Here is a 55535-nt window from a genome sequence, read left to right as displayed (position 1 = left end):
GGCGGTCGCCGCCGGCATGGACGTCGACGACTTCGCCCCCCGCCTGTCGTTCTTCTTCGTGGCCCGCACGACGATCCTGGAGGAAGTCGCCAAGTTCCGCGCGGCCCGGCGGATCTGGGCCCGGGTGATGCGGGAGGAGTTCGGCGCCAAGAACCCCAAGTCGCTGATGCTGCGCTTCCACACGCAGACGGCCGGCGTCCAGCTCACCGCCCAGCAGCCCGAGGTCAACCTGGTCCGGGTGGCCGTCCAGGGCCTCGCCGCGGTGCTCGGCGGCACCCAGTCCCTGCACACCAACTCCTTCGACGAGGCCATCGCGCTGCCCACCGACAAGTCGGCCCGGCTCGCCCTGCGCACCCAGCAGGTGCTGGCCTACGAGACGGACGTGACGGCCACGGTCGACCCCTTCGCGGGCTCCTACGTCATCGAGAAGATGACGGACGAGGTGGAGACGGCCGCGCTGGAGCTGATGCGCAAGGTGGAGGACCTCGGCGGCGCGGTCACCGCCATCGAGCACGGCTTCCAGAAGAACGAGATCGAGCGCAGCGCCTACCGGATCGCCCAGGAGACCGACTCGGGCGAACGCGTCGTCGTCGGCGTCAACCGCTTCCAGCTGGACGCCGAGGAGCCCTACGAGCCGCTGCGGGTGGACCCGGCGATCGAGGCCCAGCAGGCGGAGCGGCTGGCCAAGCTGCGCGCCGAGCGCGACCAGGAGGCGGTGGACGCGGCCCTGGCGGCCCTGAAGAAGGCCGCCGAGGGCGAGGACAACGTCCTGTACCCGATGAAGGACGCGCTGCGGGCCCGCGCCACGGTCGGCGAGGTGTGCAACGCCCTGCGGGAGATCTGGGGCACCTACGTGCCCTCGGACGCCTTCTGACCTGCGCGTCGGGCGGTTGACCGTCTCAGCCGCCGAAACCCCGGAACGGAGTGTCGTACCCCCGTGCGACACTCCGTTCCATGTTCGGCGTCATCGACCTCCCCACCTATCTCGCGGGCCTGATCCTCATCGTCCTGCTGCCCGGCCCCAACTCGCTCTACGTGCTGTCCGTGGCCGCCCGCCGGGGCGTGCGGTCCGGGTACACCGCGGCGGCCGGCGTGTGGTGCGGGGACACCGTGCTGATGACCCTCTCCGCGGCCGGTGTCGCCTCGCTGCTCCAGACCAACGCCGTGCTGTTCGGGATCGTGAAGTACGCCGGCGCCGGCTATCTGACCTGGCTGGCGGTCGGGATGCTGCGGGCCGCGCTCGGGATGTGGCGCTCGCGCAGGGAGCTGACGGTTGAGGAGGCCCCGGTGGCCGCCGCCGACGAGCGGCCCTACCGCCGGGCGTTCGTGATCAGCCTCCTGAACCCCAAGGCGATCCTGTTCTTCGTCGCCTTCTTCGTTCAGTTCGTGGACCCCGGGTACGCCTACCCGGCCCTGTCCTTCGTCGTGCTCGGCACCTTCGCGCAGCTCGCGAGCTTCCTGTACCTGAGCGCGCTGATATTCGGCGGCACCCGGCTCGCGGCCGCCTTCCGACGCCGCAAGCGGCTGTCGGCGGGGGCCACTTCGGCGGCCGGCGCGCTCTTCCTCGGTTTCGCGGCGAAGCTGTCACTGGCGAGCGCCGCCTGACCGGCGGTCCCGCGCGCGTCTAGACCCCGAGCGGGGCGAGGTACGCGCGCAGGCCCTCGGGGCTGTCGCCGGCCCAGCCCACATAGCCGTCCGGCCGGACCAGGAACAGGCCCGTGCCGTACGAGGGCTGCTCCGCGCCGACGGCCACCCGCACCCCGGCGGGCGGCTCCGGCGCCTCGGCGCCCACCGCCACCAGCGTCCAGTGCGGGCCCCGGAACACGTCGAACAGCCGCACGTCGCCCAGGGTGCCGTCCGGCGCCCGGTCGCCGGCCCGCAGCGCGTCCGGCGCGGTGCGGGTCTCCCGGGTGAGGGACGAGTCGCGGTAGCCGAGCCCCAGCTGGCGGGTGGCGCCGCCGCGCCGGATCTCCCCGCGGTGCACGCCGGTGGTCAGGCCCAGCATCTGCGCGGCGATCGGCCGGCGCTCCTCCTCGTAGGTGTCCAGCAGGGCCGCGTCCGCCCCGCCGCGCAGTACCGCGCCCAGCTTCCAGCCGAGGTTGTAGGCGTCCTGGACGCTGGTGTTCAGACCCTGGCCGCCCGCCGGGGGGTGGATGTGCGCCGCGTCCCCGGCGAGGAAGACCCGTCCGGCGCGGAAGGCGTCGGCGAGCGCCGCCCGGGGCCGGAAGTCCGAGGCCCAGCGGACCTCGGTGATGTCCTCGGGGGCGAGGTGGGAGCGGGCGCTCACGGTCTTGCGGATGCCCTCCGGGGAGAGGTCCACGGTCGTGTCCGCCGGGAACTGGGCCACCACCTGGAAGTCCTCGGTGCCCGCGAGCGGGCAGACGGCCAGGAAGCCCTCGCCCTCCCCGGCGGGCGGGAAGACATGCCAGTTGTCGCGGTCCAGCCCGCTGATCCGCACGTCGGCCACCAGCATCGGCTGCGGGTCCACGGTCTCCCCGGTCATCCCGATGCCCAGCGCCCGCCGCACCGTCGAGCGGCCCCCGTCCGCGGCGACCGCGTACCGGGCGCGGACCCGCTCCCCGGTGCCCAGCAGAGCCGTGACCCCGTCCGCGTCCCGGTCCAGCGAGACCACCTCGCGCCCGAAGGCGACCCGCCCGCCCAGCTCCTCCAGCCGGGCGAAGAGGATCTCCTGGGTCCGCCACTGCGGCACCATCCACGGCTCGTCGTACGGCGCGTCCTCGCTCGCCTCGGCCGGGTCGAACATGTGGTGCTCGCCGGCCCGGCGGCCGTCCTGCCAGATCATCCCGACCGGATAGGTGCCACCCGCCGCCCGGATCGCCTCGCGCACGCCCAGGTCGTCGAAGACCTCCATGGTCCGTGGCTGGATCCCCTTGCCCCGCGAGCCGGGGAACAGCGCCCCGGCCCGCTCCACGACCAGCGCGGCCACCCCGCGCCGGGCCAGGTCGACCCCCAGGGCCAGTCCGGTCGGCCCGGCCCCCACGATCAGGACATCCGTATCCATGACATCCGTCGCATTCATGACTCTTCTCCTTAACGGCGTTAAGCGGCTTCGCCTCCGAGCATGGCCTTAACGCCGTTAAGCTGTCAACCGTGAACACGGAACGCCGAGCCCCCCTCGACCGCCGCCGGGTCGCCGCCACCGCCCTGGAGCTGCTGAACGAGTCCGGCCTGGACGGCCTGACCCTGCGCGCCATCGCCAAGGAGCTGGACGTCAAGGCGCCGGCCCTGTACTGGCACTTCAAGGACAAGCAGGCGCTGCTGGACGAGATGGCGACCGAGATGTACCGCCGGATGGTCGCGGGCGCGGCCCTCGACCCCGCCGACACCTGGCAGGGGCGCCTGCTGAAGGCCAACCGGGGCCTGCGCACGGCCCTGCTCGGCTACCGCGACGGCGCCCGGGTCTTCAGCGGCTCACGCTTCACCGGGATCGAGCACGCCGAGCAGATGGAGTCGACGCTGGCCCTGTTCACGGCCGCCGGCTTCGAGCTGCCCCAGGCGGTCCGGGCGACGTCGACGACGTACGCGTACACCCTCGGCTTCGTCATCGAGGAGCAGGGCGTCAAGCCGCTGCCGGACGAGCGCAGGGAGGGGTACGACGTGGCGGAGCGGGCCCGCGCGCTGGCCGGCTTCCCGCTGTCGGCGGCGGCCGGCGCGGAGATCTTCGAGGACCACGACCGGCACTTCGAGGAGGGTCTCGCGCTGGTGATCGCGGGCATCGAGGCCCGCTACGGGCCCGGCTGAACCGGCGGCACGGGCCCGGCCGGGTCTCAGACCCGGCTCGTCATCCGGCGCCGTACCGCCCTGGTCACGATCGGCGGCAGCAGGTCCACCGCGATCCGCCGCGACCGGGACCGCCGGGGCCGGCCGGCCGCGGGCGCGGCCACCGGAACCGGGGCGGGCGCCACGTAGTGCCGGGACGGCGGGAAGGGCGGCGGCCGCATGCCCCGCGCCCGGACCCGCACCAGCCGGTGCCCGGCGGCCTGCTGCACGCTCAGTCCGCAGTCCTCCCGGGACCGCAGCGTCGCCAGCAGCTCCTCCTGGACCGGCTCCGGGTCCCCCCAGGTGCCGTACAGCTTCTGCGTGCTCAGGCAGACCGGGCGCAGGCCCCGGTTGAGCACGGCCTCCCAGGTGGCGACCGAGACGCCCGGGGTGTGCTCGGAGCGGAAGTCGTCGAGCACCACGATCCCGTCGGGCACCAGCAGCTCGCGCGCCGCGCCGATGTCGTCGTACACGTGCTCGTACAGGTGCGAGGCGTCGATGTGGACGAAGCGGCAGCTGCCGGGCGGGACCTCGTGCGCCACGACCGAGCTGGGCGCCTGGAGGACCCGGGGGAGCGTGTCGTGGAAGGACAGGTAGTTCCGCTCGAAGGCCTGCCGGGTCAGGGACGCGTACGACTTCGAGGTCTCGGCCCGGTTCGCGCCGTCCGGGGCGTCGCTCTCGAACAGGTCGCAGACCGTGAAGGTCTCGCCGGGCCGCAGATGCCGGCCGAGCAGGATCGCGCTCTTGCCCAGGTAGACCCCCAGCTCCAGCAGGTCGCCGCGTTCGCCGAGGGACCGTTGGCGGTCGAGGAGCCAGGTGAACAGCGTCTGGTCCAGGGCCGGGAACCAGCCCGGCACATCGCCGAGCTCACCGGGGAGGACGTGTGTCTGCGGTGCGTTGGCCATGCGGTGAGCCTGCTCACTTGCGTCCGGGCGATCCGTCACCGGGTCGAACCCCCGGTGAACAGCGGTCGTTCGCCAGCCTCGCCCGGCCCGGAGGTCAGCGCACTCTGGAGAGGGCCGTTCGGATGCGCGGGGTGAGCGGCTTCTCGACGTAACGGTTCAGCAGCCAGGCGAGCAGCAGCATCGAGGCGATCGTCAGGGCGAAGGTGGCCCCCGAGGGCAGGCCGAGGTCGCGGTGCAGGGTCTCGATGACGACCCAGCCGAGGTGCTCGTGGACCAGGTAGAAGGGGTACGTCAGCGCCCCGGCCACGGTCAGCCAGCGCCAGTTCACCCGGTTCAGCCGCCCCAGCGCGATGGCCGCGACCGCCAGGAAGCCCAGGGTCACCACCAGGACGATCCCGTACGAGGTCCGGTTGGCGAAGGCGTCCTCGCTCGCCGGGCGCCACAGGTTCCGCACCGCGTAGTGCTGCCCGATCAGCCAGCTGACGCCGACGATGCCCCAGGCGTAGGCGTCCCGGTGGTTGCGGTGGACGAGGTACAGGCCGACGCCGCCGATGAAGAAGGGCGCGTACTCGGGCATCAGCACGAGGTCCAGCAGCGGCTCGTTCGCGGCCTCGGCGATCACCGCGGCCAGCGTCCACAGACCGCAGAACATGATGACCCGCTGCCGGTTCGCGCCGGGCAGCACGACGCACAGCGCGAACAGCGCGTAGAAGCGGACCTCCGCCCACAGCGTCCAGCACACCCCGAGCACCCGGTCGGCGCCGAGCGGCTGCTGAAGCATGGTCAGGTTCAGCAGCGCGTCACTCGGCGAGACCGCCTCGTAGGCGACCACCGGCAGCGCGAACACGGCGGTGACCAGCAGGACCGCCACCCAGTAGGCGGGCAGCAGCCGGGCCGCGCGGGAGGCGAAGAAGGACTTCAGCGGCCGTCCCCAGCCGCTCATGCAGATCACGAACCCGCTGATGACGAAGAAGATCTGGACGCCGAGACAGCCGTAGGCGAAGTACTCGTGGAGCGTGGGGAACTGGACCGTCGGCGAGCTGCCCCAGGCGGCGGTCACCTCGCCGCCCCGGCCGCCGTAGTGGTACGCGGCCACCATCAGCGCCGCGACCAGCCGCAGCCCGTCCAGGGCCCGCAGCCGGGTCTCCCTGGGCGCCGTCCGTTCCGCCCGCCGGGGCGGCTCGATCACCGGTCGGACGGTCATGCTGGTCACGGAAATCCCCTTGCCAGGTTTTCTCAGGAGTGGACCCCGGCACATTAGTCCGATTCACAGCCCTGTCCTGGACGCCAGGCCAACGATTGGTCCTGTAGTACCTATGAGTTCACCTGGAAGTCGTCTTGCCTTCCTAACTTTTCTCAGCATCCCCCCACGGATATGCGAATACGGTTTACCGATCCAGGAGTGCCATGACGAGGGTCCAGAACAGACGGGCACGTGCGCGCGGAGGGGAGCTCGACGACTGTTTGCGTGCCTGCGCGGTGCACAGCGGCAAAGTGGTCGGCAGCATCGACCGCCGCCGCGTCGAACTCGGCGAACAGCTCAGAAAGCTGCTCGTCGTCTGGGGCACCACCCCGGCCGCCCCCGTGCCCGCCCCGACGACCGGCGCGACCGCGCTGCTCAAGCGCGCCGTCAAGGGCGCCGCGACCCCTGCCTCGGGGATCGGCAACGAACTGCTCGACGCGCTGCTCGCCGTCGCCAACCAGGCGCTCAAGTGCGGCTACGACGACGAGCTGAACCTCGCCCTGGTGATCAGCGACACCGTGCTCGCCCAGCGGAAGAACTCCCGGGCCGGCTGGCGGATGCGCGCCCGGCTGCTGGAGGCGATCGGTGAGGAGGCCGAGGCACTCGCCGCGTACGAGAAGTACCTCGAACTCACCGACGACGACGGCTTCGGCGTCCGCGCCCGGATCGCCGGACTGCGCGCCGCGGGCGAGGGCGAGCGCGAACTGTTCGCCCTGCTGCGCCGCCAGTGCCCGCGCGCCGAGGAGTTCACCCGCGGCGACGCCACCGCGACCTGGGCCGAGGGCCTCGCCGCGCACGACGCCGGCGACTGGGCCGCCGCCGAGCCGCGCCTGGTCGGCGCCCTGCTCGCGCTCGACGACGCCCCCGTCGGCGACCGCCAGGAACTGCTCGGCCAGTACCTGGACCTGCGGCTCGCCGCCGACACCGATGTCACCCCCGGGCTGACCGAGGTGCTCGCGCTCTACGCCGAGCAGCGCCGCAACCGGATGCGCGGACCCGTCGCCGACCCCACGATCGGCGGCGTGCAGTGGATCAGCCTCGGCGAGTTCCGCAACCGGATCGCCGGCAAGTCGATCTGCCTGATCGCCAACTCCGGCCGGGTGGGAGCCAGTTCGATGGGCGCCGAGATCGACGCCTACGACCTGGTGGTGCGCTTCAACTCGTTCAGGATCGACCCGAGGCACACCGGCAGCCGGACCGACATCCACGCCACCATCCACAAGCACGGCTTCAACTGGGAGAAGCAGGTCGACACCCGGCTCGTCTTCGGCGGTGTCTCCGGCGACTGGAAGTGGTCGCTGCGCAACCGCCTGGTGCCCGGCGCCCAGACCCACCTGGGCGACGAATCGCTGCGCTGGCCCGTCCGCAACATCGGCAGGCTCTCCACCGACGTCTGGTCGGGCATCCCGACCACCGGCTTTAACATGCTCTACCTGCTGGACTTCCTCGACGTCAGCCCGAAGCTCGACCTCATCGGCTTCGACTTCTACGAGAGCGGCGCCTACCGCGTGCAGGAGGCCATGAAGCTCGCCATCACCTCCGTGCACGAATACACCAGCGAGAAGGCATGGGTCATGGACCGGGCCCAGAGCGTGACCGACCTGAGGATATCCCTGCGATGACCACGACCACCCTGTCCGCGGCCCCCGTCACGGACGCCGCCGCCCTCACCGGCAAACGGCGCACGGCCTTCGCGTCCTACGTCGACGAGAACTACCTCCCGGGCTTCCTCGTCCTGCTCCGCAGCCTCGCCCTGTCCAACCCGACCGTGTGCGAGGACTTCGTCGTCCTCTACGACGACCTGCGCCCCGCGTCGATCGCGAAGATCCGCGCCCTGCACCCGCGCATCGTGCTGCGCCGCGTCAACGACACCCACTACGACGCGTACAAGAAGGGCGACCAGGACAACTACCTGGTCCGCAAGGCGTACTTCATCCTCGACGTCTTCCGGCTGCGCGAGTACGACACCGTCATCACCCTCGACACCGACATGGTCGTCCTCGGGGACCTCGGTGAGCTGCTCCAGCTCCGCGAGGGCCTCGCCGCCGTCCCGCAGTTCTTCTACGGGCAGCACAAGCTGAACTCCGGTCTGCTGGTCATCCAGCGCGAGTACCTGAGCGACGCGTTCTGCGCGAAGCTGGACGCCACCGGCCGCAGCGGCGACTACGAACTCGACAAGCACGACCAGGGCATCCTCAACGCCGTCCTGGCCGGCGACTTCGTCCGCCTCGACCCCCGCTACAACTTCGTCAAGCGGCGCCTGTCCGGCGACCTCCCGGTCCCCGAGGACACCGCGATCCTGCACTTCACCGGCCGCCACAAGCCGTGGCAGGGCGGCGAGACGGGCTACAGCCTGGCCGAGGAGAAGTGGCGCGAGTACGAGCTGTCCGACGCCGACTTCCACGCCGAGTACCTGGCCCGGCCGGGCGGCCTGCACCACGACCTGATCGTGCACTACGGCACCCCGCACGTCGCCCGCACCGGGGACGTGGAGACCGCCCGCAAGGTGGCCGCCGCGCACATCGCCAACGGTGACTACCAGGACGCCGTGGACATCCTTCAGAGCGTCCGCATCCCGCTCGACGAGGCCTGGCCCCACGAGGTCCTCGGCCACGCCCTGATGAGCGTCTCGCGCTACGAGGAGGCCAAGGCCCGGCTGCTGCTCGCCACGGCCGCCCCCAACCGGGCCGCCACCTCCTACGCCCGCCTCGCGCAGATGTCCTGGGTGCACGGCGACAACGCCGCCGCGCTGAAGTACGCCAACGCCGGCCTCTCCGTGGACATCACCCACCGCTCCAGCCGGCTCTGGGCGCAGCGCGCCGCCACCGTCCCCGCCCAGGAACTCGGCGCCCCCGAGGACCAGCTGGCGCACGTCGCCTTCTACATGGACCGCCAGGGCAACGCCGGCGACAAGCTCCTCCCGGAGAGCGTGCGCAGCGCGTTCGGCCCCGACACCACCTCCCGCCGCTGGCACTCCGTCCACGCCCACCGGCTGTTCGACGAGGCCGCCCTGGAGCGCGTCAACGCCCGCCGCGGCCTGGTCATCGGCGGTGGCGGCCTGTTCATCCCGGACACCATGCCCAACGGCAACAGCGCCTGGCAGTGGAACGTCCCGGACGAGCTGATGCGCCGGATCGACGTGCCGATCGCGGTGTACGCCGTGGGCTTCAACGCCTTCGACGGCCAGTCCTACCGGGCGAGCCGGTTCCGGGACTCGCTGCGGCTGCTGGTGGAGAAGTCCGCCTTCTTCGGGCTGCGCAACCACGGGTCCATCGAGAAGGTGCGCGCGATGATCCCGGCGCACCTGCACGACAAGGTCCGCTTCCAGCCCTGCCCGACGACGGTCACCCGCCAGCTGGTCCCCGGCTGGACGGACCCGGCCGACCGTGAGGACACCATCCTCGTCAACGCCGCCTACGACCGCGCCGGCCTCCGGTTCGGCCACGACTACGGCTACTTCCTGGCCCAGATGGCGCAGGCGGTCCGGGACCTCGGCAAGCTCGCCGAGGTGCGGTGCGTGGCGCACTCGCTGGACGACGAGAAGATCGTCTTCGACCTCCGGCGCGAGCACGGGATCTCGCTGCCCGTCATCCCGATGTACGACTTCGAGAACGACGAGATCCGCGACCTGTACGCGCGCACCAAGCTGGTCATCGGGATGCGCGGCCACGCGGGCATGATCCCGTTCGGCTGCGGCACGCCGATCATCAGCCTGATCTCGCACCCGAAGATGGCGTACTTCCTGCGGGACATCGAGCGCCCCGAGTGGGGTGTCTCGGTCCACGACCGCCACCTGGCCGCGCGCCTGGTGGAGCGCTCGACGGACCTCCTACGCGACCACGCGGCGACCGTCGCCGACGTCCACGGCCGCCAGCAGGAACTCTGGAAGATCACCGAGGCCAACGCGGCGGACCTGCGGGTGATCCTGGGCGGTTGAGCAGGCGGACGGGCCCCGCACCCGGTGCGGGGCCCGTCCGTACCTCAGCGTCCGGCGACCTTCTTGGCCAGCTTGGTCAGCAGCGATCCCGAGCCGCCGCCGTCCTTCTCGTAGGCGGCCCGCAGCTGCTTGAAGTGGTCGGCCCTGGTCCGGGCCAGGTACTCGTCCTCGGTCAGCTTCTTCGCGAGCGTCCAGGCCTGCCGGTGCCGCCCCTCGTAGTGGGCGGCGTACGCCTTCGCCAGCTCCAGCACCGACCTGAAGGGGATTCCGCCGGTGTGGTCGCGGTCGACGCGGTCCTGCACGGCGGAGATCAGCCTCAGCTTCTCGTCGAGGGTGAAGGCGTCCTCGGAGATCGTCTTCAGCACGTCCTCGGGAATCGACCGGGTGACCTCGAAGGCGAGCGTGGAGCGGATCGGCGGCCCCGCGATCTCGATGTACGGCAGCAGCGCGCCCGTGCTGTAGTGCAGCCACGGCAGCCGGGGTCCCGCGAAGTCCTGGTGCAGCACGACCGATCCGGGCCGCAGCCGGGTCAGGAAGCGTTCCGAGACACAGCGGAAGACGCGGGGGGTCTTGGCGATGTCGATGTGCAGGAACTCGATGTCGCTGGTGTCCTCCGGGTCGGATGTCCGCCAGATGTCACCGGCGTGGATCTCCAGGAACGGCAGGAACGGCGCGAGCCGTCCACGGAAGTCGTCCAGGAACGAGGTGTCCCCGTCACTCGGCCTGGCCCCGGCGGTGAAGAACTTCTCGGTGGCGAAGGTGCCCTTGCCGACATGGAAGAAGTCGTACGCGTGCAGCCGCCCCGACCTCTCGTCGAACACGGGGCTGTCCCGTAGCCCGAGGGCCAGCGCGTACGTCGATCCGCCGCCTCCCGAGCCCAGTTCGACCAGCCGGTCCTCGCCGTTCAGCCGGTGGCGGCCGAGGAGGTAGAGGAAGCGCAGCTCCCAGGAGCTGACCTGGGAGTAGGGGAGGTCGTCCGGCAACGTGACGTCGTCGAGCATGGAGTACAGCCGGCCGAGGTTCGTCATGAGGGCCTCACGGGGTGGGGATGGGGCGGCGTTCCGTGATCCTATGGATTCGAACGCCGCCCTATCATGGATTCATCGGTTTAACCCGATGTCTCGCCACCGTTTCCTCGGCTTCTCCCGGTAGTTCACCGGGACTTCGCTCAGCGCCGCACGGCCTTCCTCAGTGCCTTCGCGCGGCGGACCACCCTGCGGGCCGTGGCGTTGCGGGGGAGGAAGGACAGGCGCTCCGGGATTCCGCCGGGCAGGCCCAGGGCGGTCAGGCGCTTGCGCTTGAAGTAGCGCTGGGTGCGCGGCGCGAAGTGCGCGGAGAGGTAGCGCTCCGCCTCCGCGCGCAGCCCGGGATAGATCTGCGGCTGCATGGTGAACCCTATGGCGGCGACCAGCGCGCCCAGCGTCTCCGTCGGCACCGGCTCCTCGCCCGGACGGCTCTCCAGGTCCGGCAGCACCGCGTCGGCCAGCACCGCGGGCAGCCGGTTGCTGTTCTGGTACGGCGTCAGCCGCTCCAGCAGCGGCTCGGTGCCGATCCGGGCGACGGGCAGCTCGTAGAAGGCGGAGGCGGTGAACAGCGCCGTCGAGAAGCAGCCCACGACCAGCGCGGGACGTGACTTCTCGAACAGCACCTCGGCGAGGACCGGCGAGTCCAGCACCGTGAGGTCCACGCCCAGCCTCTCGGCCTCGCTCTCCAGGGCGCGCCCGTAGCGGGCCGGCGCCGTCGGGTGCGGCTTGAACACGATCGAGCGGTGTCCGCGCTCCACCGCCCCGCGCACCATCCGGACGTGCAGCTCCTCCTCGGCCTGCGGGGTGAGGATGTTCAGCGCCGACAGGTACTGGCCGAGCAGCAGCGCGGAGTCGTCGGGCAGCCGCGGCAGGTCCTCGACGGCGCCCGCGAGTTCCCCCATGACCTTCAGGAACGCCTCGACCGGCACGACCTCGGCGGGCACGTCGAACTCGGTGAGCAGCATCGGGCTCAGCCCCGGCACCAGATCCAGGTGGAGCAGGCGCCGCACCCGGGTGCCGACCAGCGGGTCGAGCTTGTTGCGGGTGGGCCCGTAGCTCATCAGGCCGTCGGCGTAGACGTCCACGGGGGCGCCGGTGAAGATCTGCGCCAGGCCGAGCGCCGGGTTGACCTGGAGGGACTCCAGGACCAGCTCCACCCGGTCCTCGCCGAGTCCCCACAGCAGCCGCAGATAGCGCTCGAAGAGCGGCAGGTCGTCCGGGCGGGGCGCCCAGGCGCCGGGGTGGAAGGGGCGGATGGCCTCGTTGAAGGAGACCACCCCGTCGAAGTGGTCGCGCAGCGGGGCGAACCCCGGCATCTCGTCGACCGCCGGGGTGGTCTCCGGGGTGGTGGCGTTGTTGAACACCAGCAGCAGCCGGCGGTCCGCCTCCGCGAAGCACTCCGAGTCCAGCGCGGCGGCCAGGGTGGCGGCGCCGTAGAGCGTGGAGACGCAGAAGATCTGGGTGGTCCTACGGGGCATCACGCGGCCGCCTTCGCAGTGGTGACCCGGCGCCGAAGCCGCCGGAGCTTGCCGGCCCGGCGCAGGTCCATGGTGTCGAGCACATCGCCGAGCGCGTCCTGCGGCATCCGCTGTATGGCCGCCGCGCTCATCGCGCGCAGCTGCTTGGCCACCGCCGGTTCCCACTTGGACTCGTCCGACAGATGGTGGGCGATGATCGCACAGTAGGTGCGCACCGCCTTCGGGAGCAGCCGGTCGGCGTCCCGGTCCGCCGCCGTCTCCTGAACCACCTGGTCGAAGGCGCGGATGAAGTCGAGTTGACGGACATCACCGATCTGGGTGAGGGAACCGGCCACCCCGCGGCGGTAGAAGACGCCGAGCAGACCCACCACGGCGAACGACTCCGCCTCGCGGTGCAGCTTCCAGATCCACGGCCGGTCCTCGGCCGTGCGCAGCCCGTCGGTGAAGTGCAGCAAGCCCTTGTCCAGCAGTCGACGGTGGTAGGCGCCGGCCCAGGCGTAGGCGTAGTCGACGGAGGTCGTGCGGTCGGCGGGCAGGATCGCCGCGCGCGGGTCGAGCACCTCGTCGCGGCGGCCCACCGGCACCCGGTGCACCGACCGGGCGCGGGCGTTGGTCTGCACATGGTCGGTGCGGACGAAGTCGCAGCCCAGCCCCTCGATGGCGGCCACCAGCTCGGCGCAGTGACCCGGCGCGAACCAGTCGTCGCCGTCGAGGAAGGTGATGTACTCGCCGGTCGCCGCGTCCAGGCCGGTGTTGCGGGCCGTCGCGAGTCCGCCGTTCACCTCGTGGCGGATGTAGCGCACCTGTGCGACGTCCGAGAGCTGGTCGGCCGCCCGTTCGAGAATGGCGGGCGTTTCATCCTTTGATTGGTCGTCCACCAGGATGAATTCGAAGTCGCTCCGGGCGTTCGCGCGGAGACTTCGAAGCGTGTCCTGGGCGTATTGCTGCACGTTGTAGAACGGCACGATCACGGAAAGCTTGGGCACCCGAGAAATCTTAGAAGGATGCCCGGCGGTGAAACTAGCCGGTGTCGGTACTACGGGTGAACTCGATGTGTCGGAATGGTGCATCCCATGTACTTCCCAGGCTTTGACGGGCCAGTTCGGCTCTCGGTGGTGTGTTGTTAACTTTTCGTTGATTCGAGGTTTGGTCCTACCTTGGAATTGCTTCCTAGCGTCGTCCCCGTGCCAGCAAGTACAACGAAGCCGACCCGCATAGCGGTTCTCGCGGACTCCGACACCCGGTGGAAATGGGGCGCCCTCACGGCGGCCCGTATCGCCCCGGGACCGTCCATGGAAGCCGCAGCCGAAGGCGGTGCGCAAGTCGCCCCCGCCCTCGGCGGATTCCTGCTGCGCGGCCGGGCCACGCCCACCGCACGCCAACTGGCGGAGGTCGGCGTGCGCGCCGACTCGCTGCGCGAGGTCACCGCGGTGGAGTTCCTGCGCGCCATGGCCGAGGAGGAGTACGACATCGTCGTACTGGCCCTCGTCGGCGGCGGTGTGCAGGCGATGCTGCACGGCCTCGGGCGCGTCTGGGCGGGCCGCGAGCGACGCCCCGTGGTCGTCACCGGCTATGTCGGCGTCGTCTACGAGAAGCTCGCCGACGGCCTCCTGCTGCGGCACGGCGCCGACCTCGTCCTCGCCAACTCCCGCCAGGACGCGGAGCGGTTCCGCGCGGTCTACGAGGGGGTCGGCGCCGACGCCTCGGCGGTCACCGAGGTGGCGCTGCCGTTCCTCGGCGGCGCGCCCTACGCGGGCGAGCACGACCCGTACACGGTCGTCTTCGCCGCGCAGCCCTCGGTGCCGGAGAACCGCAGGGACCGTACGTACCTGCTGAACCGCCTGGTCGAGCACGCCCGGCTGCACCCGGAGCGCGAGGTGCTGCTCAAACTCCGCTCCAAGCCGGGCGAACACACCACCCACATCGAGGAACTGCCCTACCAGAAACTGGCGCAGAAGCTGGACCTGCCGCCCAACTTCCGCCTGGTCTACGGCCACATGGGTGAAGTCCTCGACCGCACCGACCTGTTGGTGACGATCAGCTCCACGGCCGCGCTGGAGTCCCTGCACCGCCGGATCCCCACCGTCGTCCTCAGCGACCTCGGCGTGCGCGAGACCCTCGGCAACCACCACTTCGTCGGCTCCGGCTGCCTCGCCTCCTGGGACCAGCTGGACGCCGGACACCGCCCGGCCCCCGACGAGGAGTGGGTGGCCCGCCAGGGCGTCGCCGCCGACGGCGGTTACGAGAACGCCTTCGACGCCGCCCGCGAGCGGATCGCCAAGCTGCTCGGCCGGCCCGGCGGACTCGCCCCGCTCGCCCCGTACTACACACCCGCGACGGCGCCCGGCTATCTGCCCGGCATCCTCGCCCGCCACCACCTCGGCCCCGACGGCTCCGTGCTGCCGGGCGCGCCCGCCGCCGACAAGGAGCCGGGCCCGGTCCGGCAGATCGTGCGCCGGGCCGCCCGCGGCGCCTACCGGCACGGCGTGCAGCGCGTCGCCCCGGTGATCCGGCGGATGGGGGAGCTGTGACCGCGCCCGCCGCCCGTCCCACCGTGAACCCCGCACAAGGAGTGCAAGCCATGTCCGACTCCCCGGCAGGCGCGGGCGCTTCGGTGCGCCGCGTGCTCGCCGTCATCCCCGCCCGCGGCGGCTCCAAGGGCGTGCCCGCGAAGAACCTCGCGCCCGTCGGCGGGGTCCCGCTGGTCGCCCGCGCCGTGCGCGAGTGCCTGGCCACCCGGCTCGTCACCGACGTCGTGGTCTCCACCGACGACCAGGCCATCGCCTCGGCCGCCCGCTCGGCCGGTGCCGAGGTCGTCCTGCGGCCCGCCGCCATCGCCGGCGACACCGCCACCTCCGAGGCCGCCGTCCGGCACGCCATGGACGCCCACGAGTCCCTGCACGGCGCGTCCGTCGACGCGGTGCTGCTCGTCCAGTGCACCAGCCCCTTCGTGATCCGCGAGGACATCGACGGGGTCGCCGCCGCGGTCGTGGAGAACGGCGCCGACACCGCGGTCACCGTGGCCCCCTTCCACGGCTTCGTCTGGCGCGACGCCGAGGAGCCCGCCGAGGGCGGCGTCGGCGTCAACCACGACAAGGCGTACCGCCCCCGCCGACAGGACCGCCCCCAGGACTACCTGGAGACCGGCGCCGCCTACGCGATGGACGCCGCGGGCTTCCGCGAGCACAACCACCGCTTCTTCGGCCGCACCGAACTGGTCCGCACCGACCCCGCGCGCGTCCTGGAGATCGACGACCCGCACGACCTCGCCCGCGCCCGCGCCCTCGCGCCCCTCTTCGACGCGGACCGGCCCGGCGCCCTCCCGGCCGCCGAGGACATCGACGCGGTCGTCCTGGACTTCGACGGCACCCAGACCGATGACCGGGTGCTGATCGACTCCGAGGGAAAGGAGTTCGTCTCCGTGCACCGCGGGGACGGCCTCGGCATCGCCGCCCTGCGCAGGAGCGGTCTGAAGATGCTGATCCTCTCCACGGAACAGAACCCCGTGGTCGCCGCCCGCGCCCGGAAGCTCCGCATTCCGGTCCTGCACGGCATCGACCGCAAGGACCTCGCACTGAAGCAGTGGTGCGAGGAGCAGGGCATCGCGCCTGAGCGCGTGCTCTACGTCGGCAACGACGTCAACGACCTCCCGTGCTTCGCCCTCGTGGGCTGGCCCGTGGCGGTCGCGAGCGCCCACGACGTCGTGCGCGGCGCCGCACGCGCGGTCACCACCGTCCCCGGCGGCGACGGCGCGATCCGAGAGATCGCCAGCTGGATCCTCGGCCCCTCTCTCGACCCCCTCACCAAGTAAGGACAGTTCCTGCCATGAGCACCAACTCCCGTATCCGTACGTTCGGTCCCTCCCGCGAGGCCGGCCCCGGCCGCCCCGTCTACATCTGCGGCGAGATCGGCATCAACCACAACGGCGAGCTGGAGAACGCCTTCAAGCTGATCGACGTGGCCGCCGAGGCCGGTTGTGACGCGGTGAAGTTCCAGAAGCGCACCCCGGAGATCTGCACCCCGCGCGACCAGTGGGACATCGAGCGCGACACCCCCTGGGGCCGCATGACCTACATCGACTACCGCCACCGCGTGGAGTTCGGTGAGGACGAGTACCGCCAGATCGACGAGTACTGCAAGTCCCGCGAGATCGACTGGTTCGCCTCCCCGTGGGACACCGAGGCCGTCGCCTTCCTGGAGAAGTTCGACGTGCCGGCCCACAAGGTCGCCTCGGCCTCGCTGACCGACGACGAGCTGCTGCGGGCGCTGCGCGCCACCGGCCGCACGGTCATCCTCTCCACCGGCATGTCCACCCCGCGCCAGATCCGCCACGCGGTGGAGGTCCTCGGTTCGGACAACATCCTGCTCTGCCACGCCACCTCCACCTACCCGGCGAAGGCGGAGGAGCTGAACCTGCGGGTGATCAACACCCTCCAGGCCGAGTACCCCAACGTCCCGATCGGCTACTCCGGCCACGAGACGGGCCTCCAGACCACCCTCGCGGCGGTCGCCCTCGGCGCCACCTTCGTCGAGCGCCACATCACCCTCGACCGCGCCATGTGGGGCTCGGACCAGGCCGCGTCGGTCGAGCCGCAGGGCCTGACCCGCCTCGTCCGCGACATCCGCACCATCGAGGCCTCCCTCGGCGACGGCGTCAAGAAGGTCTACGACTCCGAGCTCGGCCCGATGAAGAAGCTGCGCCGCGTCTCCGGTGTCGTCGCCGAGGCGGAGATCGCCGCCGCCGCGGGCGAGCCGCTGACGGTCTGACCCCACCCCCTCCCCGATCCTCCTACGACGGGACGGTCGTACGTAGATGAGCCCCCGTGCCGGGAACGCCGGCCCCCGCACTCTCGCGTTCGTCGAGAGTCCGGTACAGCTGCTGAATGTGCTGGAGTGGGCGTATGCCCAGGAGCAGGCGCTCGGCGCGGGGCTCACTCTCGTGGTCCTGTCCCCGATCGACCCGATGACCCGGGGCCAGTTGCGCCGTATGGCCGAGCTGGCCCGTGAGGAGGGCCACGAGGTCCGCTGGGAGGAGGCGCGGGGCGGCGCGGCGGCGCCCTTCCAGACGATCGGGGGCCTGGCGGGCCTGCTCCGCCGGGCCCCGCGGGTCGTCCTGGGCGACCCCTTCTCCCGCTACGTCCAGCTGCTCCTGACGATCACCCGGGCCCGGGAACTGGTGGTGGTCGACGACGGCACGGCCACGATGGAGTTCGTCGCCCAGCTGGCCAGCGGCGAGCGCCTGGTCCGCTGGCACCGCAAGGGCGGCCGTCCTGGCCCCCGGGACCTGATCTTCGCCCCGGTCGCCTCCTCGGCCCGCCGCCGCTTGACCCCGGGCGGGGGCCGCAGCGTGGAGATCTTCTCCTCGATGCCGATGAAGGAGACCCCGGCGGACGTGACGGTCACGGCCAACGACTTCTCCTGGACCCGCGACCGCTTCGGTCCGCCCCGCATCACCAAGGGCGCCGACCTCGTCGGCACGTCCCTGGTGGAGACCGGTGTGGTGGACGCCGACCGCTACCTGGACGCGGTCCGCACCCTGGCCAAGGCCCACGGCGCGACCCGCTACTTCGCGCACCGCCGCGAGAGCACCGACAAGCTCCACCGCCTCGCCGTCGAGACCGGTCTTGAGATAGTCCGCCCGGACCTCCCCCTCGAACTGATCGCCCGCCGCGGCCCCATAGGGCGGACGATCCTCAGCTTCCCGTCCACGGTCGTCCACACCCTGCCGCTGGCCCTGGCCGGCACGGACGTCCGGGTCGCGGTCTGCGACATCGACCCGGCCTGGCTGACCGAGAACGCCTCACCCCGCGCCCAGGGATTCCTCTCCGGAGTGACGGGCTCGGCCCGGGACGTCCACCGACTGGCGGCGGTCACGACCGCGTAGCCACGGCTCAGCGCGGCCGGTGTGCCAGGAGGAACCCGCGGGGGTACTTCTCGTCCCCCGCGGGTTCGCGCACCACCCGCGCCTGGATCCGGAAGCCCGCCTCGCGCAGATGGTCCGCGACCGCCTCCGCTGAGCGGAACCAGTAGTGCAGGCTGATCTCCTCGCCGAAGCGCTCGGTCAGATGCATCAGCTCCTCGGCCGGCGCGGTCTGGAAGGACAGCAGGACCTGCCCGCCGGGCACCAGCACCCGGTGGAACTCGGAGAACACGGCCGTCAGCTGTTCGGTGGGCACATGGATGACCGAGTAGAGGGCGGTGATCCCGCCCAGGGTCCCGTCCGGCAGGTCCAGGCCGGTCATCGTGCCCACGTGGAAGCGCAGGTGCGGATGGGCCTCACGGGCCAGGGCGACCATGCGCGGCGAGACGTCGACGCCGAAGACCGGGACCTTCAGCTCGTACAGCCGTGCGGTCACATGACCCGGGCCGCTGCCCAGGTCGCCGACGGGGGCCGTGCTGTTGGCGCGGACCTGCTCGGCGAAGGCCGCCAGCAGGGCCAGCTCCAGCGGATGGCCGGCCAGGCTGTCGGGATGGCGGGCGGTGTAGGCGGGAGCGATCGCGTCGTACGACGTGCTCGCGGCCCGTATGAAGTCCGTGGCTGCGCTCGGGTCCGTCACGTGCGCGGAGCCTACCGACGGGGGAGGGGGCCGGGCGGCGGTTTCACCGACCCGGTCCTGCGTGCCCCTGGGACTGCGGGGACACTGGAGGAAGACTCGACTCCGCGTTCCGAAAGGTGAACAGGACCGACGCCGCTGTGCGGGGCGTGGTAAGGGTTGAGTAGGAGAGCGGACGGGTGATCGTGATCGACTTGCTCGAAAAGTGGGTGAGTTTACCCGTCCCAGACCACGTCTATGCGTCTGGCGGCCAGATTTTCTTCCCCTAACGGGCTGAACTTTTGTTGATCGTGGGTCAGTTGGCCACCCGGGCGTCCTACCCTTCAGAGGGTGAAGCAATTGATGTCCGTAGAGTCCGAGGCCGACCTCCCGGGGGAAGCGTTGCTTCCCGGCACGCTGCCCGAGTCGCTGCGTGCCGAACTCGTCGCGTTCCGTCGCGACTTGCACATGCACCCCGAGCTCGGCAACCAGGAGTTCCGCACCACCGCGGCGATCAAGGAGCGCCTTGAGCGCGCGGGGCTGCGTCCGCGGGTGCTCGCGGTCGGGACCGGACTCGTCTGCGACATCGGCAACTGGGACGACGGGCTGCCCGCGCTCGCCCTGCGGGCCGACATCGACGCGCTGCCCATCCCGGACGCGAAGACGGACTGCGCCTACCGCTCGACCGTGCCGGACCGCGCCCACGCCTGCGGCCACGACGTGCACACCACCGTGGTGCTCGGCGCCGGACTCGTCCTCGCCGAGCTGCACCGGCAGGGCCTGCTGCCGCGCCCGGTGCGGCTGATCTTCCAGCCCGCCGAGGAGGTGCTGCCCGGCGGTGCCGCGGACGCCATCGAGTGCGGGGTGCTGGAGGGCGTCGGCCGGATCGTCGCCGTGCACTGCGACCCCCGGGTGGACGCGGGGCGGATCGGCATCCGTGAGGGCGCCATCACCTCCGCCTGCGACCGGCTGGAGATCGCCCTGGACGGCCCCGGCGGCCACACCGCGCGCCCCCACCTGACCACCGACCTGGTCACCGCCGCCGCCCGGGTGGTCACGGACGTGCCGGCGCTGGTCGCCCGCCGGGTGGACACCCGCAGCGGACTCGCCGTGACCTGGGGCCGGATCGAGTCCGGGCACGCCCCCAACGTCATCCCGCAGCACGCCGAGCTCTCCGGGACCGTGCGCTGCCTGGACCTCGACGCCTGGCGGCAGGCGCCCGACATCGTGGTCGCCGCGATCGACGAGGTCGCCAACCTGCACCGGGCCAAGTCCGAGATCAACTACGTCCGGGGCGTGCCGCCCGTGGTCAACGACCCCGGTGTCACCGAGCTGCTGCGCGACGCCATGATCGCCCGCCGCGGCGCCGACTCCGTGGAGGGCACCGAGCAGAGCCTGGGCGGCGAGGACTTCTCCTGGTACCTGGAGCGCGTCCCCGGCGCGATGGCCCGCCTCGGCGTCCGCACCCCCGGCGAGCGCACGGTCCGCGACCTCCACCAGGGCGACTTCGACGTCGACGAACACGCGATCACGGTAGGCGTAGAACTCTTCACGGCATCAGCCCTGATCGACCTGTAGCCCCCGCCCCGCGCCCCGCCCCGCCAGGGGCGACCAGGGGCGCGGGGAACGGCGCGACAAGCCCCCACCGGCCCCGCACCCGCCCCACAACCCCCCGCCCCACAACCCCCGCGGCAAACCCACCGCACCGTTCCGGTTGCGGTCGGACGGCGACGGGGGGAGTCTGACCCCATGGCGCTCGGACATGCGCGCCGATGTCACGGAATGCACCTTTCGAACCGGTGGTTCACGGGGACGTAACCGGCCATCGGCACGAATGGATAACGGCCACGCGATACCCCGTTCCCAGGAGTGTCTACGCGCGTTAATGTCGCCGAACTCAGCACCCACTGCGGGGCTTTTGGAGAATGGGGAACTTCACGATGCGTCGGATATCCAAACTGACCCGTGTCGCGGTGGGGGTCGCGTCGATCGCGCTCGCCGCCACGGCGTGCGGTGGTACCAGCAGCGACAGCGGCGACAGCAGCAGCTCCACCAAGGAGGAGCTGGGCCTGGCCATCGCGTACGACATCGGCGGCAAGGGCGACCAGTCCTTCAACGACGCCGCGTACGCCGGTCTGGAGAAGGCCCAGGAGGAGTTCGGCTACAAGACCGCCGACATCGAGCCCACCGAGGGTGAGACGGACGCCGACAAGGAGCAGCGTCTGGCCTCCCTCGCCAAGCAGGGCTACAACCCGGTCATCGGCGTCGGCTTCGCCTACGGCCCCGCGATGGAGGCCGTCGCCTCCAAGTACCCCGACACCACCTTCGGCATCGTCGACTCCGTGGTCGAGGGCGACAATGTCGCCTCCCTGGTCTTCGCCGAGCAGGAGGCCTCCTACCTCGCCGGTGTCGCCGCCGCCAAGGCCACCAAGACCAACACGGTCGGCTTCGTGGGCGGTGTGGACATTCCGCTGATCCACAAGTTCGAGGCCGGCTACAAGCAGGGCGTCGAGGACACCAACCCGAAGGTCAAGGTCGTCTCGCAGTACCTGACCCAGACCGCCGAGGAGGGCGGCTTCTCCAGCCCCGACAAGGGCAAGGCCGCCGCCGAGGGCCAGATCGAGAAGAACGCCGACGTTATCTACCAGGCGGCCGGTCTGTCCGGCCAGGGTGTCATCGAGGCCGCCGCGAAGGCGAAGGTCTGGGCGATCGGTGTCGACTCCGACCAGTACCAGCAGGAAGCCCTCGCGGCGTACAAGGACTACATCCTCACCTCCGCGCTGAAGGACGTCGGCGGCGCGGTGTTCGCCCTCGCCGAGTCCGTGCACGACGACAAGCCGCTGACCGGTGTCCAGACCTTCGACCTGAAGGTGGACGGCGTCGGCCTGGCCGAGAGCAACCCGAAGATGGCCGAGATCGCGGGTCTCACGGACGCCGTGGCCAAGGCCAAGGAAGAGATCATCGCCGGGACCATCAAGGTCAACACGGAGTGACCGCCACTCCGTCGGCGTAACGCCGGCGGACCGGTGGAACAGCAGGGAGCGGGCGGGTGTCCAGGACACCCGCCCGCTTCGGCGTAGCCGTGGAGCCGTGGAGCCGTGGAGCCGTGGAGGATCACCCACCGCCACCTTCCGCTCGCGGTCGGCGAGAGACCGGGCCGTGGCGGCGTGGCGTTGGGCACGGCCGCATAACAAGGTGGACAGAAGGGGTTTTCAGGCAGGTCTACGCGCGTTAATCTGCGGCGAAGCCAGCGTCGAAGCTGTGAACCGTCCGGCGCTGGGCGAACCCGGAGAAGTGCGGGAGACCCCCACGCGCATTTCCCCGGCCACGTCAGCACGACTAGGAGCACCTCACATGCGCCGGATTTCCCGGATCACGGTCGCAGGCGCAGCGACCGCCTCTCTGGCCCTCGCTCTCTCCGCCTGCGGCGGCACCTCGACCGAGGGCGGCTCGTCCGAGTCGAAGGGCGACAAGGGCCTGGCCATCGCGTACGACGTCGGCGGCAAGGGCGACCAGTCCTTCAACGACGCGGCCTACGCGGGCCTGGAGCAGGCGAAGAAGGAGTTCGGCTACGAGACGCAGGACGTCGAGCCCACCGAGGGCGAGACGGACGCGGACAAGCAGCAGCGCCTGGAGTCGCTCGCCAAGCAGGGCTACAACCCGGTCGTGGGCGTCGGCTACGCCTACGCCGCCGCCGTGAAGGGCGCCGCGGAGAAGTTCCCAGACACCACCTTCGGCATCGTCGACGACTCCACGGTCGAGTCGGAGAACGTCGCGGACCTGGTCTTCTCCGAGGAGGAGGCGTCCTACCTGGCCGGCGTCGCCGCCGCCAAGAGCACCAAGTCGAACGTCGTCGGCTTCGTGGGCGGCGTGGACATCCCGCTGATCCACAAGTTCCAGGCGGGCTTCGAGCAGGGCGTCAAGGACACCAACCCCAAGGCGACCGTGCTCTCCCAGTACCTCACGCAGACCGCGGAGGAGGGCGGCTTCTCCAGCCCCGACAAGGGCAAGTCGGCCGCCGAGGGCCAGATCGAGAAGAAGGCGGACGTCGTCTACGCGGCCGCCGGTCTCTCCGGCCAGGGTGTCATCGAGGCCGCCGCCGCCAACCAGGTGTGGGCCATCGGTGTGGACTCCGACCAGTACCAGCAGGAAGCCCTCGCCAAGTACAAGGACTCGATCCTGACCTCGGCGATGAAGGACGTCGCCAAGGCGGTCTACAACCTGGCGAAGTCGGTCGAGGACGGCAAGCCCGAGACCGGTATCGTTCGTGGCGATCTGAAGTCCGGCGAGGTGGGCCTGGCGAACTCCAACCCGGAGTTCGCCGACGACGCCAAGCTCCAGGAAGCCATCGACACGGCCAAGGAGAAGATCATCAACGGCGAGATCAAGGTCAAGAGCAGCTGAAGAGCAACACCCTGAGCAGCGTGTAACCGCGGGGTTACGTCCGCTCAACGGGGTACGGGGAGGCTGTCTCCCCGTACCCCGTTGTCAGCGATGCGTCGCCCCTTTGTATGCCGTAGGGGCGCTACGCGCGTAGACGACCCCCGTCCCCAGGAGAGTGCGCCATCAACGCGTCCAGCAGCCCTCCGGCCGGCGCGGCGGTCAACGGTCAGGTGACCGCCGTCGAGCTCGCCGGGATCACGAAGCGATTCCCGGGCGTCGTGGCCAACCACGACATCCACCTCACCGTCCGCAAGGGCACCGTGCACGCCCTCGTCGGCGAGAACGGCGCCGGCAAGTCGACCCTGATGAAGATCCTCTACGGCATGCAGAAGCCGGACGAGGGCACGATCGCGATCGACGGCGAGCAGGTCACCTTCTCGTCCCCGGCCGACGCCATCGCGCGCGGCATCGGCATGGTCCACCAGCACTTCATGCTCGCCGACAACCTCACGGTCCTGGAGAACGTGGCGCTCGGCAGCGAGAACCTCTACGGCATCGGCGCCAAGGCCCGCCGCAAGATCAAGGAACTCTCCGACCGCTACGGCCTCGGGGTCCGCCCCGACGTCCTGGTCGAGGAACTCGGCGTCGCCGCCCGCCAGCGCGTGGAGATCCTCAAGGTCCTCTACCGCGGCGCCACCACGCTCATCCTCGACGAGCCCACGGCCGTGCTCGTGCCGCAGGAGGTCGAGGCGCTCTTCGACAACCTGCGCGAGCTGAAGTCCGAGGGCCTGTCGGTCATCTTCATCTCCCACAAGCTGGGCGAGGTGCTCTCCGTCGCCGACGAGATCACCGTCATCCGCCGCGGCACCACCGTCGGCACGGCCGTCCCGGCCGAGACGACCCCCCGCCAGCTCGCCGAGATGATGGTCGGCAGCGAGCTGCCCACCCCGGAGACCGCCGAGTCCACGGTCACCGACCGCCCGGTCCTCACCGTCGACAAGCTGCGCCTGGCGGCCCCCGGCGGCAAGGCCCTGCTGGACGACATCACCTTCACCATCCACGCGGGCGAGATCCTGGGCATCGCCGGCGTCGAGGGCAACGGCCAGACCGAGCTGGTGGACGCCCTCATCGGCCTCAAGCCCGCCGACTCCGGCACCATCAAGCTGGCCGAGGAGGAGATCACCTCCTGGGCCACCCGCAAGCGCCGCGAGCAGGGCATCGGCTACATCCCCGAGGACCGGCACCGCCACGGCCTGCTCCTGGAGGCCCCCCTCTGGGAGAACCGCATCCTCGGCCACGTCACCGAGAAGCCCAACGCCAAGGGCGTCTGGCTGGACCCGAAGGCGGCGCAGGCGGACACCCGCCGCATCGTCGAGACGTACGACGTCCGCACCCCGGGCATCGACGTCACCGCGGCCTCCCTCTCCGGCGGCAACCAGCAGAAGCTGATCGTCGGCCGCGAGATGAGCCACAAGCCGCGCTTCCTCATCGCCGCCCACCCCACCCGCGGTGTCGACGTCGGCGCGCAGGCCGCGATCTGGGACCACATCCGCGAGGCCCGCCGCGAGGGCCTGGCCGTGCTGCTGATCTCCGCCGACCTGGACGAGCTCATCGGCCTGTCCGACACGCTCCGGGTGATCTACAACGGCAAGCTGGTCGCGGACGCCGACCCGGCCACCGTCACCCCGGAGGAGCTCGGCTCGGCGATGACCGGCGCCGCGACCGGCCACCTGGAGCACGAAGAAACCCCCGAAGCCGCCCCCGGCTCCTCCGAGCACGGCGAAGACGAGGCCCGCTGATGAAGAAGTTCGACAAGGAGCGCCTGCTCCTCGCGGTGGCCGGTCCGGTCATCGCGCTCGCCGTGGCCTTCGCGCTGAGCTCGATCGTGCTCATCGCGTCCGGCAAGAACCCGGTCGAGCCGTACACCCTGATGTTCGAGCAGGCCACCTACTCCGACATCCAGGTGCTGATCATCAACCAGGCCTCGATGTACTACATCGCGGCCCTGGCGGTGGCCATCGGCTTCCGGATGAACCTGTTCAACATCGGCGTCGACGGCCAGTACCAGCTTGCCGCCATGATGACCGCCATCGTCGGCGCGCACGCCGACCTGCCGGCCGCGCTCCAGGTGCCGCTGCTGATCCTGACCGCGCTGTGCACCGGCGCCTTCTGGTCCGGCATCGCCGGTGTCCTGAAGGTCACCCGGGGCGTCAGCGAGGTCGTCGCGACGATCATGCTCAACGCCATCGCGACCTCCGTCATCGCCTACCTGTGGCTGCCCGACGTCTTCGGCGTGAAGGTCGGCAACAACAACACCACGGGCGAGATGAACGAGTCCGGCTGGATCCCCGGCTTCGACATGGGCGACGCCGGCGAGATCTACGGCCTGGTCCTGCTCGCCGTCCTGCTCGGCATCGGCTACTGGGTCACGCTCAACCGCACCCGCTTCGGCTTCGACCTGCGCGCCTCCGGCGCCTCGGAGTCCGCCGCCGCGGCCAGCGGTGTCGACCCCAAGCGCATGGTGCTCACCGCCATGCTGCTCTCGGGTGCCATCGCCGGTCTGGCCGGCCTGCCCATCCTGATGGGCGACACCCACACGTACAGCCTGAACTTCCCCACCGGCATCGGCTTCCTGGGCATCGGCATCGCCCTGCTCGGCCGCAACAGCCCGGTCGGCATCGCGTTCGCCGCCCTGCTGTGGGCCTGGCTCGACAAGGCTTCGCCCGAGCTGGACTTCCACGACTACGACAAGGAGATCGCGGTCATCATGCAGGGCCTGATCGTGCTCTCGGTCGTCGTCTCCTACGAGGCCGTCCGTGAGTGGGGCCTGCGCCGCCAGCAGCGCCGGGTCGGCGCGGAACTGGCCGCCGGTCACGTCCTCGGCTCCGACAACAACACGAAGGAGGTGGCCGGCCGATGACCAGCCCGCAGACCTCGGCGGTCGACGTCAACCAGCCCACGCTCCAGCCCACGGCGCCCACCGGCCGCCGTATGTCGTGGCCCGTCCTCCTGCTGGTCATCGCCGGAGCCCTGGCGCTGACCTCGCTCGTCCGGATCATCACCGGCGCCGACGGCATCACCAACGTCAGCCAGATGTCCACCGCGCTCCAGCTCGCCGTGCCGATCGGCCTCGCCGGTCTCGGCGGTCTGTGGGCCGAGCGGGCCGGCGTCGTCAACATCGGCCTCGAAGGCATGATGATCTTCGGCACCTGGTTCGGTGCCTGGGCCGGCTTCCAGTGGGGCCCGTGGACGGGCATCGTCGTCGGCATCATCGGCGGCTGCATCGGCGGCATCCTGCACGCCATCGCCACGGTCACCTTCAACGTCAACCACATCGTCTCCGGTGTGGCGATCAACATCCTCGCCCTCGGCATCACCCGCTACCTCGCGCCCCTCGCCTTCGAGGGTCACCCGGGCGGCTCCGCCAAGCAGTCCCCGGCGGTCGACTCCCTCGGCCACTTCACCGTGCCGGGGCTGTCGGACGGGCTGCGCGATCTCAACAACCAGGGCTGGTTCTTCATCTCCGACATCGCCGGTCTGCTCGGCGGACTGGTCACCAACGTCTCCTGGCTGACCCTGATCGCCATCGCGCTGATCCCCGCCACCTGGTGGATCCTGTGGCGCTCGGCCTTCGGCCTGCGGCTGCGCTCCTGCGGTGAGAACCCGGTCGCGGCCGAGTCCCTCGGTGTGAACGTCTACAAGTACAAGTACCTGGCCGTCATCATCTCCGGCGGTCTGGCCGGCCTCGGCGGTGTCTTCCTCTCCATCGTGGCCAACCCCTTCTACCTGGAGGGCCAGGTCAGCGGCCGCGGTTACATCGGTCTCGCCGCGATGATCTTCGGTAACTGGATGCCGGGCGGCCTCGCCATCGGCGCGTTCCTCTTCGGCTACACCGACAGCCTCAACCTGCGCGGCGGCTCGGAGAACGTCCACGCCCTGCTGCTGCTCGGCTCGCTGCTGCTGATCATCGGAGCGATCTGGCTGGCCGTGCGGAAGAAGTACACCAAGGCGGGCATCACCCTGGTCGTCGGTCTGCTGATCGGCGCCTGGTACGCGGGCACCAACGAGGTGCCCAACCAGGTCGTCTCCGCCACGCCGTACGTCATCACGCTGGTCGTGCTCGCTCTGTCCGCGCAGCGCCTGCGGCCGCCGAAGGCGGACGGCCTGCCCTACCGCAAGGGCCAGGGCAAGTGAGCGAGGTCGACTGGGACGCGTTGCGGGAGCTGGCGCACGAGGCCATGAGCCGCGCCTACGCCCCCTACTCCGGCTTCCCGGTCGGCGTCGCCGCCCTGGTCGACGACGGCCGTACGGTCTCCGGCTGCAACGTGGAGAACGCCTCCTACGGGCTCGGCCTCTGCGCCGAGTGCGGTCTGGTCTCGGAGCTCCAGCGCACCGGGGGCGGCCGGCTCACGCACTTCACCTGCGTGGACGGCCGCGGCGAGATCCTGGTCCCGTGCGGCCGCTGCCGCCAGCTGCTCTACGAGTTCGGCGGCGCCGAGCTGCTGGTGGAGACCCCGGAGGGGGTCCTGCCGCTGTCGCGGATGCTCCCGCAGGCCTTCGGCCCGGAGCACCTCGCCAAGTAGTCGGCGTAGCCGAGTCATTCCCGTACGGCCCCTCCGAGTCACTCGCGAGGGGCCGTGCACTTCCCTGAACTTCCGGAAGGACACCATCGCCATGGATGCCATCTCCGTCATCCGCGCCAAGCGGGACCGCGGCGAGCTGAGCGACGAGCAGATCGACTGGGTCATCGACGCGTACACCCGCGGGGAGGTCGCCGACGAGCAGATGTCCGCGCTCGCCATGGCGATCCTGATCAACGGCATGAACCGCCGGGAGATCGCCCGCTGGACCGCCGCGATGATCGCGAGCGGCGAGCGCATGGACTTCTCCTCGCTGTCCCGCCCGACCGCCGACAAGCACTCCACCGGCGGCGTCGGCGACAAGATCACCCTCCCGCTCGCCCCGCTGGTCGCCGCGTGCGGCGCGGCCGTCCCGCAGCTCTCCGGCCGCGGCCTCGGCCACACCGGCGGCACCCTGGACAAGCTGGAGTCGATCCCCGGCTGGCGCGCGCTGCTCTCCAACGAGGAGATGCTGAACGTCCTGGACACCACCGGCGCGGTGATCTGCGCCGCCGGCGACGGCCTCGCCCCGGCCGACAAGAAGCTCTACGCCCTGCGGGACGTCACCGGCACCGTCGAGGCGATCCCGCTGATCGCCTCCTCGATCATGTCCAAGAAGATCGCCGAGGGCACCGGCTCCCTGGTCCTGGACGTCAAGGTCGGCACCGGCGCCTTCATGAAGACCATCGAGGACGCCCGGGAACTGGCCTCCACCATGGTCGGCCTCGGCACCGACCACGGTGTGAGGACCGTCGCCCTGCTCACCGACATGTCCACCCCGCTCGGCCTCACCGCGGGCAACGCCCTGGAGGTCCGCGAGTCCGTCGAGGTCCTCGCCGGCGGCGGCCCCGCCGACGTCGTCGAGCTGACCGTCGCCCTGGCCCGCGAGATGCTCGACGCGGCCGGTATCCGCGACGCCGACCCGGCCAAGGCCCTCGCCGACGGCTCCGCGATGGACGTCTGGCGCCGCATGATCGCCGCGCAGGGCGGCGACCCGGACGCCGCGCTGCCCCTCGCCCGCGAGCAGCACGTCATCAAGGCCCCGTCCTCGGGCGTCCTGACCCGTCTGGACGCCTACGACATCGGCGTCGCCGCCTGGCGCCTCGGCGCCGGCCGCGCCCGCAAGGAGGACCCGGTGCAGGCGGGCGCGGGCGTCGAGCTGCACGCCAGGCCCGGCGACACCGTGACCGAGGGCCAGCCCCTGCTCACCCTCCACACGGACACCCCCGAGCGCTTCGAGTACGCCATCAAGTCGGTCGAGGGTTCCTACGACATCGCCGCCCCGGGCACGGCCTTCACCGCCTCGCCGGTGGTGCTGGAACGTATCGCCTGACCTGGGATTTCCCCCTTCGGGTGAACGGGATCGGTGGACCTGCACCGGTCCCGTTCGGCATGCTGGGATCGGTGACGCACCGATTAGGAGACCGCCATGAGCGCACTCACCATCAGCCAGGACCCCGAGCAGAGCTGGGACAACCTCGTCCGGTTCTGGGAGGAGATGGAATGGCCCGAGGGCAGCAAGGTGGAGATCATCGAGGGGATCATCACCGTGTCACCTTCGCCCGCGTACCGCCACAACGTGATCACGGACCGCATTCAGCGTCGCCTCTACACCGTGATCCCCGACGACTGGGGGATCTTCCAGACCCTGTCCATCGCCGTGCCCTCGCGACTCGGCATGTTCATCCCGGACCTCGTCGTGGCGCCGGTGCAGGAGCACACGGAGTCAGACAGCCACATTCCGGCGGCCCTGGCCGAACTCGTCGTCGAGGTCACGTCCAGGTCCAACGCCCGCCACGACCGCATCAGCAAGCCCGCGGCCTACGCGGCGGCCGGCATCCCCTTCTACCTGCTCGTCGACCGCTGGGCTCCCGAAGGTCCCTCCGCCACGCTGTACGGAGAGCCGGACGGCGATGTCTACCGTCTGCTGAGCGTCGCCAAGTTCGGCGAGTCCCTCAAGCTCCCCGCGCCCTTCGACGTCGTCATCGACACCGCCGAGTTCCCCCTCGACTGACCCGGCGTCACCCCAGCACCGCCGCCACGGCCACCAGGACCGGCACCGACACGATCGTCGACAGCAGGATGGAGTCGCGGGCCAGCCGTTCGCCCACGCCGTAGCGCGACGCGTACGTGTAGAGGTTCTGGGCGGCCGGCAGGGCCGAGGTCACCACCACGTCCAGCAGGGGAGCGCCCCGCAGGCCGAACACGCCCGCCGCCAGCGCCCACGCGGCCGCCGGCTGGCCCACCGCCTTCAACGCCACCGAGAGCAGCACCGGATGCCGGTCCGGGCCCCGGCCGGGCAGGGTGCTGCCGCACAGGGAGATGCCGAAGGCCAGCAGCACCGCCGGGACCGACATACCGCCGATCAGCGTCAGCGGGTCCAGGACCGGCGCGGGGACCCGTACCCCGGTCGCCGAGACCAGCACCCCGGCCAGTGAGCCCACCGCGATCGGATTGCGCAGCGGGGTGATCAGCCGGCGCCACAGCGGGCCCTTGGCGCCGCCCCCGCCCGACAGATCGAGAATCGTCAGCGCGACCGGGGTGACCCCCACCAGCTGGAACAGCAGCACCGGTGCCACCAGCGAGGCGTCGCCGAGGACGTACACCGCGATCGGGATGCCCAGGTTGCCGGAGTTGACGTAGCTGGAGCACAGCGCGCCGATCGTGGTGCGGCCCACGCCCCAGCGCCGTACGGCACCCACCGCGACGAAGACGCCCGCCGCTGCCGCCGTGCTCAGCGCGGTCACCAGCAGCCGGCTGGAGAAGATCACCGACAGGTCGGTCCCGGCGAGGGTGGTGAACAGCAGCGCGGGCGAGGCGACATGGAAGGCCAGCTTGGTGAGGACCTCACGGCCGTGTTCGCCGAGCAGGCCGAGGCGGCCGATGCCGTAGCCCACCGCGATCACCACCGCGATGACGGCGAACCCGGTCAGCACCCCCTGCACGAGGCCCCCTCGGCGGCGGACGGCGACGGCGCGGGCGCTGATTCATGGGGCATACACCCAACCCTCCGGGGCGGGCGGGAGGCAGGTCAATGTGATCTTCGCCGGAGCCGCGAGCCGCGAGCCGCGCGCCCCGGGCCGCGCGCCCCGAGCCCGCGAGCCAGGCGCGGGTCGCGGTCCTGGACCGAACCGCGATGAGTTCCGCCCACCCGCCCGGTCTACCGCTCGTGGACGCCATGACACCCGCGGTACTCGTGCTGACCGGCCCCGTCACCAAGGACGACGTGACGGGGTGGTGCGATGTCGTGCGCGCGCTGCTGGAGCCGCCCGGTGCCCGCGTCGTGGTGTGCGACGTGGGAGGGCTCGGCCCGCCGGGGCTCGCCCACGTCGACCTGCTCGCCCGGCTCCAGTTGACCGCCCGCCGCCGCGGCGGCCGGATACGCCTGCGCGACCCCGACCCGGCCCTGCCCGGCCTACTGGACCTGGTCGGCCTCCGCTTCGAGGTGGAGGGGCAGCCCGAACAGAGGGAACCAGCGCTCGGTGTCCAGGAAGCAGTGGAACCCGGTGATCCGGTCGCCTGAGATCTCCAGCACCTGCACCGCCCACGCGGTGTGGCCGCCGCTCTCCTCGTCCGGCTTGTAGTGGGCGAAGCCCGGCAGACCGTTGGCCTGGACGGGCCGCAGCCGGGAGTCGGCACAGGACGCGCCGAGCGTCGTCATGAAGCCGGTGATGTCCGCCGGGCCGGTCAGCCACAGGTCGAACGGCGGCATCGTCATGATGGCGTCCTCGTGCAGCAGCGCCGTCAGCGCGGTCATGTCGTACCCCTCGAAGGCGGCGACATACCGCTCCAGGAGTTTCTGCTGCTCCTCGTCCAGCGGGTCGGACACCGCGGCGTCGGCGCCCTGCTGCTCCCGCTCGGCGAGCGTCGCGCGGGCCCGCTGGAGGGCGCTGTTGACCGAGGCGACCGAGGTGCCGAGCAGTTCGGCGACCTCGCTCGCCCGCCACGCCAGCACCTCGCGCAGGATCAGCACCGCGCGCTGCTTGGGCGGCAGCTGCTGGAGGGCGGCCATGAACGCCAGCCGCACCGACTCCTTGGCCACCGCCGCCTCCGCGGGGTCCTGCACGGTCGGCAGCACACGGGCGTCCGGCATCGGCTCCAGCCAGGTGTGGTCGGGGCGGGGGGAGAGCGCGGCGCGGGCGAGCGGCGTGGACTCGGTCAGGTCCATCGGCCGGGCCCGCTTGTTGCCCGCGTTCAGCATGTCCAGGCACACATTGGTCGCGATGCGGTACAGCCAGGAACGGACGCTGGAGCGGCCCTCGAACTTGTCGTAACTCCGCCACGCCCGGACCAGCGTGTCCTGCACCGCGTCCTCGGCCTCGAAGGACGAGCCGAGCATGCGGTAGCAGTACCCGGTCAGTTCCGTCCGGTACCGCTCCAGTGTGGCGTCCAGGTCCGTCGTCGTCGCCGTGTCGCTCATCGTCCACCCACCCCTGTGGCCGTGCCTGTGTCGTACGCCTCATTGCGTCCAGCACTTCGGAAGCTACCGCAGCCCACTGACAATGGCCCCCGGAGCCGGAGAACAAGCAGGTCAGGGCGCTGAGTCGGGGAGGGTGGACCAAGGCCCGGGGCGGCTCAGGCGGCGGTCGCCAGCCGGTCCTGCCGCACGCGGGCCGCCGCCAGCGTGCCGAACACGGTGATCGTGACGACGCCGGCCACCGCCAGCAGTCCGACCCCGACCGTGCCCGCCCAGCCGCTCGCGTGGAAGGCGAGGGCGCCGACCGTGCTGCCCGCGCTGGAACCGATGTAGTACGCCGACTGGTAGAGCGCCGAGGCCTGGGCGCGGCCGTGCGTCGCCGTCTTGCTGACCGCCGACGAGGCCACCGCGTGACCCGCGAAGAAGCCGGCCGTGATCAGCACCAGGCCCAGCAGCACCAGCGGCAGCGAGTCGGCCAGGGACAGCAGCAGACCGGCCGCCGTGGTGCCGCCCGCCGCGTACAGGGCGCCCCGGCGGCCGAGGCGGCCCACCAGACGGCCCGCCGTCGACGCCGACACCGTGCCCACCAGGTACACCAGGAAGATCGAGCCCACGACGCCCTGCGCCAGTCCGAACGGCGCCTCCGTCAGGCGGTAGCCGATCGCCGTGTACACGCCGCCGAACACCGTCATGAACAGCGCGCCGATCGCGTACAGACGCCGCAGCAGCGGGTCCGCGAGGTGGTCGCGGACGGTACGGGCGAGGACCCGCGGCCGCAGCGAACCAGCCACGAAGTGCCGCGGCGCCGGCAGCAGCAGCCGGAACGCCACCGCGCAGCCCACCGCCAGCAGGCCGATCGCGCCGACGGCCACCCGCCAGCCCCACTCCTGCGCGACCCAGCCGGTGATGACCCGGCCGCTCATCCCGCCCACGCTGTTGCCCGCCACGAACAGGCCGATCGCCGTGACCAGCGCCTTCGGACGGACCTCCTCGGCCAGGTACGCCGTCGCCGAGGCCGGCAGCCCCGCCAGCGCCGCGCCCTGCACCGCGCGCAGCGCGACCAGGGCGGTCAGGTTCGGCGCGAAAGGGACCAGCAGTCCGACGGTCACCGCGACCGCGAGCGAGCCGGTCATCACCGTGCGGCGGCCCCAGCGCTCCGACAGCGCGCTCATCGGCAGGACGAACAGGGCCAGACCGCCGGTCGCCGCCGCCACGGTCCAGCTCGCCTCGCCGGCCGTCACCCCGAAGTCGCCGGAGATCAGGGGCAGCAGCGCCTGGGTGGAGTAGAGCAGGGCGAAGGTCGCCACACCGGCGAGGAAGAGGGCGAAGCTCATCCGGCGGTAGCCGGGGCCGCCGGGAGTCAGACGGGAGTCGGAGGCAGGGACGGAGGGTGCGGCGCCCACGGTGGTGGACGCCCCGGTACTGGCGGGAGACATGCTTCGAACCTACGGACGTGCTTACTGATCCGTCCAATGCATGGAATCGTCATAATCGTTCCCATGGAGCATCAGCAGAGGTCAGAGGGGCGACTGTCACCATCCAGTGACACAGAAGACATGGCGATGTTGCTGGCCCCGCGGCTCGCCTACTTCGCCGGAGTCGCCCGCACCGAGCACGTCACGCGTGCCGCGCAGGAGATGGGGGTGCCTCAGTCGACGCTGTCCCGGGCCATGGTCCGCCTCGAACAGGACCTGGGCGTCGAGCTGTTCGCCCGGCGCGGGCGCACCGTCTCCCTCACTCCGGCCGGGCGGTCCTTCCTCGCCTCCGCCGAACGTGCCCTCGCCGAGATCGAGCGGGCCGCCGACGAGGTCCGGGCGGACGCGGACCCCGCCACCGGGAAGGTCGCCTTCGGCTTTCTGCACACCATGGGCTGGGAGACGGTGCCCGGTCTGATCAGCGCCTTCCGCGCGGACCATCCGCGGATCCGGTTCAGCCTGGTGCAGAACTACGGCGAGGCGATGATCGAGCGGCTGCGGGCCGGGGAGCTGGACCTGTGCCTGACCTCGCCCGTGCCGGACGCGCCCGATCTGGTCGCCCGGCGCCTCGACGAGCAGAAGCTGCGGCTGGTCGTGCCCGCCGACCACCGGCTCTCCGGGCGCCGTCGGATCCGGCTGGCGGAGGCGGCGGAGGAGACGTTCGTGACGCTGGAGCCCGGGTACGGGTTGCGTCGGATCACCGACGATCTCTGTCGGGAGGCGGGGTTCAAACCCCGGGTGGCGTTCGAGGGGGAGGAGGCGGAGACGCTGCGGGGGCTGGTCGCGGCGGGGTTGGGGGTGGCGCTGCTGCCCCCTCCGGCGGTGGCGCGGCCGGGGGTGGTGGAGCTTACGGTCACCGCTCCGCGGGCGGTGCGGGAGATCGGGGTGGCGTGGTTGGACGGCCACCCGGACACTCCGCCGGTGGCGGCGTTCAAGAAGTTCCTGCTGTCGAAGAGGGGCAACTTGCTCCCGTCGTAGCGCGGGCGCGCCGCCGCGGTGGCTGGTCGCGCAGTTCCCCGCGCCCCTGGAAAGACGCCCTCCCGCCCCCGAAGAACAACCGCAACCACCCACCCCCCAGGGGCGCGGGGAACTGCGCGAGGAACCACGGCGTTGCCGCACCCGAAGAACGGCGGTCATCCCCCCCCCCAGGGGCGCGGGGAACTGCGCGAGCAACCACAGCGCTGCCGCACCCGAAGAACGACGGTCATCCCCCCCAGGGGCGCGGGGAACTGCGCGACCAGCCGTGATGGCGCCGCAGGAGGGGCCGCGCCCCCGGGCGAGGTCAGCGGTGGCGGCCGAAGCCGGAGGCCAGCGGCATGCGCAACCCCAACGGCGGCGGCGCCGCGAACGCGTCCTCGACCGGCCGCGCGAAAGCCCGCCCGAACAGCGCCCCCATCACGAAGTCCTCCGCCAGCGCATGCACTTCGTCCCGGTGCTGATGCAACCCGTGCCCGTCGGAGTGCACTTCGAACCGGCACACCTCCCGGTTCGCCTTCTTCGCCCGCGCCGCCAGCCGGAACGACAACTCGGGATCGGCCCGCTGGTCGTTCGTGCCGTGCACGATCAGCACCTGCCGTCCCGCGAGGTGTTTCACCGGTTCGGGTGGTGCGGCCACGTCCTCCTCCGGCAGCCAAGGAGCTATGGCGAGGACGGAGTTGACGGCCTCGTGGCCGCCCGCCCGCAGCGCGGCCCGCCCGCCCATGCCGATCCCGGCGAGGCACACGGGCACGTCGCCGTAGCGCCGTACCGCCTCCTCCGCCGCCCAGTCGGCGTCCCGCGCCAGGTTCGCCTCGTTGCCGTTCCAGCCGCGCCAGCGGTAGTGCACGGCGTGCGCCGCGAGCCCCTCGTGCCGCGCCGCGCGGGTCAGCCGGCGGCCGAGCGCGCGGACCGAGGCCGCCGCCAACAGCGCGGACGGACGGCGATGTGACGTCTCGTCACCCGCGGGGAGCAGCAGAACCACCCCGCTCACCGACGTCGGTTCCGGTCCGAGCGGTCTCCCCAGCCGGGCCGTGCGAGCCGGCGTAGCTTGCTGTGCCATGGCAGAACAGTGTCAGAAGCATTGGTGTACGCCACCCGTACGTGCGGTCACCGTTGCGTATCGACGGAAAGGCGCAACAGGTGATCTACGCGCGTAGGAGTTAGAGTGCGGAAATGACGAGCCAGACCATCGCGAACACCCCGTCGCCGGAGCAGATCCGCCGGGCGCCCAAGGTTCTGCTGCACGACCACCTCGACGGCGGACTGCGCCCCGGGACCATCGTCGAACTCGCCCGCGACAGCGGGTACTCCCAGCTCCCCGAGACCGACCCGGACAAGCTCGGCCTGTGGTTCCGCGAGGCCGCCGACTCCGGCTCGCTGGAGCGGTATCTGGAGACCTTCTCCCACACCGTCGGCGTGATGCAGACCCGCGAGGCCCTGGTCCGGGTCGCCCGCGAGTGCGCCGAGGACCTCGCGGAGGACGGCGTCGTCTACGCCGAGGTGCGGTACGCGCCGGAGCAGCACCTCGACGGCGGCCTGAGCCTCGAAGAGGTCGTCGAGGCCGTCAACGAGGGCTTCCGGGAAGGGGAGCGGCTGGCCCGGGAGGGCGGTCACCGCATCCGGGTCGGCGCCCTGCTCACCGCCATGCGACACGCCGCCCGCGCCCTGGAGATCGCCGAACTCGCCAACCGCTACCGGGACCTGGGCGTGGTGGGCTTCGACATCGCCGGCGCCGAGGCCGGCTTCCCGCCCACCCGGCACCTCGACGCCTTCGAGTACCTCAAGCGCGAGAACAACCACTTCACCATCCACGCCGGCGAGGCGTTCGGACTGCCCTCGATCTGGCAGGCCCTCCAGTGGTGCGGTGCCGACCGGCTCGGGCACGGGGTGCGCATCATCGACGACATCGAGGTCAAGGACGACGGCACGGTCCACCTCGGCCGGCTCGCCTCCTACGTCCGCGACAAGCGCATCCCGCTGGAGATGTGCCCCAGCTCCAACCTCCAGACCGGCGCCGCCGCCTCCTACGCCGAGCACCCGATCGGCCTGCTGCGGCGGCTGCACTTCAGGGCCACCGTGAACACCGACAACCGGCTCATGTCCCACACCAGTATGAGCCGGGAATTCGAGCATCTTGTCGACGCATTCGGTTACACGCTCGACGACATGCAGTGGTTCTCCGTCAATGCGATGAAATCAGCGTTCATTCCTTTCGATGAACGACTCGCCATGATCAATGACGTCGTCAAGCCCGGCTACGCCGAACTGAAATCCGAGTGGTTGTTCCAGCAGACGGCCTCCACCAGCGGTTCTGTGGCCGAAGAGAGCTGATTGCGGGTCTTGCCGGGCAGGAAATGCGGGCGGGTGTTCACCATCCGTCCGCATTTCGATGTTTGCGGCGGGCGGGCCGGGATGTTTACGGTCGAGAACCGCTCACATCCCCGTCATCCCATTTCGAGGACGCATTCAATGAAGCAGTCTGCTGCCAAGACCCTCGGTGTCGCCGCCCTCGGTGCCGCCTTCGCCGCCGCCGGCGCGGGCGCCGCGAACGCCGCCCCCGCCGTGCCGGACGCCGGCTCGGCGCTGGACACGGTGACCCGGACGCTGCCCGCGGAGAACGTCACCAAGGCGCTCCCGGGTGCCGGTGAGGCACTGGCTCAGGGGCAGAGCGCGATCGGTACGAGCGTCGCCGCCGCGCAGCCGGTCGCCGAGAAGATGCTCGCCGACGGCCCGACCAAGCCGGTCGCCGGTCTCCTCGGCGGACTGCCCGTGCAGGGCCTGCCCACCAAGGGCCTGCCCGTGAACGGCCTGCCGCTCGGCTGAGCCGTCCCCGGCCGCACCGACGGGGCGCACCCCTTGGACCCGGGGTGCGCCCCGTCGCCGTGTGTGCGCCGGCCGCGGACTACCAGGCGGTGCTCGCCTTGCCCTCCTCCGCGGGCAGGAAGAACCACAGCGCTATGTAGAGCAGGAACTGCGGCCCCGGCAGCAGACAGGAGACCAGGAACAGCACCCGCATCGTGTTCGCGGAGGTACCGAAGCGTCGCGCCAGCGCGGCGCACACTCCGCCGATCATGCGGCCGTTGGTGGGTCGGGCGAGGCGGGACATCTGCGGCTCCTTCGTGAGCGTCGGTCGGAGGCGTCCGCTTCCGGGCTGCCTCATCTGCCTTCCACGCTACGGAGACGAAGGGGGCAAAGCATCGCTCTACGGTGCGATCCCGACCCTGGGAATCGTCGGGGTCCGACCCTGAGGAGCCTCCTCCCTCAGGCCCGTCGTCACCCGCTCCCGCTCCGTCCTGCGGCGGAGCCAGTGCCGGGCCGCCGGCACCACGACCGCGTGCGCGAGAGCCACCCCGGCGGTGTTCAGCAGCAGGGAGTCGACGTCCACGACCTGACCGGGCACCGCGGTCTGGAGCAGCTCGATGCCCAGCGAGATCAGCGCCCCCGCCGCCACCGTACGGATCAGCGACGCGAGCGGGGAGACGGAGATCCGGCCGTGCACGGCCGGCAGCAGCACCCCGAGCGGAGCGAGCAGGGCGAGCCCCTCGACGATCCGCCGGGCCCCCGCCTGCCAGCCCTGCGCCAGATCGGCCTCTATCCCGGCGAACGGCCGCAGGTTGGGCGGCAGGACCCAGGGGACGTCCAGCGGACGCAGCGTGAGCCACGCGACAAACGCGAGGTGGGCGGCCAGGAGGCCGCCGGCTGTCACACGGGTGCGGAAGGCGGCACTGCCGCCGTCGCTGGAGCCTTGACGCTGCACGACCCCCTAGACGCGGTCCCCGGTGCGGTTGGTTCCGGGCACCCGCCGCCGGTCCGCGTCAGTTGCCCGCGGCCTCGGAGGACGGGGGCTCCTCGGTGCCCGGCCGCGCCCGTACCTCGTCCGTGCACTCGTAGCGCCGCAGCGGGTCGCCGTCCGGGCCGCCCAGGACCACCGACCCGTCGCCCTCGCCCGCCTCGGAGTCGGAGAAGGTGCAGACGATCTGGGCGAGGGCCACGGGAGCGAGCGCGTCGGGCGGGGTGCTCAGCCGCAGTGTCTCCTCGGGGTCGCCGGAGCGGGGACCGGTCACGGACAGGCCGCCGCGCACCTCGGTCGTGTACCCGGCCTCCAGCTCCGCCTCCGACGGCGTCGCCTCCAGTTCGTCCAGCAGCCCCTCGGCGACCAGCACCCGGCGCTGCGAGTCCGGCGCGCCCTCCGGCACCCGTACGGTCCGGTCGACGGCCACCAGCGAGGAGCGGCAGAGCAGGAAGACCTGGGCGGGCACCCCGCGCGAGACCTGTGTCGACACCTCGGGGTCGGCCATCGAGCACCGCACCCGGGACGGCGCGGGACCGAAGTCGGTCGGCACCTCCGTGGCCCGGATCCCGCACCCCGCGAGCACCCCGGCTAGCAGCGGAAGCGCCAGCAGACGGCGTACGGTCGGCAGACGGCGTGCGGCCGTCGGACGGCGTACGGGCATCAGGCGTCCCCCTTCGAATCCGCGCCCTCGTTCTCCTCGGTCTCCGTCAGCGCCGAGGCGTCCCGGGGCAGCCGCAGGGTGAACACCGCGCCGCCCTCCGGGGAGTTGGCGGCGGTGATCTCCCCGCCGTGGATGTGGGCGTTCTCCAGGGCGATGGAGAGGCCCAGACCGCTGCCCTCGGAGCGGGGGCGGGAGGCGCTCGCCTTGTAGAAGCGGTCGAAGACGTGCGGGAGGACGTCCTCGGGGATGCCGGGCCCGTGGTCCCGTACCGCGATGACGATCTCCGCGCCCTTCGGGTCCTGGGCGTCCTCGGTGGCCTCGCAGGCGCGCACGGACACCCGTACCGGGGAGCCGCCGTGCTTGAGGGCGTTGCCGATGAGGTTGGCCAGGATGACGTCCAGCCGGCGCGGGTCGAGCCGGGCGTGCACCCCGCGCTCCGCGTCCAGGTCGACGGCGTCCAGCCAGGCGCGCGCGTCGATGCAGGCGGTGATCTGGTCGGCGAGGTCCACGTCGTCCAGGACCAGCCGGGCGGTGCCCGCGTCGAAGCGGGTGACCTCCATCAGGTTCTCGACCAGGTCGTTCAGACGCCGGGTCTCGCTGACCACCAGCCGCACGGCCGGCTCGATCATCGGGTCCATCGACCCGGTCTCCGCCTCCAGCTCCTCCTCCAGCACCTCCGTCACGGCGGTGATCGCGGTGAGCGGGGTGCGCAGCTCGTGGCTCATGTCGGCGACGAACCGGCGCGAGGCCTCGTCCCGCGCGGCCATGTCGTCGACGCGCTTCTCCAGCGCCGCGGCCGCGTTGTTGAAGGTCCTTGACAGATCAGCGAGTTCGTCGGTTCCGGACACCCTGAGCCGGGTGTCCAGCCTGCCCTCGCCGAGCCGGCGGGCGGCCACCCCGAGCCGGTGCACGGGCTTGAGCACGGTCGTGGCGGCGGCCTGCGCGAGCAGCGCGGAGCCGATCAGCGCCAGGCCCGTGGCGATCCCCAGCGACCAGGCCAGCGAGTTGAGGTCCTTGGCCTCCGGCTCAAGGGACTTGAGCATGTACCCGGTCGGTCCGCCGCCGATCACCCGGGTCCCGGCGACCAGATAGGGCGTGTCGTCCTCGGCCACCATCCGCTGCCAGTACAGGTGGTACGCGTACTTGTTGGCGGAGGTGATCTCCTGCTCCTCGTTCACCGCCTCGCGCAGCGACTCGGGCACGTCCTTGAGGGTGAAGCCGCTCAGGCCGCCGGAACTCCCGGAAACGGTACGGCCGTCGGGGTTCTCGGCGACGAGCAGCACGCTGAAGCGCTGGCTGCTGTTGGCCATCTGCCCGGCGGTGCGCTGGAGTTCGTCCTGTGTCGGCCGCTCGGGCAGCACCCCCGCCCGGCTCTGCATCTCCTGCTGGAAGTCCCGCAGCACCGCGTCCTGGGTACGCGTGAGCACGGCCTCGCGGTTGAGCCAGTACGCGATCCCGGACGCGGACACCGCCGCGGTCAGCGCCACCGCGCCGAAGACGACCACCAGACGCAGCCGCAGACTGGTGAAACGCAGCCGTGACCAGACTCCCTTGCGACCCGCGAACCAGCCGCGGACCCCCCCTTGCGCCGATGTCACTGAGGCGCGTCCAGCCGGTAGCCGACACCACGGACCGTACGGATCAGCGTCGGGGACGAGGGCACGTCCTCGACCTTGGCGCGCAGCCGCTGCACACAGGCGTCGACCAGGCGCGAGTCACCGAGGTAGTCGTGCTCCCACACCAGACGCAGCAACTGCTGCCGCGACAGCGCCTGTCCGGGCCGCCGGCTCAACTCCAGCAGCAGCCTCAGCTCGGTCGGGGTGAGTTGGAGGTCCTCGCCGTTCTTCGTCACCGTCATCGCCGCGCGGTCGATGACCAGACTGCCGAAGGCGGCCGCGTCGTTGGACTCCCGCTCCCCGCGCCGCAGTACGGCCCGGATCCGGGCGTCGAGGACCCGGCCCTGCACCGGCTTGACGACATAGTCGTCGGCGCCGGACTCCAGTCCGACCACCACGTCGATGTCGTCGCTGCGCGCGGTGAGCAGGATGATCGGCAGCTGGTCGGTGCGCCGGATGCGACGGCACACCTCGAAGCCGTCGATGCCGGGCAGCATCACATCCAGCACGATCAGGTCCGGTCGTTGCTCACGCAACAGCTTCAGGCCGTCCTCACCGGTGGCAGCCGTGGCAACCCGGTGACCCTGGCGCGTAAGAGAAAGCTCCAGGGCCGTGCGGATGGCGTCGTCGTCCTCGATCAGCAACAGGGAAGGCACGGGGCTCATTCTGGCCCATGGCAGGGCGGTCTTTCGACACCTGTACAGGTACGTGGCCGTACCGCTGCGCTCTGTGACCGCGCTGTGCGCCGCACGGGAGGAACCCCTGTGACACGTCTGTGACAGTCGGCGGACACGGCGATGAAGTGGCCCGGGCAAGCTTTTCGGCACAGGCAAGGAACGCAGGCCGAAGACCGGAAGTCCACGACGGGGGGCGCGAGATGAACACGCTGCACAGCTCAAGCACCAGCGCAGTTGTCACGCGTCTGCACGACGTGCACGGGGGCCGGGGTTCGGAGAAGTCCGGTGCCGTGAGCGGGCGGGGGTGCGCTCGCGGCGCCGGACGTCAGCACACCGCGTACATGACGGTGGTTGACGGCTTCACGGGGGAAGCACACGGGGGAAGCGCGTACAGGGAGGGCTCGGGGGAGCGTCGCTCGCTGTCGGAGGCGGAGTTCACCGCCTACGTCCAGGAGCGCCGCGCCTCCCTGTACGCCACCGCCTACCACCTCACCGGTGACCGCTTCGAGGCCGAGGACCTGCTCCAGAGCGCGCTGTTCTCGACCTACCGGGCCTGGGACCGGATCAGTGACAAGGCGGCCGTCGGCGGTTACCTGCGACGGACGATGACCAATCTGCACATCAGCGCGTGGCGCCGCCGCAAGCTGAACGAGTACCCGACCGAGGAACTGCCGGAGACGCCCGGTGACACGGACGCGATGCGCGGCACCGAGCTGCGCGCGGTCCTGTGGCAGGCGCTCGCCCGGCTGCCCGAACTCCAGCGGACGATGCTGGTCCTGCGCTACTACGAGGGCCGCACCGACCCGGAGATCGCGGACATCCTCGACATCAGTGTCGGCACGGTGAAGTCCAGCATCTGGCGGTCGCTCCGCCGGCTGCGCGAGGACGAGGTCCTCAGCTTCGGCCGTGACGAGGAGGACGCCTTCGGGGAGCTCGTCGCCTGAAGGCTGTGGGGGGAAGCACAACGGGGGAGCGGTAACCGGGGGGCTCACGGGGATCACGGGGGATCACGGGGGAGAGCGCCACGGGGGAACAACGGGGGAGCGAGTACGGGGGAGCACCACAGGAAAAGGGAGCGGGACTGGAGGGCCGGGGGGTCCGTCCAGTCCCGCTCTTCCTTGTGCCCGGGGGGCTCGACAGGCCTCGACAGGCCTCGACGGCGCCTAGACCGGCGTACGCGCCGCCGCGTGGCGGCCCGCGGCCGCGTCGGCGAGGCGGCCCATCGCCTCGTCGCGGTCGCAGGCGTACGCGCCCAGGGCCGTCTGCCGGGCCACGATCGCCCGCTCCGCGCGCATCAGGCGCCAGCCGCGGCGCAGCAGGAAGGGCACCGACTTGCGGCCCTCCCGCAGATCCCGGAGGAAGCGGCGGCGGAACGTCTTCACCGGCCCGCGGCTCAGGCACAGCGCGTCGGCCAGCAGCCCCAGTTCGCGGCAGCGGGTGACGATCTCGGCGGCGAAGATGCCCTCCGCGACGAAGAGCGGGGTCCGCCCGATGTCCACGGGCTCCTCGCCGGTGCGGGCGCTCAGCGAGAGGTCGTAGACGGGAACCCGCGTACGGCCCGTGCGGCACAGTTCGCCGATCGCCGCCACCGCCTTGTCGGCGTCCCAGGACTCGGGGTGGTCCCAGTCGATGTCGGAGCTCGCCAGGACCAGGGGCAGCGTGGGGTCGTCGGCCTCCTTGTAGAAGTCGTCGAGCCGCAGCACCGGAAGGCCGGAGCGGGCCGCGAGGAGGGACTTGCCGGAGCCGGAGGGGCCGCAGAGCAGCACGACTCGCGCGGATATGGGCGGATGGGAGCTCACGGAACACCAATATGAGGCATTAACCCGCCGTTCATCGACTCCGCGGGTCGGCTTTGAAGCGCGCGTCACACCTCAACTACCCTACGTGTCGACCTGATTACCCAGTGCGTCAGAAGGTGGCAACAACCGATGGCCGGACCAGCGCCCTTCCCCCACTCCACCGCCCGGCGAGCCCTGGCCGTCCTCGCGACCGCCGGTGCCGCCCTGGGCGCCACCGCGTCGACGGCCGCCGCCGCGGATGCCGAGCCCGTCCTGGACGTGATGCGCACCCGCCCCACCTCCCTGGGCCAGGTCGACCCGCAGGCCGGCCTGAAGGCCGTCACGGGCAGCGTGGGCCATGTCACCGGCACGCTCACGGCCCTCAAGCCCAACCCGCTCGCCGGTACGGGAGTCGACCCGCTCGACAACGGGATCGGCACCCAGCTCGCCGACTTCCAGCCGCTGACCTCGCAGATGCTGACGGGCCCGGTGGCCCAGGCCGAGTCGATCGGGAGCATCCCGGTGCTCGGGCAGGCCGCGGGGCTGCTGAACGGCTGACGGCACACGTGGAGCCGCGCCCCTCGCGAAGGGAGCGGGGCGCGGCTCTCTCTGCTCTCGTCAGGGTGTGCGGCCGAGGTGGGTGACCATGATGTGGATGAGGTCGTTGTCGATGACGTACAGGACCCGGTAGTCGCCGACGCGGAGGCGGCGGATGTCGAGTGACCCGTACGGAGTCGATGTCGCCGGGCGGGGGTCGTCGGCCAGTTTGTCGATGGTGTCGAGGACCAGAGCGAGGCCGCTCGGGTCCTCCTTCAGGAACCGGGCCGCCGCGTCGAGGGCGTGTGGTTCGAAGACGATCTCGTACTTCACTGCTGTTCGAGCCCCAGCCGTCGACGGACCTCCGCCATTGGGATGCCGGGTCCGAGGGTCCCCTCCGCCTTGCGCCGCTGGTAGTCCGCCACTGCCAGGGCGTCTTCGAAGTCCTCTATCACCTGCGGTGACACGAGGAGGGCGGCCACGTGTCCGTGGTCGGTGAGGGCGATGGTCTCGCGGCCGTGGGCGGCGCGGCGGACCAGGTCGCCGAGCTGGGAGCGTGCGGCGCTGATGGCGATCTCAACCATGCGCGCATCATTACACACGATGCATCTTGTGAGCAATTCATGTGTCTATATGACCGCCCTGTCGGGAGCCGTCCCTGACGCCGTTGACGAATCGCTGCCCCGAGGGCGCGAAGAAGGGCCGCGGCTCCTCCGGACGGTGAGGAGTCGCGGCCCTCGTCTCAGCGGGACCGTCGGGTCAGTACGCCGAGCCCGACGCGCCCAGCGAACCCGTCGGGTGCCAGACCGTCTTCGTCTCCAGGAACGCCGTCATACGGTCGATGCCCGGGGTCTCCGAGTAATCCACAGGCTGTGGACGGAGGACGCGCTTGAGGTTGTCGGCCGCGGCGATCTCCAGTTCCTTCGCCAGGTCCTCGTCTGCGCCCGCGAGGTCGATGGCGTTGACGTCCTGGTGTGCGGCGAGCGGGGCCGCGATCTCCGCCGTACGGCCGGACAGCACGTTCACCACGCCGCCGGGCAGGTCGGAGGTGGCCAGTACCTCGCCCAGGGAGAGCGCCGGGAGCGGGGACCTCTCGCTCGCGATCACGATCGCCGTGTTGCCGGTCGCGATGACCGGGGCGACGACGGAGACCAGGCCCAGGAACGAGGACTCCTGGGGGGCCAGGACCGCGACCACGCCCGTCGGTTCGGGGCTGGAGAGGTTGAAGTACGGGCCCGCGACCGGGTTTCCGCCGCCGACCACCTGGGCGATCTTGTCGGTCCAGCCCGCGTACCAGACCCAGCGGTCGATCGTCGCGTCCACCTGGGCGGCGGCCTTCGACTTCGACAGGCCCTCGGCCTCGGCAACTTCGCGCACGAACTGCTCGCGGCGGCCCTCCAGCATCTCCGCGACGCGGTAGAGGATCTGACCGCGGTTGTACGCGGTCGCGCCCGACCAGGGTCCGACGGCCTTGCGGGCGGCGACCACCGCGTCACGGGCGTCCTTGCGGGACGAAAGGGGCGCGTTGGCCAGCCAGTTGCCCTTGGAGTCCGTCACCTCGTACACCCGGCCGCTCTCCGAACGCGGGAACTTCCCGCCGACGTACAGCTTGTAGGTCTTGAACACACTGAGTCGGTCAGACATCGAGGTACGCCTCCAGGCCGTGGCGACCGCCCTCGCGGCCGAAGCCCGACTCCTTGTACCCGCCGAACGGCGAGGTGGGATCGAACTTGTTGAACGTGTTGGACCAGACGACACCGGCCCGGAGCTTGTTCGCCACCGCCAGGATGCGGGAGCCCTTCTCCGTCCAGATGCCCGCCGACAGGCCGTACGGCGTGTTGTTGGCCTTGGCGACGGCCTCGTCGGGCGTACGGAACGTCAGCACCGACAGGACCGGGCCGAAGATCTCGTCGCGGGCGACGGTGTGCGCCTGGGTGACGTTCGTGAAGAGCGTCGGGGCGAACCAGTAGCCGCTCTCCGGCAGTTCGCAGGCGGGGGACCAGCGCTCGGCGCCCTCGGCCTCGCCCCGCTCGACGAGCGAGGTGATCCGGGAGAGCTGCTCCTCGGAGTTGATCGCGCCGATGTCGGTGTTCTTGTCCAGCGGGTCGCCCAGGCGCAGCGTGGAGAGCCTGCGCTTGAGGGAGTCCAGCAGCTCGTCCTGGACCGACTCCTGGACCAGCAGGCGCGAGCCCGCGCAGCAGACCTGGCCCTGGTTGAAGAAGATGCCGTTGACGATGCCCTCGACGGCCTGGTCGATCGGGGCGTCGTCGAAGACGATGTTGGCGCCCTTGCCGCCCAGTTCGAGGGTGACCTTCTTGTGGGTCCCAGCGATCGAGCGCGCGATCTGCTTGCCGACCGCGGTGGAACCGGTGAAGGCGACCTTGTTGACGTCCGGGTGCGCGACGAGCGCGGCGCCCGCGTCGCCGTAACCGGTGAGGATGTTGACGACACCCCTGGGCAGGCCCGCCTGGCGGCACACGTCCGCGAAGAAGAGCGCGGAGAGGGGGGTCGTCTCGGCCGGCTTCAGGACGACCGTGTTGCCGGTCGCCAGGGCCGGGGCGATCTTCCATGCCAGCATCAGCAGGGGGAAGTTCCAGGGGATGACCTGGCCGGCCACGCCCAGCGGCTTGGGGTCGGCGCCGAAACCGGCGTGACCGAGCTTGTCCGCCCAGCCCGCGTAGTAGAAGAAGTGCGCGGCGACCAGGGGCAGGTCGGCGTCGCGCGTCTCCTTGATCGGCTTGCCGTTGTCCAGGGTCTCCAGGACCGCCAGCTCACGGCTGCGCTCCTGGATGATCCGGGCGATCCGGAACAGGTACTTGGCGCGCTCGGAGCCGGGCAGCGCCGACCACTTCTCAAACGCCTTGCGGGCGGCCCTCACCGCGCGGTCCACGTCCGCCTCGCCGGCCTGGGCGATCTCGGACAGGACCTCCTCGGTGGCGGGGCTGACGGTCTTGAAGACCTTGCCCTCGGCCGCCTCCGTGAACTCGCCGTCGATGAACAGGCCGTAGGACGGGGCGATGTCGACGACCGAGCGGGACTCGGGGGCCGGTGCGTACTCAAAAGTCATGTCGATCAGTCCACCGTCACGTAGTCGGGGCCGGAGTAGCGGCCGGTGGCCAGCTTCTGGCGCTGCATCAGCAGGTCGTTCAGCAGCGAGGAGGCGCCGAAGCGGAACCAGTGGTTGTCCAGCCAGTCCGCGCCGGCCGTCTCGTTGACCAGCACCAGGAACTTGATCGCGTCCTTCGTCGTCCGGATGCCGCCGGCCGGCTTCACACCGACCTGCACCCCGGTCTGGGCGCGGAAGTCGCGGACCGCCTCCAGCATCAGGAGCGTGTTCGCCGGGGTCGCGTTGACGGCGACCTTGCCGGTCGAGGTCTTGATGAAGTCGGCGCCCGCGAGCATGCCGAGCCAGCTGGCCCGGCGGATGTTGTCGTACGTCGAGAGCTCGCCGGTCTCGAAGATGACCTTCAGGCGGGCGGCGCCCGAGGCCTCCTTCACGGCGACGATCTCTTCGTAGACCTTCAGGTACTTGCCCGCGAGGAAGGCCCCGCGGTCGATGACCATGTCGATCTCGTCGGCGCCCGCGGCGACGGCGTCGCGCACGTCGGCCAGCTTCACGTCGAGCGCGGCGCGGCCCGCCGGGAAGGCGGTGGCGACCGAGGCGACCTTCACGCCGGAACCGGCGACGGCCTCCTTGGCGACGGCCACCATGTCGGGGTAGACGCAGACCGCGGCCGTGGTGGGGGTCGAGCGGTCGGTCGGGTCGGGGAGGACCGCCTTGGCGCCGAGCGCCCGGACCTTGCCCGGGGTGTCCGCGCCTTCCAGCGTCGTCAGGTCGACCATCGAGATGGCGAGGTCGATCGCGTACGCCTTGGCGGTCGTCTTGATGGAACGGGTGCCGAGGGAGGCGGCGCGCGCCTCCAGGCCGACCGCGTCGACGCCGGGCAGCCCGTGGAGGAAGCGGCGCAGCGTGGTGTCGGACGCGGTCACGTCCGAGAGGGCCTCGGCTGCGGTGGGTGCGTTGGTGGGCATGGTCACAAGACGAGCATATCTACGCGCGTAGCGGCTGTACAGCCCCGGGTGCTCATCTTCGGAGTCGCCACCGCGAATGAGCGCCCGGGAGCGCGTCGGGCACAATCGGGGCCATGACGACCCCGGAACACTCCTCATCGGCGCCGCGACCTCCGGCCCCCACCTCGCGGGACCGGGTGTACCGGTCGCCCATGGGCATCGTGGGCGGGGTGCTGCTGATCGGGACCGTGCTGTGGCTCGGCATCGACGCGCTGACCCAGGGGTCGGGGCGGGCGCCCTGGCTGGCGCTGGCCGCGATGATCCTGCTGGTGCCCGTGGTGGCCGCGTTCACCCTGCGGCCCGCCGTCCACGCCAACGAGGAGCGGCTGCGGATCCGCAACCCGCTGCGGGTCGTCGTGCTGCCCTGGGCGCGGGTCGCGTCCCTGCGCTCCGGCTACTCCAACGAGGCCGTCACCGAGTCCGGGGCGAAGTACCAGCTGTGGGCGATTCCCGTGTCGCTGCGGGCCCGGAAGAAGGCGGCGAGGCGCACCGCGCGGGCGGAGTCCGAGCGCAAGCGCGGCAGCCGGGGTGAGGGCGGCCGGGGCGGTGGCCTCGGCTTCGGGTTCGGCGGCGGGCTCACGGGCGGCGGGTTCGGGGGCGGTGCCGCGGCCGAGGCCGACGGGCCGATCCGCGCCGAGACCGACAAGGTGATGGACGAACTGCGGGAACTGTGGGAGACGAGCCAGAAGAACGGGGTCCCGTCCGGGTCCGAGCCGGGCGAGGTGAGCGTGCGCTGGGCGTACGAGGTGATCGCGCCCGCGCTGGCGGGAGCGGTGCTGCTGGTGGTGCTGCTGGCTGTCGGCTGAGGGGGGTGCGTGTGCCCACCCGGTGGGCGGGGGGCGGTGGCGTGCGCCTTCGGCCGGGGGCCGGTGACTGCGTCGCCGGCCGGGTGTCTGGCGGCCTGTGTCTTCGGCTGGGTGCCTGGCGGCCTGTGTTTCCGGTGGGGTGTCTGGTGGCCTGTTCGTTTCGGCCGGGGGCCGGTGACTGCGTCTTCGGCCGGGTGTCTGGGGGCCTGCGTTTCGGTGGGGTGCCTGGCGCCCCACGTCTTCAGCCCGGTGTCTGGCGGCCTGCGTTTTCGGCGGGTGCCGTGACCTGCGTCTCAGCCGCAACCAACCCGGCCCTTCAGCTGTCTGACGAGCGATGACTACTCACGTACAGCCGCCGCTGCCCCGGCCCCTGGGCGAAACCCGCGTGCCCGAGGGGTGCCGGCCCTGGAGTGCCGAGCAGGCCCGCCGGTGGACGCGGGCGCTGCCGCCCCGATGGGTCCCCGCCCGGGTCTACGGGCGCTACGGCGAGTTCCTGTCGTTCGCGCTGGTCGGCGTCTCCGTGGCACTCGGTCTGGCCGGGCTGGAGCCGTATCTGGCGGCGCTGCTGCCGCTGCTGGCCCTGTGGGTCCTGCGGTCGCCCGAACTGGTGCGGATCGGCGCCCCGGCGCTCGTGGCCGCCGCCGTACTGGAACGGGCGGAGTGGCCGGCCCTCGTGGCGGCCGTGCTGTACGCCGGGGCCGCCCTCGTCCTCGGCGAGACACGGCTGTGGACGCGGGGGCGGCAGCGGGCGACCGCGCTGGCGGCCACCGGAGGGGTCACGGCGCCCGCCCCGGGGGCCCGTCTGCCGCTGCGGCGGGGCGTGTGGCTCGGCACGGCCGGGCTGCTGGCGCTGGCTGCCGGTACGGTGGTCGCCGCCCTCGGCGGGGCGGCCCAGGGCTTCCTGATGGCGGGCCTCGGGCTGACCGCCCTGGTCTCCGCCGTGCTCGGGCGGATCCGCGCCGGGCGGCTGCGGTCGGGGACCGTGCCGGTGCTGCGGGTGCTCGTACGGGAGGACCCGGCGGCCCGGACCGAGGTGTACGCCGCCGACGACGTGGACGCGCTGCGACCGCTGTTCATCGTGTCCGCGATGCCGCTGGACCTCGACGAGGACGACGACGAGTCCGGACCCGAGGAGGACGAGGCCGACGAGGCCGACGCGGACTCCGAGGACGGTGCCGAGGACGACGAGGCCCTGTTCGACGCGCTCGACGACGACGAGCCGGGCCCGCTGCGGGAGGCCGTGCTGTACGGGCTGCCCTACGACGGCGCCGAGGTCGTGATCGTCAGCGCCGACGAGGAACCGGACGGGCCGCCCGTCGTGGAGCGGTCCAGCGGGCCCGTCCGTCCGCTGGCGGCCCGCCGGGCGCCCGACGCCGTGGTCGGGGCGAAGGACGTCATGGCGAGGGACGTCGCGGCGGCCCCGCAGCCCGAGCTCACCTGGCGTGCCGGGTGGCTCGACGTGCTCGCGACGCTGCTGCTGGCGCAGTGGGGTGTCTGGCTCGGGTGGGGCACGTTCACCGACAGCGGTACTCCGCTCTGGGAGCAGGCGCTGGTGGTCGTGCTGGGCGTGGCCGGCGCGGCCCGGATCCCCGTGAAGCTGCGCTGGCGCATCACCGCCGACCGGACCGGGCTGTGGATCAACGGGCTGTTCAAGGAGACCCACGTGCCCTGGGACGACCTCCGCCTGGCCCGCGCCCAGTCGCTGGAGCTGCGGCTGAGGTGGCGGGGCGGCGGGCGCTGGGCGGTCTCCGCGCCGCGTTGGACGTGGCTGGAGCGGCGGCGCGGGCTGACCCACCCGTACGCCCTGGCAGCCGCCCGGCTCACGGCCCTGCGCACCGACCCGGACCTACGGCCCACCGGCGACAGCGACGAGCGCGGCCGCCCACTGTGGCCCTGGGCCCTGCTGCTCGCCGTCGGCTGGATCGCGGCGGTGGTCGTCGCCAGGGCGGGGATGTAGGCGGGTAGCGGGTAGGCCGGGGGCGGTGCGGGCTCTTCGTCCCGTCTGAGGACCGGGGCTGCCGTGGCCGGTGGGGCGGCGGGTGGACTCCGTCACGGGAAGGTGTTCCAGTGCGGGGCCGTGCGGGTCCAGGCCGTGTCCCACTCGGCGAGGTTGTGGCGTTCCAGTCTGCGGGACGCGTAGCCGTAGAGGGCCAGGGCCGCCAGCGGGACCGCCATCGCCGTGAGCAGCACGTGGCCCATCGTGCGGCTGCGGACCTGTTCCCGGCTGAGGGGCGGCTCGGTGAGGGTGCCCTCCGCGCCCACCCAGACGCGGACGACGGCACCGGCGGGCAGGCCGGGGGTGACGTCGGTGACGGCGGTGCGGGCGCGGTCGTCGGGGCCGGTGTAGCGGACGGTGACCGGGTACAGGGTCTGCCGCGCCTCGTCCGACCCCGGTTCGGGGTGGCGGGGCGCGTCCCGTACGAGGAAGGCGTCTGTGTGATGCCGGGTGGCGGCCTCCCGCCGCGCGGTCTCCTGGAGCCGCTCGTGGGCCGCCTTGCCGGCCAGGTACATCGCGGGCGGCGTGGCCGCCAGGACGGCGAGGAGCAAGCCCAGCGCGATCCACGCCTGCACCAGATCCGAGCGTCGGCGCAACGGATTGCGGCGCCATCGCCACAGCACGAGCCGCGGGAGGTCTTCGGGAGGGGGCTGCCCGGCGTGGAGCGAGCCGGCCACGGTGTCTCTCCTTCCTGGTCGGACGGACCGCCGTCAGAGCGGGCGCGCTCCCGGGGCCGAGGGGTGGGTGCCCGCGGCCACCAGGAGCCTGGCGGCGCCTCGGACGGCCGCGGTGTGCGGGGCGGGTACGGGGTTGACCGGGGCGTGCAGCCGGTCGACGAGGCGGTACGTGAGGTCGGGGCGCAGCGCGCCGCCGCCGGCCAGCAGCGCGCCCGCCCGCAGGGCGTCGACCGCCTGGGAGGTGGGGTCCTCGTCGAGCATCGCGGTCACCATCGCGACGACCGCGTCGACGATCCGCGCGGGCGGGGTGGCGCGGTCCAGGTCCTGGGTGCCCAGCGCGGTGTGCCGGGCGTCGGTCACCGCGCCGTCGACGAGGAGCGCGACCTCGGTGAGATGCGCGCCGAGGTCGATGACGAGCAGGGGACGGCTCTGGTCCGCGTCGGCCGCCATGGCCACGGCCCGCGGGGCGGGCACGGTCAGCACCGTGTGCGGTCCGAGGACCTCCACCGCCGTACGGGCCGCCGTGCGGAACGCGCTCCCGCCGAGCGCCGGAGCGGTCAGGACGATCATGCGGTGGCCGAAGCGGGGCAGGCGGTGGCCGAGCATGCGGTCCAGCATGCGGGCCGTGCCCGGGGTGTCGACGATCGCGCCCCGCTGGATCGGGTGGATGCCGCCGTCGCCGGGGAAGGTCACCGTGGGCATGTCGAGGACGACCCGGCGGCCCGCCACCCAGGCCCGGGTCCGGGCGCTGCCCAGGTCGAGCGCGACCCCGGAGGCCTTGCGGCCGCGTGGCCAGGGGCGCTGCCGTGCGGCCGTGGCCGGGAGGCCCGCCGCGGCGGTCATCGGTCCGCCTCGCGTACCTGCTGGCAGCGGGCGCAGTAGCGGGCCTGCGGCACGATCAGCAGCCGTTCGCGGGCGACGGGCCGCAGGCACAGATGGCAGCGGCCGTACCCGCCCTGGTCCATGCGCGCCAGGGCGGCCTCGACATCGGCGAGGACCATCCGGGCGGACGCGGCGAGCTTGTTCCTGACCTCGGTCCGGGACGTGGACCACGGGTCGGGCGGCCCTTCCGCGCGACCGGTCGCGAGACGCGCGGCGCCCGCGATCTGCCGCAGCTGCTCCTGACGGAACAGCAGCTGCTCGTGCAGGTTCTCGCGGAGCGCGGCGAGGTCCTCGGCGGACAGGGACGACGACGTGCCGTGGTCGGCGACGGTCCGGCGGTGCGTCACTTCGCGGTGCATCACTTCACCCCTCGGGCAGGGCGGGAGACAGGGAACAGGGAGACGGGGAGACAGAGGGAACAGGGCGGCGGGGCCCGTGAGTCAGCCCTCGGTGCGCTGGCAGGGCACGCAGAAGCGGGTGTAGGGCAGGATCTCCAGGCGCTCGACCGGGATGGTCCTGGCGCAGCCCATGCAGGTGCCGTGACTGCCGTCCGCGAGGCGGGTGAACGCGGCCTCGATCTCCTTGAGGACCCGCTCGATGGTCTCCCGCTGCACCGCCATCATGTGCTCGTCGGCGCCGTCTCCGGCCTCGCCGACGGCCCGCAGCTGCGTCAGCCGCGCGTTGCGCTCGTGTTCGAGGCGCTGGTGGACGTCGTGCGCCGGCATTCGCCCGGGGCGGGCTTCGGCGCGGGGCGTGTCGAGCGACATGGTGAGTCCTTCTCTCAACTAGGGGGCGTACGGCGAGGGCGGGAGGCGGGAAGTCCCAGGCCGTCGCCCTCGACGGGCCGACCGGGGGGAACGGCCGGCCCGCTGCTCCCACGGTGGCCGAAGCGCCGCGCGAAACCCATCGGGCCCGATACCCATCTGTGGCGGGTCCCGCCGCCCATACGGACCTGGGCGACCGCTCGTACGGACCTGGGTATCCGCCCATACGCACCTGGGCGACCGCCCATACGCACCTGGGCACGGCGCGGCCCGGAAATGGGGCCTGCGCCCCATCGACGGCGCGGTCCGGGGCGGGCAGCCTGGAGCGGCGAGCCGGTCAGGGCCGGTGGCAGCGGTTCACGCCAGGAGTGCGCGGTGACCGACAGTGGAGACACAGAGCCGTGTCATGTGAGGAAGGCGTCACTCCGGTGTCCTTGTTCTGGCGGATCTTCGCTCTCAACGCGGTGGTGCTCAGTACCGCCACCGCGCTGCTGCTGTGGGCTCCGGTGACCGTCTCCGTGCCAGTCGTGCTCACCGAGGCCGTCATCCTCGTGGCGGGCCTGGCCGTCATGCTCGTCGCCAACGCGGCCCTGCTGCGCATCGGGCTGGCCCCGTTGGACCGGCTCACCAAGCTGATGACCACCGTCGACCTGCTGCGCCCCGGACACCGGCTGCCGGAGCGGGGCCGCGGGGAGATCGCCGAACTGGTCCGCACCTTCAACGCCATGCTCGCCAGGCTGGAGCACGAACGGGCCACCAGCAGCGCGCGCGTCCTCCTCGCCCAGGAGGGCGAACGCCGCCGTATCGCGCAGGACCTGCACGACGAGGTCGGCCAGAGCATGACCGCGATCCTGCTCGGCCTGGAGCGGGCGGCCGACCAGGCGCACGAGCCGCTGCGCGGGGAGCTGAGACAGGCTCAGGAGATCACCCGGGAGAGCCTCGACGAGGTCCGCCGCCTGGTACGCCGGCTCCGCCCCGGGGTTCTGGACGACCTGGGCCTGATCAGCGCCCTGACCTCGCTCACCACCGAGTTCGCCACCCATGCCGGGATGCGCGTGCGGCGCAGCTTCGCCACCGACCTGCCCGCTCTGGACGACCAGACGGAACTGGTGCTGTACCGGGTGGCCCAGGAGGCGCTCACCAACGCCGCCCGGCACGCCGAGGCGGGCCAGGTCGAGGTGAGCCTGCACCACGGCGAGGGGACGGTGGTCCTGTCGGTCGTCGACGACGGCCGCGGAACCGGCGTCCTGCGCGAGGGCGCGGGCATCCGCGGCATGCGCGAACGGGCCCTGCTGGTCGGGGCCGCGCTGGAGATCACCTCCCGACCCGGGGCCGGGACACGGATCCGTCTGACCGTGCCCGTCCCCAGAAAGCCGTCACCATGACCCAGCCGTCCAAGGTCCGTATCCTCCTCGCCGACGACCACGCGCTGGTCCGGCGCGGGGTGCGGCTCATCCTCGAACGCGAACCCGACCTGGAGGTCGTCGCGGAGGCCGGGGACGGCGCCGAGGCCATCGAGCTGGCGCGCGCCCACGACATCGACCTCGCCGTGCTGGACGTCGCCATGCCCCGGATGACCGGTCTCCAGGCGGCGCGGGAACTCGTCGGGCACCGGCCGGGGCTGCGGGTGCTGATGCTGACGATGCACGACAACGAGCAGTACTTCTTCCAGGCGCTGAAGGCCGGCGCCAGCGGATACGTACTGAAGTCGGTCGCCGACCGCGACCTGGTCGCCGCCTGCCGGGCGGCCATGCGCGACGAGCCGTTCCTCTACCCGGGCGCGGTCACCGCCCTCATCCGCAACTACCTCGACCGGGTCCGCCACGGTGAGGAACCCCCCGACCGGGTGCTGACCGTGCGCGAGGAGGAGGTGCTCAAGCTGGTCGCGGAGGGCCACTCCTCCAAGGAGATCGCCGAGATGCTCTTCATCAGCATCAAGACCGTCCACCGGCACCGGGCGAACCTGCTGCACAAGCTCGGCCTGAAGGACCGGCTGGAGCTGACCCGCTACGCGATCCGGGCCGGCCTGATCGAGCCCTGATCCCACCGACCGCCTCAAGGCTCCGGCTGCCCACTCCCCGGCCGGGGCCTTGAGGCTCACCCGGTACCCGCCGGTACTCGCCGGTACCCGCCGTCACTAGCCGACACTCGTCGGCACCCGCCGCCGCACCGGCACGCACCGAGGAGGGGGACGGCATGACGCGCTCCACGCACACCGCGCCCCGCCCCGGCCCCCGCGCGGCGGCGGTCGCCGCGCTGCTCGCCCTGCTCGCGGCCGTCCTGATCCCCTCGGCGCCGGCCGCCTCACCTGGCCCGCCCTCCACGGCCGCCGTGACGGCATCCGCGAACGCCGATCCGTACGGGAAGGCCCGACCGTACGCCGCCGACGCGCCCCGCGCCGCCGACACCCCGCCTGCCGCCGACCCCCCGCCTGCCGCCGACCCCCCGCCTACCGCCGACACGCCGCGCGCCGCCGACGCGCCCCGCACCGCCGACACCCCGCC

The 55535-nt window shown here is 71.7% G+C and carries 54 protein-coding genes and 1 pseudogene (1 of these 55 running past the window's edge); 29 read left to right on the top strand and 26 right to left on the bottom strand.

Features of this window, described 5'->3' with window-relative positions:
• Both AB0E07_RS33025 and leuE read left to right on the top strand, forming a co-directional pair.
• On the top strand, nucleotides 1-874 hold the 3' portion of the coding sequence (locus AB0E07_RS33025) for a methylmalonyl-CoA mutase family protein (RefSeq protein ID WP_362260365.1). The gene continues 707 nt to the left of window position 1, outside the view; only the last 874 of its 1581 coding nucleotides appear in the window; its start codon lies beyond the left edge, outside the window; its stop codon occupies nucleotides 872-874.
• 80 nt (nucleotides 875-954) lie between these two features.
• Nucleotides 955-1605, top strand: a complete 651-nt coding sequence (leuE, locus tag AB0E07_RS33020; RefSeq protein WP_362260363.1) for a leucine efflux protein LeuE — start codon at nucleotides 955-957, stop codon at nucleotides 1603-1605.
• 19 nt (nucleotides 1606-1624) lie between these two features.
• Here leuE and AB0E07_RS33015 read toward each other — a convergent pair whose 3' ends face one another.
• Nucleotides 1625-3022, bottom strand: a complete 1398-nt coding sequence (locus AB0E07_RS33015; RefSeq protein ID WP_362260406.1) for an FAD-dependent oxidoreductase — start codon at nucleotides 3020-3022, stop codon at nucleotides 1625-1627.
• Between the two features lie 89 nt (nucleotides 3023-3111).
• Between AB0E07_RS33015 and AB0E07_RS33010 the strand changes: the two genes are divergently transcribed.
• Nucleotides 3112-3762, top strand: coding sequence for a TetR/AcrR family transcriptional regulator (locus tag AB0E07_RS33010; protein ID WP_362260361.1), 651 nt, complete (start codon nucleotides 3112-3114; stop codon nucleotides 3760-3762).
• A 26-nt stretch (nucleotides 3763-3788) separates the two neighbouring features.
• Here the strand turns inward: AB0E07_RS33010 and AB0E07_RS33005 are convergent, their stop codons facing one another.
• Both AB0E07_RS33005 and AB0E07_RS33000 read right to left on the bottom strand, forming a co-directional pair.
• Complete coding sequence (locus AB0E07_RS33005) at nucleotides 3789-4685, bottom strand: class I SAM-dependent methyltransferase (RefSeq protein WP_362260359.1); 897 nt, start codon at nucleotides 4683-4685, stop codon at nucleotides 3789-3791.
• Nucleotides 4686-4779: 94 nt separating this feature from the next.
• On the bottom strand, nucleotides 4780-5889 hold the full coding sequence (locus AB0E07_RS33000) for an acyltransferase (RefSeq protein ID WP_362260404.1): 1110 nt from the start codon (nucleotides 5887-5889) through the stop codon (nucleotides 4780-4782).
• Between the two features lie 290 nt (nucleotides 5890-6179).
• Between AB0E07_RS33000 and AB0E07_RS32995 the strand changes: the two genes are divergently transcribed.
• Nucleotides 6180-7550, top strand: a complete 1371-nt coding sequence (locus AB0E07_RS32995; RefSeq protein ID WP_362260357.1) for a glycosyltransferase family 29 protein — start codon at nucleotides 6180-6182, stop codon at nucleotides 7548-7550.
• Nucleotides 7547-9865: a glycosyltransferase gene (locus AB0E07_RS32990; protein WP_362260355.1), complete on the top strand. Its 2319-nt coding sequence runs from the start codon at nucleotides 7547-7549 to the stop codon at nucleotides 9863-9865. Before AB0E07_RS32995 ends, AB0E07_RS32990 begins: the two co-directional genes overlap by 4 nt.
• Before the next feature lie 44 nt (nucleotides 9866-9909).
• On the opposite strand, the gene AB0E07_RS32985 is transcribed toward AB0E07_RS32990, so the two are convergent.
• From AB0E07_RS32985 to AB0E07_RS32975, 3 genes are all read right to left on the bottom strand, one after another.
• The gene (locus tag AB0E07_RS32985; RefSeq protein WP_362260353.1) at nucleotides 9910-10893 is read right to left on the bottom strand and encodes a hypothetical protein; all 984 of its coding nucleotides are present in this window, start codon (nucleotides 10891-10893) and stop codon (nucleotides 9910-9912) included.
• Nucleotides 10894-11033: 140 nt separating this feature from the next.
• Nucleotides 11034-12368: an alpha-2,8-polysialyltransferase family protein gene (locus AB0E07_RS32980; RefSeq protein WP_362260351.1), complete on the bottom strand. Its 1335-nt coding sequence runs from the start codon at nucleotides 12366-12368 to the stop codon at nucleotides 11034-11036.
• Nucleotides 12368-13354 (bottom strand): glycosyltransferase family 2 protein, encoded by a 987-nt coding sequence (locus AB0E07_RS32975; RefSeq protein ID WP_362260349.1) that lies wholly within the window; start codon nucleotides 13352-13354, stop codon nucleotides 12368-12370. Before AB0E07_RS32975 ends, AB0E07_RS32980 begins: the two co-directional genes overlap by 1 nt.
• Nucleotides 13355-13552: 198 nt before the next feature.
• On the opposite strand from AB0E07_RS32975, the gene AB0E07_RS32970 reads away from it, so the two are divergent.
• The 4 genes from AB0E07_RS32970 to AB0E07_RS32955 are packed head-to-tail and all read left to right on the top strand — an operon-like array spanning nucleotide 13553 to nucleotide 18252.
• Complete coding sequence (locus AB0E07_RS32970; protein ID WP_362260347.1) at nucleotides 13553-14899, top strand: DUF6716 putative glycosyltransferase; 1347 nt, start codon at nucleotides 13553-13555, stop codon at nucleotides 14897-14899.
• Nucleotides 14900-14949: 50 nt separating this feature from the next.
• The gene (locus tag AB0E07_RS32965; RefSeq protein ID WP_362260345.1) at nucleotides 14950-16179 is read left to right on the top strand and encodes an N-acylneuraminate cytidylyltransferase; all 1230 of its coding nucleotides are present in this window, start codon (nucleotides 14950-14952) and stop codon (nucleotides 16177-16179) included.
• Between the two features lie 14 nt (nucleotides 16180-16193).
• Complete coding sequence (locus AB0E07_RS32960) at nucleotides 16194-17135, top strand: N-acetylneuraminate synthase family protein (protein WP_362260343.1); 942 nt, start codon at nucleotides 16194-16196, stop codon at nucleotides 17133-17135.
• Nucleotides 17136-17181: 46 nt separating this feature from the next.
• Nucleotides 17182-18252 carry a hypothetical protein gene (locus AB0E07_RS32955; RefSeq protein WP_362260341.1) on the top strand — a complete coding sequence of 357 codons (1071 nt, stop codon included), beginning with the start codon at nucleotides 17182-17184 and terminating at the stop codon, nucleotides 18250-18252.
• 7 nt (nucleotides 18253-18259) lie between these two features.
• On the opposite strand, the gene AB0E07_RS32950 is transcribed toward AB0E07_RS32955, so the two are convergent.
• Nucleotides 18260-18925: a class I SAM-dependent methyltransferase gene (locus AB0E07_RS32950; protein ID WP_362260339.1), complete on the bottom strand. Its 666-nt coding sequence runs from the start codon at nucleotides 18923-18925 to the stop codon at nucleotides 18260-18262.
• Between the two features lie 339 nt (nucleotides 18926-19264).
• Here AB0E07_RS32950 and AB0E07_RS32945 point away from each other — a divergent pair, with 339 nt between their 5' ends.
• The 9 genes from AB0E07_RS32945 to AB0E07_RS32905 all read left to right on the top strand — a co-directional run bounded on the left by AB0E07_RS32945 (nucleotide 19265) and on the right by AB0E07_RS32905 (nucleotide 29917).
• On the top strand, nucleotides 19265-20479 hold the full coding sequence (locus AB0E07_RS32945; protein WP_362260337.1) for a M20 family metallopeptidase: 1215 nt from the start codon (nucleotides 19265-19267) through the stop codon (nucleotides 20477-20479).
• A 362-nt stretch (nucleotides 20480-20841) separates the two neighbouring features.
• A complete protein-coding gene (locus AB0E07_RS32940; protein ID WP_362260335.1) occupies nucleotides 20842-21894 on the top strand; it encodes a BMP family ABC transporter substrate-binding protein in 1053 nt (350 codons plus the stop codon).
• Nucleotides 21895-22255: 361 nt separating this feature from the next.
• Nucleotides 22256-23305 carry a BMP family ABC transporter substrate-binding protein gene (locus AB0E07_RS32935; protein ID WP_362260333.1) on the top strand — a complete coding sequence of 350 codons (1050 nt, stop codon included), beginning with the start codon at nucleotides 22256-22258 and terminating at the stop codon, nucleotides 23303-23305.
• Nucleotides 23306-23514: 209 nt separating this feature from the next.
• Nucleotides 23515-25083 (top strand): ABC transporter ATP-binding protein, encoded by a 1569-nt coding sequence (locus AB0E07_RS32930; RefSeq protein ID WP_362260331.1) that lies wholly within the window; start codon nucleotides 23515-23517, stop codon nucleotides 25081-25083.
• Entirely contained in the window at nucleotides 25083-26204 is a 1122-nt protein-coding gene (locus AB0E07_RS32925) for an ABC transporter permease (protein WP_362260329.1), read from the top strand. The genes AB0E07_RS32930 and AB0E07_RS32925 overlap by 1 nt, the downstream gene beginning before the upstream one ends.
• Nucleotides 26201-27478, top strand: coding sequence for an ABC transporter permease (locus tag AB0E07_RS32920; protein WP_362260327.1), 1278 nt, complete (start codon nucleotides 26201-26203; stop codon nucleotides 27476-27478). The genes AB0E07_RS32925 and AB0E07_RS32920 overlap by 4 nt, the downstream gene beginning before the upstream one ends.
• A complete protein-coding gene (locus AB0E07_RS32915) occupies nucleotides 27475-27867 on the top strand; it encodes a cytidine deaminase (RefSeq protein ID WP_362260325.1) in 393 nt (130 codons plus the stop codon). The genes AB0E07_RS32920 and AB0E07_RS32915 overlap by 4 nt, the downstream gene beginning before the upstream one ends.
• A 91-nt stretch (nucleotides 27868-27958) precedes the next feature.
• The gene (locus AB0E07_RS32910) at nucleotides 27959-29236 is read left to right on the top strand and encodes a thymidine phosphorylase (protein ID WP_362260323.1); all 1278 of its coding nucleotides are present in this window, start codon (nucleotides 27959-27961) and stop codon (nucleotides 29234-29236) included.
• Nucleotides 29237-29332: 96 nt separating this feature from the next.
• Nucleotides 29333-29917: a Uma2 family endonuclease gene (locus AB0E07_RS32905; RefSeq protein ID WP_362260321.1), complete on the top strand. Its 585-nt coding sequence runs from the start codon at nucleotides 29333-29335 to the stop codon at nucleotides 29915-29917.
• Between the two features lie 7 nt (nucleotides 29918-29924).
• Here the strand turns inward: AB0E07_RS32905 and AB0E07_RS32900 are convergent, their stop codons facing one another.
• Nucleotides 29925-30848 carry an AEC family transporter gene (locus tag AB0E07_RS32900; protein ID WP_362260319.1) on the bottom strand — a complete coding sequence of 308 codons (924 nt, stop codon included), beginning with the start codon at nucleotides 30846-30848 and terminating at the stop codon, nucleotides 29925-29927.
• 191 nt (nucleotides 30849-31039) lie between these two features.
• Between AB0E07_RS32900 and AB0E07_RS32895 the strand changes: the two genes are divergently transcribed.
• Nucleotides 31040-31426: an STAS domain-containing protein gene (locus AB0E07_RS32895; RefSeq protein WP_362260317.1), complete on the top strand. Its 387-nt coding sequence runs from the start codon at nucleotides 31040-31042 to the stop codon at nucleotides 31424-31426.
• Here the strand turns inward: AB0E07_RS32895 and AB0E07_RS32890 are convergent.
• Together AB0E07_RS32890 and AB0E07_RS32885 are read right to left on the bottom strand one after the other, a co-directional pair.
• On the bottom strand, nucleotides 31319-32323 hold the full coding sequence (locus tag AB0E07_RS32890; RefSeq protein WP_362260315.1) for a sigma-70 family RNA polymerase sigma factor: 1005 nt from the start codon (nucleotides 32321-32323) through the stop codon (nucleotides 31319-31321). The two genes, AB0E07_RS32895 and AB0E07_RS32890, sit on opposite strands and share 108 nt — an antisense overlap.
• Nucleotides 32324-32478: 155 nt before the next feature.
• A complete protein-coding gene (locus AB0E07_RS32885; protein WP_362260313.1) occupies nucleotides 32479-33756 on the bottom strand; it encodes an MFS transporter in 1278 nt (425 codons plus the stop codon).
• Nucleotides 33757-33819: 63 nt separating this feature from the next.
• Here AB0E07_RS32885 and AB0E07_RS32880 point away from each other — a divergent pair, with 63 nt between their 5' ends.
• Nucleotides 33820-34773, top strand: coding sequence for a LysR family transcriptional regulator (locus AB0E07_RS32880; RefSeq protein ID WP_362260311.1), 954 nt, complete (start codon nucleotides 33820-33822; stop codon nucleotides 34771-34773).
• Nucleotides 34774-35077: 304 nt separating this feature from the next.
• Here the strand turns inward: AB0E07_RS32880 and AB0E07_RS32875 are convergent, their stop codons facing one another.
• Nucleotides 35078-35833 carry a prolyl oligopeptidase family serine peptidase gene (locus AB0E07_RS32875; RefSeq protein WP_362260309.1) on the bottom strand — a complete coding sequence of 252 codons (756 nt, stop codon included), beginning with the start codon at nucleotides 35831-35833 and terminating at the stop codon, nucleotides 35078-35080.
• Nucleotides 35834-35946: 113 nt separating this feature from the next.
• Between AB0E07_RS32875 and AB0E07_RS32870 the strand changes: the two genes are divergently transcribed.
• Nucleotides 35947-37104, top strand: a complete 1158-nt coding sequence (locus AB0E07_RS32870) for an adenosine deaminase (protein WP_362260307.1) — start codon at nucleotides 35947-35949, stop codon at nucleotides 37102-37104.
• 138 nt (nucleotides 37105-37242) lie between these two features.
• On the top strand, nucleotides 37243-37596 hold the full coding sequence (locus AB0E07_RS32865) for an ATP-binding protein (protein ID WP_362260305.1): 354 nt from the start codon (nucleotides 37243-37245) through the stop codon (nucleotides 37594-37596).
• A gap of 79 nt (nucleotides 37597-37675) precedes the next feature.
• On the opposite strand, the gene AB0E07_RS32860 is transcribed toward AB0E07_RS32865, so the two are convergent.
• The 5 genes from AB0E07_RS32860 to afsQ1 form a co-directional block, all read right to left on the bottom strand.
• On the bottom strand, nucleotides 37676-37879 hold the full coding sequence (locus tag AB0E07_RS32860) for a PspC domain-containing protein (RefSeq protein ID WP_362260303.1): 204 nt from the start codon (nucleotides 37877-37879) through the stop codon (nucleotides 37676-37678).
• Nucleotides 37880-37975: 96 nt separating this feature from the next.
• Nucleotides 37976-38530, bottom strand: a complete 555-nt coding sequence (locus AB0E07_RS32855; protein ID WP_362260301.1) for a VanZ family protein — start codon at nucleotides 38528-38530, stop codon at nucleotides 37976-37978.
• 58 nt (nucleotides 38531-38588) lie between these two features.
• On the bottom strand, nucleotides 38589-39227 hold the full coding sequence (locus AB0E07_RS32850) for a hypothetical protein (RefSeq protein WP_362260299.1): 639 nt from the start codon (nucleotides 39225-39227) through the stop codon (nucleotides 38589-38591).
• Nucleotides 39227-40825, bottom strand: coding sequence for a HAMP domain-containing sensor histidine kinase (locus AB0E07_RS32845; protein WP_362260297.1), 1599 nt, complete (start codon nucleotides 40823-40825; stop codon nucleotides 39227-39229). Before AB0E07_RS32845 ends, AB0E07_RS32850 begins: the two co-directional genes overlap by 1 nt.
• Nucleotides 40822-41499, bottom strand: coding sequence for a two-component system response regulator AfsQ1 (gene afsQ1 / locus AB0E07_RS32840; RefSeq protein WP_041819431.1), 678 nt, complete (start codon nucleotides 41497-41499; stop codon nucleotides 40822-40824). The genes AB0E07_RS32845 and afsQ1 overlap by 4 nt, the downstream gene beginning before the upstream one ends.
• 221 nt (nucleotides 41500-41720) lie before the next feature.
• On the opposite strand from afsQ1, the gene AB0E07_RS32835 reads away from it, so the two are divergent.
• Nucleotides 41721-42464, top strand: coding sequence for a SigE family RNA polymerase sigma factor (locus tag AB0E07_RS32835; RefSeq protein ID WP_362260295.1), 744 nt, complete (start codon nucleotides 41721-41723; stop codon nucleotides 42462-42464).
• Nucleotides 42465-42683: 219 nt separating this feature from the next.
• On the opposite strand, the gene AB0E07_RS32830 is transcribed toward AB0E07_RS32835, so the two are convergent.
• Entirely contained in the window at nucleotides 42684-43388 is a 705-nt protein-coding gene (locus AB0E07_RS32830) for a uridine kinase (RefSeq protein WP_362260293.1), read from the bottom strand.
• A 60-nt stretch (nucleotides 43389-43448) separates the two neighbouring features.
• Here AB0E07_RS32830 and AB0E07_RS32825 point away from each other — a divergent pair, with 60 nt between their 5' ends.
• Nucleotides 43449-43856 carry a hypothetical protein gene (locus AB0E07_RS32825; RefSeq protein ID WP_362260291.1) on the top strand — a complete coding sequence of 136 codons (408 nt, stop codon included), beginning with the start codon at nucleotides 43449-43451 and terminating at the stop codon, nucleotides 43854-43856.
• A gap of 60 nt (nucleotides 43857-43916) precedes the next feature.
• Here the strand turns inward: AB0E07_RS32825 and AB0E07_RS32820 are convergent, their stop codons facing one another.
• From AB0E07_RS32820 to deoC, 5 genes are all read right to left on the bottom strand, one after another.
• Nucleotides 43917-44168, bottom strand: coding sequence for a type II toxin-antitoxin system RelE/ParE family toxin (locus AB0E07_RS32820; RefSeq protein ID WP_362260289.1), 252 nt, complete (start codon nucleotides 44166-44168; stop codon nucleotides 43917-43919).
• The gene (locus tag AB0E07_RS32815) at nucleotides 44165-44419 is read right to left on the bottom strand and encodes a type II toxin-antitoxin system Phd/YefM family antitoxin (protein ID WP_133049980.1); all 255 of its coding nucleotides are present in this window, start codon (nucleotides 44417-44419) and stop codon (nucleotides 44165-44167) included. The genes AB0E07_RS32820 and AB0E07_RS32815 overlap by 4 nt, the downstream gene beginning before the upstream one ends.
• A gap of 175 nt (nucleotides 44420-44594) precedes the next feature.
• Nucleotides 44595-45479 carry an aldehyde dehydrogenase family protein gene (locus tag AB0E07_RS32810; RefSeq protein WP_362260286.1) on the bottom strand — a complete coding sequence of 295 codons (885 nt, stop codon included), beginning with the start codon at nucleotides 45477-45479 and terminating at the stop codon, nucleotides 44595-44597.
• On the bottom strand, nucleotides 45472-46908 hold the full coding sequence (locus AB0E07_RS32805) for an aldehyde dehydrogenase family protein (protein WP_362260402.1): 1437 nt from the start codon (nucleotides 46906-46908) through the stop codon (nucleotides 45472-45474). Before AB0E07_RS32805 ends, AB0E07_RS32810 begins: the two co-directional genes overlap by 8 nt.
• A complete protein-coding gene (gene deoC / locus AB0E07_RS32800) occupies nucleotides 46908-47867 on the bottom strand; it encodes a deoxyribose-phosphate aldolase (protein ID WP_362260284.1) in 960 nt (319 codons plus the stop codon). Before deoC ends, AB0E07_RS32805 begins: the two co-directional genes overlap by 1 nt.
• A 113-nt stretch (nucleotides 47868-47980) precedes the next feature.
• Between deoC and AB0E07_RS32795 the strand changes: the two genes are divergently transcribed.
• Together AB0E07_RS32795 and AB0E07_RS32790 are read left to right on the top strand one after the other, a co-directional pair.
• On the top strand, nucleotides 47981-48712 hold the full coding sequence (locus AB0E07_RS32795) for a PH domain-containing protein (RefSeq protein WP_362260282.1): 732 nt from the start codon (nucleotides 47981-47983) through the stop codon (nucleotides 48710-48712).
• 334 nt (nucleotides 48713-49046) lie between these two features.
• Nucleotides 49047-50669 carry a hypothetical protein gene (locus AB0E07_RS32790; RefSeq protein WP_362260280.1) on the top strand — a complete coding sequence of 541 codons (1623 nt, stop codon included), beginning with the start codon at nucleotides 49047-49049 and terminating at the stop codon, nucleotides 50667-50669.
• Nucleotides 50670-50761: 92 nt separating this feature from the next.
• Here the strand turns inward: AB0E07_RS32790 and AB0E07_RS32785 are convergent, their stop codons facing one another.
• The 4 genes from AB0E07_RS32785 to AB0E07_RS32770 form a co-directional block, all read right to left on the bottom strand.
• Nucleotides 50762-51385, bottom strand: a complete 624-nt coding sequence (locus AB0E07_RS32785) for a hypothetical protein (RefSeq protein ID WP_362260278.1) — start codon at nucleotides 51383-51385, stop codon at nucleotides 50762-50764.
• Between the two features lie 33 nt (nucleotides 51386-51418).
• Entirely contained in the window at nucleotides 51419-52228 is an 810-nt protein-coding gene (locus AB0E07_RS32780; RefSeq protein ID WP_362260276.1) for a rod shape-determining protein, read from the bottom strand.
• Nucleotides 52225-52626, bottom strand: a complete 402-nt coding sequence (locus tag AB0E07_RS32775; RefSeq protein WP_362260274.1) for a TraR/DksA C4-type zinc finger protein — start codon at nucleotides 52624-52626, stop codon at nucleotides 52225-52227. The genes AB0E07_RS32780 and AB0E07_RS32775 overlap by 4 nt, the downstream gene beginning before the upstream one ends.
• Nucleotides 52627-52707: 81 nt before the next feature.
• Nucleotides 52708-53034 carry a TraR/DksA C4-type zinc finger protein gene (locus AB0E07_RS32770; RefSeq protein ID WP_362260272.1) on the bottom strand — a complete coding sequence of 109 codons (327 nt, stop codon included), beginning with the start codon at nucleotides 53032-53034 and terminating at the stop codon, nucleotides 52708-52710.
• A gap of 425 nt (nucleotides 53035-53459) precedes the next feature.
• On the opposite strand from AB0E07_RS32770, the gene AB0E07_RS32765 reads away from it, so the two are divergent.
• The 3 genes and pseudogenes from AB0E07_RS32765 to AB0E07_RS32755 all read left to right on the top strand — a co-directional run.
• A complete protein-coding gene (locus tag AB0E07_RS32765) occupies nucleotides 53460-54416 on the top strand; it encodes a sensor histidine kinase (protein ID WP_362260270.1) in 957 nt (318 codons plus the stop codon).
• Entirely contained in the window at nucleotides 54413-55072 is a 660-nt protein-coding gene (locus tag AB0E07_RS32760; protein ID WP_362260268.1) for a response regulator transcription factor, read from the top strand. The genes AB0E07_RS32765 and AB0E07_RS32760 overlap by 4 nt, the downstream gene beginning before the upstream one ends.
• Before the next feature lie 155 nt (nucleotides 55073-55227).
• A pseudogene (locus tag AB0E07_RS32755) lies at nucleotides 55228-55535 on the top strand (hypothetical protein); the annotation flags it as partial.

This window comes from Streptomyces sp. NPDC048002 (genome assembly GCF_040653275.1).
In the GTDB taxonomy this organism is placed as follows: Bacteria; Actinomycetota; Actinomycetes; order Streptomycetales; family Streptomycetaceae; genus Streptomyces.
This window is presented reverse-complemented; position numbering and strand designations above follow the sequence as displayed.

Excerpts from the sequence above, each read along its gene's own strand:
- leuE (WP_362260363.1), top strand. The coding sequence starts at position 955 with ATGTTCGGCGTCATCGACCTCCCCACCTATCTCGCGGGCCTGATCCTC.
- AB0E07_RS33015 (WP_362260406.1), bottom strand. The coding sequence starts at position 3,022 with ATGGATACGGATGTCCTGATCGTGGGGGCCGGGCCGACCGGACTGGCC.
- AB0E07_RS33005 (WP_362260359.1), bottom strand. The coding sequence starts at position 4,685 with ATGGCCAACGCACCGCAGACACACGTCCTCCCCGGTGAGCTCGGCGAT.
- AB0E07_RS33000 (WP_362260404.1), bottom strand. The coding sequence starts at position 5,889 with ATGACCGTCCGACCGGTGATCGAGCCGCCCCGGCGGGCGGAACGGACG.
- AB0E07_RS32990 (WP_362260355.1), top strand. The coding sequence starts at position 7,547 with ATGACCACGACCACCCTGTCCGCGGCCCCCGTCACGGACGCCGCCGCC.
- AB0E07_RS32985 (WP_362260353.1), bottom strand. The coding sequence starts at position 10,893 with ATGACGAACCTCGGCCGGCTGTACTCCATGCTCGACGACGTCACGTTG.
- AB0E07_RS32980 (WP_362260351.1), bottom strand. The coding sequence starts at position 12,368 with ATGCCCCGTAGGACCACCCAGATCTTCTGCGTCTCCACGCTCTACGGC.
- AB0E07_RS32965 (WP_362260345.1), top strand. The coding sequence starts at position 14,950 with ATGTCCGACTCCCCGGCAGGCGCGGGCGCTTCGGTGCGCCGCGTGCTC.
- AB0E07_RS32960 (WP_362260343.1), top strand. The coding sequence starts at position 16,194 with ATGAGCACCAACTCCCGTATCCGTACGTTCGGTCCCTCCCGCGAGGCC.
- AB0E07_RS32955 (WP_362260341.1), top strand. The coding sequence starts at position 17,182 with ATGAGCCCCCGTGCCGGGAACGCCGGCCCCCGCACTCTCGCGTTCGTC.
- AB0E07_RS32945 (WP_362260337.1), top strand. The coding sequence starts at position 19,265 with ATGTCCGTAGAGTCCGAGGCCGACCTCCCGGGGGAAGCGTTGCTTCCC.
- AB0E07_RS32940 (WP_362260335.1), top strand. The coding sequence starts at position 20,842 with ATGCGTCGGATATCCAAACTGACCCGTGTCGCGGTGGGGGTCGCGTCG.
- AB0E07_RS32935 (WP_362260333.1), top strand. The coding sequence starts at position 22,256 with ATGCGCCGGATTTCCCGGATCACGGTCGCAGGCGCAGCGACCGCCTCT.
- AB0E07_RS32925 (WP_362260329.1), top strand. The coding sequence starts at position 25,083 with ATGAAGAAGTTCGACAAGGAGCGCCTGCTCCTCGCGGTGGCCGGTCCG.
- AB0E07_RS32920 (WP_362260327.1), top strand. The coding sequence starts at position 26,201 with ATGACCAGCCCGCAGACCTCGGCGGTCGACGTCAACCAGCCCACGCTC.
- AB0E07_RS32910 (WP_362260323.1), top strand. The coding sequence starts at position 27,959 with ATGGATGCCATCTCCGTCATCCGCGCCAAGCGGGACCGCGGCGAGCTG.
- AB0E07_RS32905 (WP_362260321.1), top strand. The coding sequence starts at position 29,333 with ATGAGCGCACTCACCATCAGCCAGGACCCCGAGCAGAGCTGGGACAAC.
- AB0E07_RS32895 (WP_362260317.1), top strand. The coding sequence starts at position 31,040 with ATGAGTTCCGCCCACCCGCCCGGTCTACCGCTCGTGGACGCCATGACA.
- AB0E07_RS32890 (WP_362260315.1), bottom strand. The coding sequence starts at position 32,323 with ATGAGCGACACGGCGACGACGACGGACCTGGACGCCACACTGGAGCGG.
- AB0E07_RS32885 (WP_362260313.1), bottom strand. The coding sequence starts at position 33,756 with ATGTCTCCCGCCAGTACCGGGGCGTCCACCACCGTGGGCGCCGCACCC.
- AB0E07_RS32880 (WP_362260311.1), top strand. The coding sequence starts at position 33,820 with ATGGAGCATCAGCAGAGGTCAGAGGGGCGACTGTCACCATCCAGTGAC.
- AB0E07_RS32875 (WP_362260309.1), bottom strand. The coding sequence starts at position 35,833 with ATGGCACAGCAAGCTACGCCGGCTCGCACGGCCCGGCTGGGGAGACCG.
- AB0E07_RS32870 (WP_362260307.1), top strand. The coding sequence starts at position 35,947 with ATGACGAGCCAGACCATCGCGAACACCCCGTCGCCGGAGCAGATCCGC.
- AB0E07_RS32865 (WP_362260305.1), top strand. The coding sequence starts at position 37,243 with ATGAAGCAGTCTGCTGCCAAGACCCTCGGTGTCGCCGCCCTCGGTGCC.
- AB0E07_RS32860 (WP_362260303.1), bottom strand. The coding sequence starts at position 37,879 with ATGTCCCGCCTCGCCCGACCCACCAACGGCCGCATGATCGGCGGAGTG.
- AB0E07_RS32850 (WP_362260299.1), bottom strand. The coding sequence starts at position 39,227 with ATGCCCGTACGCCGTCCGACGGCCGCACGCCGTCTGCCGACCGTACGC.
- AB0E07_RS32835 (WP_362260295.1), top strand. The coding sequence starts at position 41,721 with ATGAACACGCTGCACAGCTCAAGCACCAGCGCAGTTGTCACGCGTCTG.
- AB0E07_RS32825 (WP_362260291.1), top strand. The coding sequence starts at position 43,449 with ATGGCCGGACCAGCGCCCTTCCCCCACTCCACCGCCCGGCGAGCCCTG.
- AB0E07_RS32815 (WP_133049980.1), bottom strand. The coding sequence starts at position 44,419 with ATGGTTGAGATCGCCATCAGCGCCGCACGCTCCCAGCTCGGCGACCTG.
- AB0E07_RS32810 (WP_362260286.1), bottom strand. The coding sequence starts at position 45,479 with ATGTCTGACCGACTCAGTGTGTTCAAGACCTACAAGCTGTACGTCGGC.
- deoC (WP_362260284.1), bottom strand. The coding sequence starts at position 47,867 with ATGCCCACCAACGCACCCACCGCAGCCGAGGCCCTCTCGGACGTGACC.
- AB0E07_RS32795 (WP_362260282.1), top strand. The coding sequence starts at position 47,981 with ATGACGACCCCGGAACACTCCTCATCGGCGCCGCGACCTCCGGCCCCC.
- AB0E07_RS32790 (WP_362260280.1), top strand. The coding sequence starts at position 49,047 with ATGACTACTCACGTACAGCCGCCGCTGCCCCGGCCCCTGGGCGAAACC.
- AB0E07_RS32780 (WP_362260276.1), bottom strand. The coding sequence starts at position 52,228 with ATGACCGCCGCGGCGGGCCTCCCGGCCACGGCCGCACGGCAGCGCCCC.
- AB0E07_RS32775 (WP_362260274.1), bottom strand. The coding sequence starts at position 52,626 with ATGCACCGCGAAGTGACGCACCGCCGGACCGTCGCCGACCACGGCACG.
- AB0E07_RS32770 (WP_362260272.1), bottom strand. The coding sequence starts at position 53,034 with ATGTCGCTCGACACGCCCCGCGCCGAAGCCCGCCCCGGGCGAATGCCG.
- AB0E07_RS32760 (WP_362260268.1), top strand. The coding sequence starts at position 54,413 with ATGACCCAGCCGTCCAAGGTCCGTATCCTCCTCGCCGACGACCACGCG.